This is a genomic window from bacterium (assembly GCA_036504735.1).
Taxonomy (GTDB): Bacteria; Electryoneota; RPQS01; order RPQS01; family RPQS01; genus DASXUQ01.
The window spans coordinates 288,358-346,028 of record DASXUQ010000019.1; the positions used below are offsets into that span (position 1 = coordinate 288,358).

Below are 57,671 nucleotides of genomic sequence, written 5' to 3' on the forward strand. Positions count from 1 at the left end.
CCATCGGAATCGATTCATAGTTCTTGATTCCATCGTCTATGAATTTCAGGGCTTCTTCCATATCGCTGGCGTAGGCTTGGCGCCGCTCAAAGGTCAGAGCAGGATTCAACATGCGAAAATAATCCATGCGTGCCAGGGTCTGGCCATGACGAATCAGTGCCAGCCCACGATAGCTGGGAAATTTCTCATTGCCGATCAGATCCACATTTACTTGCCCCGTATTCGCGGCCGAGAAGCCCACCCACCCGACAATGCTCACCAGCAGCGCCACAATGCAGAAGGATCCGATAAGCTTGGATTTCAAAGACAAATTAGCGATCATCTCGTGACTCCTCTAAGGGTTTTCTGCTTTCGAAGCAGATGAGTTGTTGTACAAAGTCCACGGCTCAGTTCAAGCGTCCGCCAGCGGGGAGTTGGCCATGGCCTCCGAGAGAACTTTGTTGATCTCCAGCAATATTTTGACACGACCCTTGGCTTTGGCCATGCCGAGGATAAAGTCATTCTGCACTGCGACCCCCACGTTGGGAGCATCCTCGATGTCCTCCCCCCGGATGTCCAGCACCTCCGAGACCTTGTCCACCACTACCCCCATCAGATTGCCCTGCACGTCCACCACGATGATGCACGTTTCCGCCGTCTGCTCCGTGCCCTCCATCCCGAACTTCAACCGCAGGTCGATCACCGGGATCACCTTCCCCCGCAAATTGATCACCCCTTTGACATAGGGAGGCATCCCCGGAACCGCCGTCGTGCTCATGCTCCCGATGATTTCCCGAACCTTCAAAATCTCCAACCCATACTCTTCGCCCGCCAACTCAAATGTCAAATACTTACCGGCTCGTTGATCTGCGGAAGTGCCGGCCCTTGCTTGAGCGACTTGTTGTTCCATAACCGGTTCCTGAAAAGTGTTTGGTGCCGCAGACGATGACGTCTGCTAAAGACTGCCACGCGCCGGCGCAACATCGGAGAGCATCCGCCTCTGACCGTTTGCTTTTGAATCCCGAGCGAGGTCACGCGCTTAAAGGCAAGAAGGGTGCCGCGCAGGCAGTGCGTCAGGGCTGTCCCATAGGTGATCATGCTGCGGATCAATCTCGTAGTGAGCCCGCGACACAAGCCCGCGGTGTATGGTCATATTATTCAGGATGCGACATTTTCTTCCGGGGCCGTGCGCGATTGTCCACAGCCGTTGCGCCATCGTCCGGATGTGGCGCCGGCACAAACACAAAAGCCGCGAGCCGAAGACTCGCGGTGTGAGTAAAAGTGGATCGCCTGCTGTGTTCCGGTCTTACACGCGCTCCAGGACGCCGGAGCACATCGCGCCTTGCGGGCACCCGGAATCCGATTGCCGGGAGAAGGTGGACATGACTCTTGCGCAGGTGTGAATCAGGTCAACCAGTTCCCGTTTCTCGTCGAGCAGCGCGCGCATCTCGAGGGCATGCCGCACGGTGAGAAACAGTTCCGCCCGGCTCCACGGCATGGGGAGCGCAAGGTGCGCCACTCCGTCGTCGCCAACCTCCGATGCGTAACAGGCCGTCAAATCCCGGGTCGCCATGACCCGCAGCGTGTCCGGCCAACGCAGCATTACGACCCGCAACAGCTCGTCACTGCATACTCCGGGCGCCTGTTCACCGCACAGAATAATCGCGACAGGTTGCGAAGCCAGAATTTCCAATGCGCTTTCCACACTCGCCGCCGCAATGACCTTATGCGTGCGACGATCAAGTAATTGCTCAACAGACCTCGACAACCGGTGATCGCTGGCTACCACCAATACCGCTTGAATCGACGCGTCTGTGCTTTGATCAGTCATGAGCCGCTCCATGGGGAAGGGTTGCCGTGCGGTTTCACTCATCCCGGTCACTGCCCAGCGTGTTTCCCACGGGCAGTATCACAGTGATCGGTGAACCGGATTCCAGCAAGGTCATATCGATGCTGCGCATCGCGTTCATGTCAATGCCCAACTGGTTGATCTTTCGAGTCAAGCAGCGGCGGGACACACCGAGAGCGCGTGCCGTTCGTGTCACATTGCCCGCAAACCGCCGCAGTGAGATGCTGATAAACGCTGTCTCGAACGCGTCTTGGGCACCGGCCAGGTCTACCGGGCAGTTCTTGATGACTAGTGTGAATAACTTCGGTTGGCGCAACGGAACCTCGTCGCTGCCAAGCTCCTGAGCCGTAAACTCCAGGACCGCCATTCGTCTCTGACTCCTGAATCGCGCATGTAATACCTTCCGACCCACCGCAGGGAAGCCGCGCCGGCGTATCTTGGCCGCGGGCATCGCGACGCAAAATGCTTTTCCACGCTATCGCAAATGCAATGCCGTCTGGCAATGGGAATGCAATGTCTCACTTATGGGAAAATCTCTTCGCACAAGTGGGACAAGTTTGACTAAGGGCGGCGCGATCAACCGTGGAAGGCGGTCGAAATGCTCTGCCATGATTTGAATTACTTGACAGTTGGGCCTCAATCCGTATCTACCGGGTAAATGAGGATAGTTTTGTCCTCCTTTAAATATCGCACATATTTGGCGAAGAATCAATAATACTGACCACCCCCTCGGCCACAACCCCAAATTAGTTGAGCCAGAGTGTGGTTGGCTTGTTGGGGGGCTTTTAGGAGGATGATGTCGTCTAAACTCGTGCAAAAAGTAACAAGCCCTAAAGCTTACAAAGGAGGGACTATTCAATGGCCATTCAGGGTCTGTGCTATCTGCTTGAAATTGCTTTAATCGCGATTCACTGTTACAAAACGGATAAACTTATCCGATTGAAATTAGAAGAGGAAATGAGTATATTGAAACGCTAAGCCCGCTACGCGCTATCGCCAGCGGCTCAAACGAAAAATCATAGCCGGAACGAGTCTTAACCGCTCCGGCGGACGATGGAGGTGCCATGTCGGACAACAATGTGCCCCGTGTCGAAGTCGTGCCCAACCTTTGCAAAGCCTGTCAGCGCTGCGTTGAAGCCTGTGCACCGGCTTGTTTGGTAACTAACACAGACCGGGCGTTCAACGAACTGGGTTATCAGTGGATCGTGTATACAGGCCACGGCTGCACCGGTTGCGGTGTGTGCTTCTATGTGTGTCCTGAACCCGGTGCGATTGCGGTGTACAAGAGAGAGCGGGAGAAAAAAGCGGTCGAATGATCGTCGTGACCGCAAAGGAATTTCCATGCAAAAGGAATTAATCAAAGGCAACGAGGCGGTTATCAAAGGCGCGATCATGGCGGGATGCAGCCAGTACTTCGGCTATCCCATCACTCCCGCGTCCGAAATCGCTCAGGCAGCATCCAAGTATCTGCCGCCCGTCGGGGGAACGTTCATTCAGGCCGAATCCGAAGTTGCGGCAATTAACATGGTGTATGGCGCGGCAGCAGCCGGCATGCGCGTGATGACCGCGTCCTCCGGCCCCGGCATTTCCCTCAAACAAGAAGGCATCTCCTATATCGCCTGCGCCGAACTGCCCTGCGTCATCGTCGACGTCATGCGCGCCGGCCCGGGATTGGGAAACATCTGGCCCGAACAGGGCGATTATCATCAGGTCGTGTGGGGCGGCGGTCACGGCAACTATAAGTGCATCGTGCTCGCTCCCAATGGCGCGCAGGAAATGTGCGACCTCACCATGCTGGCTTTCGACCTCGCCGACAAGTACCGCTGCCCGGCTTTTGTCCTGGCGGACGGCTACGTCGGTCAGATGATGGAACCCGTCGTCTTCCCGCGCAAGCGCTATCAGGTGCCGCGCCGTGACTGGGCTCTCTACGGTGACAAGGAATCCAAGGACAATCTCGTCAGTTCCATTTTCATGAGCGCCGGCGGCCTCGAAGAACAGAACTTCAAGCTGCAAGCCAAGTACGCGGAAATGGAAGCGAACGAAGTCCGCGTTCAGGAAATCAAGACCGATGACGCCGACCTGATCGTCATCGGCTACGGGATCGTCTCGCGCATGCTGCAGTCCGTGGTGGAGCACCTCCGCGCGGATGGAAAAAAGATCGGTATGCTGCGCCCCATTACCCTGTTCCCCTTCCCGTCAGAGCGGCTGATGGAACTGGCGCAGCAGGGCAAGCACTTCCTCGTGGTCGAACTGTCCAATGGCCAGATGCTCAAAGACGTGCAGTTGGCTACGCGGCAAATCACCCCGATTCATTTCTACAACCGCATGGGCGGTGCGGTGCCGTCGGTGGAAGAACTCGCGAACGTCGCGCGCAAATACTTGAAGTAGGAGACCCATCATGGCAACCAATATCCTCAAAAAGCCCGCGGCGTTTTACGATCACTTTGACCGCTGGCGTGAAACCCAGAACCAGACCACGCACTACTGCCCCGGCTGCAGTCACGGCAACGCCCACAAGCTGATTGCCGAGGCCGTCGATGAACTCGGCCTCGCCGACCGTGGCGTGTTCGTCTCCCCCGTCGGCTGCTCGGTGTTCGCCTATTATTACTTCGCCATGGGCAACATCCAAGCGGCTCACGGCCGCGCTCCGGCAGTAGCCACGGGCGTCAAGCGTTCCCATCCGAATTCCATCGTCATGACCTATCAGGGTGACGGTGACCTGGCCTCCATCGGCGGTCTGGAAATTCTCCACGCGGCCAACCGTGGCGAGAATATGACCGTGTTCTTCATCAACAACGGCATCTACGGCATGACCGGCGGCCAGATGGCGGCCACCAGCCTGCTGGGCATGAAGACCACCACCAGCCCCTATGGCCGTAATGCCGAGACCGAAGGCTACCCGCTGAAGGTCTGCGAACTGCTGGCCACCCTCGAAGCTCCCGTGTTCATTCAGCGCTGCCACCTCGGCGACGCCAAAGGCATCATGGCCGCCCGCAAGGCCGTTAAGAAGGCCATCCAGAATCAGGCGGAAGGCAAGGGCTTCTCCTTTGTCGAACTGCTCGCCGCCTGCCCCTCCGGCTGGAAGATGGAGCCGGTAGCCGCCGACCGCTATATCATCGAGAAGATGGTCCCCATCTTCCCCGTGCAGGTCTTCAAGGATGAATCCGCCACGCGTGTCGGTCACATCCACGAACCGAAGCAGGTGAACGGTGACGAAGAGCTGTTCGAAGCTCTGGACCTCGGCAAGTTCGGCGAGACCCACCCTTACAATGAAGCCTACATTAAGGCGTTCAAGACCACGCATCTGAAGTTCGCCGGCTTCGGCGGTCAGGGCGTGCTGACGGCGGGCATCATTCTCGCCGCGGCCGGTATGCAGGAGAATCTCGAAGTCTCCTGGATTCCGTCCTACGGTCCGGAAATGCGCGGCGGCAGTGCCAATGCGTCCGTCGTCCTCTCCAAGGATCCTGTCGGCTCCCCGCTGGTCGTGGATCCGGACATTCTCGTCGCCATGAACGATCCGTCTCTCGATACGTTCGAAGAGACCGTGAAGCCCGGCGGCCTGATTGTGGTGAACTCCTCGATCATCGCCCGCAAGCTGCATCGCACCGACGTCGATGTGCTCTACATCCCGCTGACGGACATCGCGTCCGAGCAGGGTATCCAGCAGGCGGCCAACGTGGTGCTACTGGGTGCGCTCATGGAGTACACCAAGCTTGTTCCCATCGAGACCATCAAGGAAATCATTCCCCTCGGCCTTAAGCGCAAGGCGCTCATCGAGCAGAACCTGAAGATCGTGGACGCCGGCGTGGAATGGGTCCGCAAGAATGTCCCGGGCAAAAAGCCTGCGGCCAAACCGGCCATGGCTGAAAAGTAGTCGCCCTCGCCCGGGTGCGTTTGTCGGCCCGGTTTAAATAGAAAACGCCCTGCGGATCGTAAGCCGCAGGGCGTTTTCTATTCCGCTTCACCACAGCCTTGGAGCGGGACGGCCCATCAGCCGCCCCGCCCATTCAGCGTTCCTCGTTTCTCGTTCATCGTTTCCAATTAAGGTGCGTCTGCCCCCTTCACCACATAAAATCCCTGTGCAGCGGCGGGCGAACTCACCGTTGCAAAGGTATCCGTCGTCGCAGTTACCAGTGTCGTATAAGTGCCATTGACCGCCGCATCGGTGTAGACATGGAATGCCGGATTTCCCATGCGGCTCCAGCGCAGTACGATGTTCCCACCCAGCGGAATTGCCGTCAGATCGGTAATTGGCTGTAGGCTCACATGCGGCACAGGCCCATTCCAGGCAATGATGTTCGCCGAACCCACCGCATCCCCTGCCGTGAAAATCCCTCCCGCGGCAAATCCGGTTCCGAATGGTGTGAGCGCACAGACTGCCGTGGTCGATCCGCTGTTGCTCATCCCGCTTCCCAGCGGCGCCCAGGAACTGCCATTCCAACCGGCAATGTTCATGGCTGGATTTCCGCCGGCATGTTCGAACATCCCGCCCGCAATCAGTTCATTTCCCACCACGGTCAGGGCCAGCACATAGCCATACACCCCGCCGCCAATTCCCCCGTTGCCCACTTCCGCCCAAGTGCTACCATTCCAGCGCGCCACATCCTGGGCCGGATTTCCTCCCGCACTGCTGAACAGTCCTCCCGCAATCAAGTTGCCATTGTACGGTGTTAATGCATACACAATCCAGCCGATGCCGCCGCCGATGGATGACCACGCGCTCCCATTCCACGCGGCAATGTGCGGCGCGGGATTTCCGCCTGCCGTATCGAAAAACCCGCCCGCAATCAACTGATTATTCCACACCGTCAGGGCCATCACTTGCCCCTGCGTTCCTCCCATCCCGGTACCCAGAACATTCCAGCCGTTTCCGTCCCAGCGTGCAATGTAATTTCCCGGTGAGCCATCCGCCGATGTAAAATATCCTCCGACAATCAATTGCCCCCCGTACACGGTCAACGACGCCACAATGTTGCCCACGCCGCCTTCAGGGTCATTCCATCCTGCTCCATTCCAGTAGGCGATGCAGCTCACCGGCACTCCGCCTGCCGTAAAGAACTGCCCTCCCGCATACAGATTTCCTTGATACACGGCAAGGGCATTCACGCGCCCGTCCAGCCCCGTTCCCAGCGGCTGCCAGACTGCTCCATCCCAGCGGGCAATGTGCCCGGGGCAGTCCCCTGCCGCAATCAACTGGCCGTTGTACACAATGGTCGCATAGATCCACCCCGCCACACCGCCTCCGAGAGTCGCAAACCCTTGGCTGAATGCGCTGCCCGCCGGAATCAACATCAGAAGCCATACCAGAGCCGCAGTTACAACCCAACTCGTACAAAAAGTAGATCTTAACATCTTCATGTGGCACCTGAATTATTTTGGATAACGAGGTAAGGAAGCGATGTAAGGAGGGCGGTTGGCGATAAGTACTGACCCGTGGAATCAAATCGTACCAGAAGAGTACTATTGTAGTATACGGCGGCTCTGCTTGCTTGTTCCACCAAACTCTACGTGAAGAATCTGGATCTTGACAAATTGAGATGGGGATTTAATAACCATTATCCGACGAGCACCAAACTATCCAATCAAGATCCCAATTCAGCCTCCCCGCCAACAAAAAAAGGACGCCACACGGACGCCCTTTTTCCAAGACTCGGTTTCCAAGTTCACTTCAGCAACATCATTTTCCTCGTCTGCACCGCCTGGCCTGCCTGCAACCGCGCGAAGTAAATCCCCGAAGGAAGATGTGCGCCGTCAAAGGTGAGGCTATGCACTCCTGCGGTCTGCGCACCGTCGGCCAGTGTGGCGACTTCCCTGCCTAACACGTCATAGACGCGAAGGGCCACGCGTTCAGTCTGCGGCACGGAATACTCGATGGCCGCCGTGGCATTGAAGGGATTCGGATAGGAAGTCAACGTTAATGACACCGGCACCGCCCTCTGCGGCCCGGCATCTGCTGTAGTGTGCACAGCCGATGTGCGCACCACGTAAAAATCCCAACCCGCCGCGCCAAACGCCTGCGTACGGCCCGTAATTACACAGCCGCCGTCCGACATCAGCTTCATATCTTCCACCCAGTCCGCCGTACCGCTGCCATAGCGGCGTGACCAGAGCACGGTATCATTCGGTGCGACACGCGCCAGATAGAAATCCGGAACTCCCGTCGCCCCTGCCAGCAGTGTCCCGGATATGATCAGGTCGCCGCCTTCAATTTCATAAGCCGCCGCGCACGTCACCGAACCCACGGTGGTAATCACCCGGTTCCACAGCACCTCGCCGCTCTCGCTCACCTTCACCACGTGCGGACAAAAACTCGAGCCGCGATTATCGAATCCGCCAATCACATAGCCGTCACCCGTCGCCTGCACACTGCGCGCCCCCTGCCGGTACGCGCCGCCAATCGACCGCGTCCAGAGAGTATCGCCTGCGCCATTGACGCGGATGATATAGAAATCTTCGTTGATGATCGCATCAACCGTATCCACCGTTCCCGCGCCGACAAAGCCGCCGTCGGGCGTCGCACACGCGGCATCGAGAGTCAAACTCAGAGCCGGTGATGCGGTTCTGCTCAGAGTACGCTCCCACATCGCGTTCCCCGCCGAATCCAGCCGCGCGTAGTATACCCCGGAAAGCGAAGTAGCTATATCCCTGTGCCCCGCGGCCATATAACTGCCGTCGGAACGCGGAAACACACTGGCAAACACCGCGTGATCATGCACCAGCGTGCGCGACCAACTCTGTGCGCCTGACGAATCCGTCTTCAACACTAAGGCGCCCACCGTCCCCACGGCGCCTGCCAGAACATATCCGCCGTCTGCCGTGCAGCGCACATCGTTCGCATAGGAACTGCCCGGTCCAAGATTGCGAATCCATTGTCTCGTGCCATTGCCGGTAGTCTTGACCAGTTCACAGGAAAACGGCGACGACATACTCCCCGCCACCACCACGCCGCCATCCGGTGTCTCCTGCACCACGTAGGAATAGTCATCACTGCTCTGCCCGTAAATATGCGTCCACACGGTGTCCGGCTGCGCCCAACCTTGCACCGCAATCACCAACACGGCTACCCAGACGACTAAGCTGCTTTTCATGTTTCCCTCCCGAAGTTGTCCCTTTCGGCATCCGAAGTTTCCGCCGCAGACGCGGCGCGCGGTGACGGTCTTCACCCATCGCCCATAAGTATAGCCATCGTCCGCCCAAAAAGCAAGCCTTGTCCACGTCTTTTTACAATTTTCCCGCCTTACCAAAGAGAAAGGGCTGCCCCCGTACTGGGAGGGCAGCCCCTTCGGTATTGCGAAGCAGCCAGCTCTTTGGCTTGCAGCGCGGGTGGATCGGTACCTGCGCCGCTGCGCCAGGAGGATCCGTCGGCCGCTTCGCATTACTTCAGCAATTGCATCTTCTGAATTTTTGTCACGTTGCCCGCGCTCATCCGCATCAGGTACATCCCCGATGCCAGATTGCTGCCATCAAATGTAACCCGGTGAGTGCCCGCAGCCTGCTCCGAATCCATCAGCGTTGCCACCAGCCGGCCCATGATGTCAAACACTTCGAGCTTGACATGGACCGCTTCGGAGAGCTGATACTGAATCTGTGTCGTCGGATTGAACGGATTGGGAGACGCGCCCGCCAGCCCCGTTCCTCCCATCGGCCCACTCATTATGTAACCGGCGGAGATGGTAAAGTTGGCGTCGGACGTGTCGCCGATCGCCGAATTGTAGTAGCTGACAATCCGGATCCGGGCCCGTGAGGTCGTCGCGCCGCTAACCGCCCATGTGAAAGAGCCGTCGTTGTAGGTCGCATAGCTGATACTCTCCCATGTGCCCGTCGGATAGTTACGATTCAACTGAATCCGCACATACTGCGCACCGGAAACATTGGTATAGCCCCAGCGAATGGTATAGTAGCTCTGCAGGCGCGCCAACTCGCCGCCGTTGGGCGACGTCACGGTGATGGTCGGTGTGGTGCTCGTAGCCGTAATCGAGAAATTCGCATTGGACGTATCGCCTACGGCAGGCGTGGTTGTGCCTCGCACCCGGATCCGCGCACTGCTGCTGGCCGAGCCGTTCACGCTCCACTGGTAACTGCCCGTATTCGATGCGCTGGAGGAGATCACTTCCCACGTTCCACCCGGGTAGCTGCGGTTGAGTTCAATCTGCACATTCTGCGGAAAGTTCGCCGATGACCACGTGATCGCATGCGATGTTCCACTCCCCCATGCTTCACCGCCATTCGGCGCCGTAACGGTCACCGATGCCACAGGCGCGGTGGTGGTAAGGGAGAAGCTGGCGTTCGAGGTATCGCCGACCGTAGTATGCGTGGTGCCGGTAATCCGCACCCGCGCGGCACTGCTGGCCGTGCCCGCAACCGCCCACGTGTAGCTGCCGGTATTCCCGGTGCTGGCAATAATCGTCTCCCACGTGCCGCCGGGATAGGCGCGGTTCAGTTCGATCTTCACCGCCTCCGAAAGATTCGATGAGGTCCACGTGATCGCATGAGACGTTCCCGTTGCCCAGGATTCGCCCCCATTCGGCGCGCTGACCGTCACCGTCGATGCGGGCGGCGGCGACGAAGGCAGCCGGCTAAGGACGTTGGAACGGTCCCGCACCCATGTCCGGAACGACTGCGTCGTCCCGGAGTCATCCTGCACCCAGAAGTCGGCGAAATCCCCTGGATTGGGTCCCGTAGAGTATTTTTCATCCCACCAGGAAAAGCCGCTCACCCGTGGCCACCGTCCGCCTTGCAGAGAGGTGAAAGCGTCGTTTGCCCATGTCCCTGACGGGCAAACGGTATTGTTGCCGCCCGCGCCCATTTCGAGTATCCAGATCGGCTTGGTGGTCGACAACGCCGCCATCTGCGGATAAGCATAATCCATCGCCGGCGCAAAGGGCTGGCAATTGGGGTCGTTCATGGACTTTGCCCCGTAAATGCTCACGCCGATGCCGTCGATGTAGTTATCACCCGGATAATAGTGGTCCATGTTGTTCCATGTTTCGTGCGGCTCACTGTAGCCCACCACATGGAAAAACCAGTAGATATTGGTCGCGCCTTCCGCGCGGCAGATGTCGATGATATGCCGGTACGCGTCGCGGTACCGTTCGGGGCCGTCCGCCACCGTGGGATCCCCGTATCCCGTGGTCGTGCCGCCACCGTTGAAACAGGCGCTCCACGGCATCACACCACCGTTCACCTCGATCCCATACTGCGCGAAAATCGCCTTGCCAAAGGAGCGGGCCGCCCGAGCCCAGGCATGTAAATCGGCGTCGAAATCGCCATTGATGATCCGCTGCGGATTGTACACCGGATCCTGTTGATTGGTCATGCCGATCTGGCTGCGCATCGAAAGCCGGATGAAGGGGATACTGCCCATGCTGTCGATCCAGGCACAAGCAGACGTCGGAAAAGCCCGCGTCAACGCCCACTCATGGGAAAAGTAGACAAACATCGCCGGCTTGCCCACCGTCTGCTGGTAGGTCTGTAACTGCGCGGGAGTAACTTGGTCTTCGCGACCATTGTACGGGCCGGGGTATACCCCGTGATAGAAGGTACCTGTCGAGGTGGGGAACACGTTGGGGTGGCTGAATGCGTCTTGGGCCCATACTGGAACCAGGCTCGCCAGAGCCAAAAGAATGGCAACGATGATAACCATGCCGAACTCCGATCCTGTCTAACCGCAGAAAACTGAGCAAGCCGATCCTATTACTTGCTCTCTCTGCATCTAAGTTAGTCAGGAGTAGAGTGAGATGAAAGCCCTTTTCGACGAGAAAATGGCAAATTTTACCTGTGATAAATTGTCCACCAATTTTCCAGACCCGCCCGCAGACGTTGTCTCGTTAATTGAAATTTATCCGTTTTTTGCGCTCAATAGGTGCGATAAAACAGATTCAAGAAGATGACTAAGGAGGTCTACAAATAATGCAGAATAATGCTCCCTGATTTGTCCAGACTAACTTACAGCGGGAGCAAACACGGGAGCCAGTTGAGACTTAGCTCCCGCTCTACCCTAACAAAAGAGCGTGCCTTCGCACGCTCTTCACAGCTTTTCGATTTCACTCGTCAACTTTTCTTAACGAGCCATTCTACCCATGCGTCCAGCCCTTCCCCCGTCTTGGAAGACACCGGCAGCACGGTGATCTGCGCGTTGGTCTTGCGGATGTTGCTCGTGATCTGGGCAACATCGATGTCCAGATGCGGCGCCAGATCCATCTTGCTGATCAAACAGACACTGCATTCGCGGAACATCAGCGGGTACTTCAGCGGCTTGTCTTCGCCTTCGGTCGTCGACAGCACCACCACCTTGCGGTTCTCGCCGAGGTAGAATTCCGCCGGACAGACCAGGTTGCCGATGTTCTCGATAAACAGAATATCCAGCGCGGACAGATCCAGATACTTCAGCGCCGCCTGCACCAGATGCGCGCCCACGTGACAGTCGCCGCCGAACGGCTCGGTGTTCGCCTGCACCACCGGAATCCCCAACGGCTGCAACCGCTCGCTGTCGATGGTCGAGGTGATATCGCCTTCGATGACCGCGCAGCGCAGACCCCGCTGCTGCAGCAGGGGAATGGTCTTGGAGAGCAGCGTGGTTTTGCCCGAGCCGGGGCTGCTCATAATGTTCACCACATACAGTTTGTGCTCATCGAACCGCGCGCGGTTTTCCTTGGCCAGGGCGTTCGATTCTTCCAGTACGTCACGGATGACCGGTATGTCCATGGTTCTCGTCCTCAGGTTCATTCACCGTTATCCCGGTCAATCGAATACCCCTTCCCCGCAGCAGCTCCACATTGCCGCTCTGACAGTCCGGGCAGATAAACACGGGCAATTCCATTTCAAACTCACGCGAGCAGTCCTTGCAGACGCACGCCACCGCAATCTGCTCGACCAGCAATTCCGCCTGCGGCATGTTGCTCTCGGCCTTGATCGCGTCAAACAAAAATATCAAAGAGTCCGGCACCACCGCATCGAGCTGCCCGCACTCCACCCGCACCTGCGTCACATCTTCCGCCCGCACGTCCTCCGGCAGCGACTTCTGCACTGATTTCAAAATAGATTGTGCGATATACAGTTCGTGCATAGACGATGTCTGTCATCCCGCAGGCCGTCTTCGGGATGCAGGATCTCTCTTTCTTAGTTTTTCGCTTTTCGCTTCTACTCAGCAGATTCTCGGCAGCAATTCCCCTGCCGGGCGCTGCAACCGCCGCACACCGCCCACTTCCGTCTGCACCCGCACCACACCGGCCGGACCTTCCGTCACCTGCCCGATCAGCGCCGCGTTCTTGCCCAGCGGATGGGTTTTCAAAATCTCGAGAACTCCTCCGGCGGCGGATTCTTCCACCACCATCACTACCTTGCCTTCATTGGCCAGATGCAGCGGATCGAAGCCCAGCAATTCGCACACTGCCTTCACGTCTTCCCGCACCGGAACCGCGGCTTCCTGAATCAGCACGCCAAACGGCTGCCCTTCGGAAAGCTCGGTCAGCACCGCCGCCAGTCCGCCGCGCGTCGGATCCCGCATCCACTTCACACCCGGTGAAATTTTCAGCACTCCGCCGATCAAATCTCCCAGCGGCGCGCAATCGCTTTCAATCTGCGTCTGAAAAGATAATCCTTCGCGCGCACTCAGCACCGCCAGCCCGTGATCGCCCATCGTCCCCGATACGATGATCGCATCTCCCGGCGCAACCAGTAGCGGCGAGAGACCGTTGCCCTGCGGCACAACCCCGATTCCCGCCGTATTGATAAAGATCCCGTCGCATTCCCCGCGCGGCACCACCTTGGTGTCTCCCGTGACAATCTCCACGCCCGCCTCGCGCGCCGTCTTTGCCATCGCCCGCACAATTCTCTCCAACCGGGAATAATCCAGCCCTTCCTCAAGAATGAATCCCGCCGAAAGGTACAGCGGCTTCGCTCCCATCACCGCCAGATCATTCACCGTCCCGCACACGGCCAGCTTGCCGATATTCCCTCCGGGAAATTCGACGGGCTTGATGACATAAGAATCCGTCGTAAACGCCAGCCGCGTCCCCGGCAGATTCAAGAGCGCCGCGTCCGCCAGAGTATCCAGCAGGGGATTGGCAAAGGACTCGATGAAGAGTTGCTTGATGAAGCCGCGCATCGTCTCGCCGCCCGCGCCATGATTCAACGTCACTACCGAATCGCTCACCGCTCCTCCGCCGCAAAATGGTACACCGCCGCACACGCGCCTTCCGAAGAGACCATGCACGCGCCGCGCGGCTGCTCCGGAGTGCAGGCTTTGCCGAACAATGCACAGTCCTTGGGTCGAATCATTCCGCGCAGCACTTCCCCGCAGCGGCAGCCCGGATGCTCGCGCGCGGGTTCCACCTCCACCGGAATGGCCGCCGCATCCCACGCCGCAAACTCCTTGCGAATCGCCAGCCCGCTCTGTGGAATATCACCGAAGCCCCGCCACGGCATATCGCACGGCTCAAACATCTTCGCAATCAGCGCCTGTGCGTGGGGATTGCCGTCCTGCCGGACCACGCGAGTGTACTGGTTTTCCACGGCAGCGCGCTTCTGCTCGATCTGCCGGCAGAGCATCAAAATAGTTTCCATCAAATCCACCGGCTCGAAGCCCGACACGGCGCAGGGAATCCGAAACTCGCGCGGCACAAAATCAAACTCCGCCATACCCGTCACCGTCGTCACGTGCCCCGGCAGAATCAGACCGTCGATCTGTACTCCCGGCGCGGAGAACAGGGTGCGCAGCGCCTCGGGCATCGTCTTCAGTGCGCACAGCATCGAAAAATTCCGTGTGCCGCTCTGCACAGCCGCCGCCAGCGTCGCCGCGAGGGTGCAGGCCGTGGTCTCGAAGCCAATCGCCAGAAAAATCACCCGGCGTTCGGGATGCGTCTTCGCAAACTCCAGAGCATCCGCCGATGAATAAAACACCCGCACATCCGCGCCGCGCGCCCGCGCCTCCGCGAGGCTGCGCGATGAGCCCGGCACGCGAATCAAATCTCCGAATGTCGCAATCGTGACGTCGGGCAATTGTGCCAGCGCCACGGCGCGGTCCACGAAATCATTGGCCGTCACGCACACCGGACAGCCCGGCCCGGAGACTAAGCGTACGGCATCCGGCAGCAGATCATGCAGCGCAAAGCGGTAGATCGCCGCCGTATGTCCGCCGCACACCTCCATAAACCGCACGGGGCGCGGAAGCTCCACCTGCGCAATCTGCGCGGCAATACGCCGTACATTTTCCGCGTCGCGGTAACCGGACAGCGCGCTCACTCGCCCGCCTCCCCGAGTTCCCGGAACAGTTCCAGTGTGCGCAGCGCCTCAGCTTCATCGAGCACTTCCAGCGCGTACCCGGCATGCACAATCACATAGTCGCCGGTTTTCGCCTGCGGTGTGAGCGTCAGCATCACGTCCCGCTTCGCCCCCCCGCTCTCCACGGTCCCGCGCTGCTCGTCGCGCTCCAATAGTTTCATCGGTATGGCAAGACACATAATCTAAAATCCAAAAAGCTAAAAAACCAAAAAGCCCAAATGAATAGGTTTCGGCCGGGTTGTGTTTCCGGTGCCGGTAACAGCCTCCACCGGCTCAACCCGGCTCGGCAGCATGAGGCATTCCTTCATCCTTCATCCTTCATCCTTCATCCTTCATCCTTCATCCTTCATCCTTCATCCTTCTCTTCTCGCGTTCGCCACCACTGCCTGTCCCAGCGCCACGCCGCCGTCATTGGGGGGAACCTGCTGGTGTGACAACACCGCAAACCCCTGCTCCGTCAGGGTCCGCTCGAAAGCCGTCAGGAGAAACGCATTCATAAAGCACCCGCCGGAAAGCGCCACCGTGTTCACTGAAGTAGCTTCCCGCACGCGCATGCATAGCCGCGTAAAACCGTCCACAATTCCCTCGTGGAACCGGCGCGACATCACATCGGGTGCAACGCGTGATTCCAAATCCGAAACCATCGCCCGGATCATCGGCACCGGCGACAGCACCCAGCCCTGAGAATTCTCGATGACTTCCAGCGGATACGGCTTCTCTGTGGCCGATGCCATCATCCCTTCCAGCAGCATCGCCGCCTGGCCTTCATACTGCCGCCGCGTGCCGAAGAACATCAGCGCCGCCGCTCCATCAAACAGTCTGCCGAGGCTCGTCGTGCGCGGAAATACATTCGAACGCAGCGAGGAGGACAGCAACATCCGCAGCGATTGCTCGGCAAACTCCGTACGCAAATGCGAGGCAAAGTGCAGCGGCAATTCGCTCCAGCGGTGCCCATAGGCTTCAAACAGCCAGGCCAAGGCCATCCGCCACGGCTCCTTGGCCGCGCGCTCCCCGCCCAGCATCGCCGTCTCCTGCAGATGCCCGATTCTCTCGAAGCCGCACAGATCCCCGACCAGCACCTCTCCACCCCACACCGCGCCGTCCGTCCCGTACCCCGTCCCATCGAGGCATAAGCCAATCGCCCGCTCCGACTTGCCGTTCTCCGCCAGACACGCCGCCAGATGCGCATGATGGTGCTGCACCTTCACCAGCGGAATTCCGCGTTCGCTGCTCCACGCCTCGGCAATTCGCGTCGTCGTGTAGTCGGGATGCAGGTCGCAGGCGGCCAGTTCAATTTTCGCATCATACAGGTGCAGAAAATGCTCCAGCGCCGCACGGGCGGCATCAGCGGAAAGATCGTTTTCCAGATCTCCCAAATGCTGGCTGAGAATTGCAAACTGCTGCTTGCCCAGGCAGAAGGTGTTCTTGAGCTGCGGCCCGAAGGCCAGCGTCGGTGTGTGAAAGGCCTGAGGAACATGCACCGCTTCGGGCACATAGCCACGGGACCGCCGCCACACGCGGGGAGCGCCGCCGATCACCTTCACCACCGAATCATCGGCGAACATCTGAATTTTGCGGTTGTGCACCAGTGCGCCATCCGCAATGCCGCTCATCCGGTCCAGCGCGCGATCCACGTCGTAGGCTATGGGTTCGTCGCTGAGATTGGCGCTGGTCATCACCAGCGGCGTACCGAACTCCTTCAGCAGCACCACATGCAGCGGCGAATACGGCAGCATCGCTCCCAGGCAGGGATTCCCCGGCGCCACCGCCTCAGCAATCACCGAGTCCGGCCGCTTCTTCAAAATCATGATCGGCGCGCGATAGGATCGCAGAAAAGCCAGCTCGATCCCTTCAACCTCGCAGCATTCTTCCAGGCTCTCCTCGGAAGGAAACATCACCGCGAACGGCTTCTCGTCGCGATGCTTGCGCCGCCGCAGCTCATTCACCAACCTTTCGTCCCGCGCATCACACGCCAGATGGAATCCCCCGATCCCCTGCACCAGCACAATCTTCTGCTCCTTGAGCGCCGCCACCGCCCGAGCCAAGGCGTCATCCTTTGTGCCCGTCTCCTGCCAGCCATCCCGGGTCATCTCCAAGTAGCGCAGCCACGGCCCGCAACTTCGGCAGGCCACAGGCTGGGCATGGAAGCGGCGGTCCTCCGGATCCTCATATTCGGCGCGGCACACATCGCAAAGCCGGAATTCGCTCATGGTCGTTTCTGGCCGGTCATACGGCAGGCGCTGGATAATGGTAAATCGCGGCCCGCAGTTGGTGCAGTTGATGAATGGGTAATCTCTCCTCCGTTCTCCTAAGCCCTCCATTTCTCTCCTGCATTCGAAGCAGAGGGCCAGATCCGGAGACACCTGAGTAAAGGTTTCATCAAGGACTTCACTGGGTAGAATTCGAAATTCCGTGTAATCGCCCAGTTCCTGCGGCACAGCATTCAGGCTGTCCACTCTTGCCGCCGGCGGCAAGGCATCGCGCAGGGCATCCAACAGCCCGCTCAGCCCATCCTCCGCCCCTTGGGCATGGATGATCACCCCTTGGCTGTTGTTCTGCACCGTGCCCCGCAGCCCCAACCTGCGCGCCATGTTGTAGACAAAGGGCCGAAAGCCCACTCCTTGCACCGTTCCCGATACATGGATCTCTAAGTGCTGAATTGCCGAAAATAAATAGCTTACCTTCGGCGTTTCCATCTTAGAATCAAATTCGTGTGGCAAGGCAGTAGACATAGAAATCAATCTGTTGTGATCCGAATCCCCAAAATCCTTCTCGCCCATTCCATGATTAGCCAGCACGCTCCCGCGTGGTGCCGAGTCAGGACTGAGGGTCTTCTTTGACTTCTTGGGCTTCTTCCTTCACATTCCCAAAAACAGAATCCCTGCCCCGCACAGCGCAAGGATCGAGCCCGCCATAGCGTGCATGTAGCGGTCCAGATTCCAACGGGGCAACCATTCCAGTCCGCGCAGAGACGCCATCACCAGCACGGTCATGGTGCTGATACACGTCAGCCCGAAGGCAAGTGCCACGCCCGTAATCGCGAAGGCGTTGGCCGTGGTTGTGGCGGCGTACATAATCAGCGGGATCAGCGGTTCGCAGGGGCCAAACACAAAAATCGTAAATAACACCCACGGAGTCAGGTTCACCCGCTCGTGGTGATGTTCCTTCTGTCCGAGGTGCACATGCGTTAATCCGTCATGCGTATGCGTCAGCCGTGACTGCCGGACCGCATGCCGGATTCCCCAAACCGTGTAGGCCAGCCCGAAACCGAACAGCAGCCATCCGGCAATGGCACCCCGTGCCGACTCCAGCGCGGTAAGTTTAAGCACTTCTACGCCGAAAAGCAAGCCCGCCAGTCCAATCAGGACCGAACTGGTCACATGCCCCACACCACTGAGCAGGGTAATCGTCAGGGTCTTGCGGCGGGACCAGTGCCGCGCCTTGGCCATCGCCACAAACGGCACATAGTGGTCCGGGCCTAAGACCGTGTGCACAAAGCCCAGGGCAACCGCCGTGGCCAGCAACGTCAACACATGAGGGGTCACTTGGAGCCCTGACTCTTCTTCAGTTCCCGCGGATTGAAGGCATAGTCGTCAATCGTCATGGAGGGTGGAATGGGCCAGACGCCTGCGCCGCCACATTGCGGACACGGTTTCTTGTCTTCCATCCGCACTTCCATCAATCCCGTGCCTCCGCACCCATAACAGGGACGGCCCAGCACATTGGTGCCGCGCCCGTCGCAATAGGGGCAACGGTGCGCCTGATCCGCCCGCAAACAGCGATTATCCAGCCAGCCACGGCCACCACACTCTTCACATGGCCGCGGCTGGTTGTCCTGGATTTTTATCGTAGGCTTATTGTTTCCCGGCATATTGAACATCCTCGACGGCATTCTCAGCCACCCATGCTCGGATCCGAGCCAGCGCTCCATCCAGTGCGTCTCGCACCGGCTGGGTCAACTCCTCCGACAGGGTTTCCAGATCCTGCGCCTCCACGGCCACCACATCCACCACCTCCGGCATCTTAAGCCCCAGCCGCTTGCCCAGCTCGAGAGCCGTCGGCAGACTGATCTGATGACTGGTCGTCAAATGCTTCGAAGGAGTCAGCACTCCCGCCGGAAAACTGTGCAGTGTTCCGGCCGCCGCGGTGCCCGTGACAATCGTGTCCACAATCAGAATCTTGTCGCGCCCCTGAAACAGGTCCAGCAGATGGAATCCGGCCACAGGAGCAAATAGTATATCCGCGTGACGGTTCAGGTCCGGCTCATCCCGCAGGGCGCGGGAGACCGCCGGTCCAAAGGCGTCATCACTGACAATCTCGTTGCCGAGACAGAGAATTAAGAGCGGCTTGTTCGTAATAGATTACCGTCGGTTACAAACCGTGAAAATTCGTCAGCAGTTGCGGTACGTCGTGTCTACAATCTCGCCCGATTCCGCATCGTGTACCACCACTTCAAGCGGCATCTCGCCCGGCAAAGAGTGTGTGGCGCAACCGAAACACGGATCGTAGGCGCGGAACGCCATCTCAATGCGGTTCAGGGTGCCGTTGGTAATCGGCGTTCCCTTCTTAATCAGACCTTCCGCCGCGCGCTTGATCGACATCGTGATCGGCGCGTTATTGTTGGTCGTGCCCACAATCAGATTGGCTTCCGTCACCATACCGTTTTGATCGGTCTTGTAATGATGCGTCAGTGTACCGCGAGGTGCTTCGACAATGCCCACGCCTTCGCCAACGAAGTTTTCCTTCTTCGGCGGAACGTGGATCGTGTCTGACGTGATTTCGTCGTCCTTGGCCATCATCAGCGTCGCCTCGCAGGCGTACACCAGTTCGACGACGCGCGCCCAGTGAGTGGCCAGCGTGGCATGCACCATCGTCTTGCCGCTCTTGTCCTTGGTCAAAGTCTCGTAGAAGCGCTCGTACTCGGCCTGCGCCAGCGGCGTTGCCATGCCGTCCGACACATTCAAACGCGACAACGGCGATGCCTTGTACACGCCCGAATCCACGCCGTCCACAAAGCCCTTCCAGCCGATCTTCTTCAGATACGGGTATTTCAAATAGGAGTACGGCTCCACGTGCTCGGCCACATACTCCAGATAATCCTTCGCTTCGTACTCCGCGTGCTTCTTGCCGTCCGGTCCCACAACGCGCACCTTGCCTTCGTAGAAATTGACCTTGCCGTTCGCGTCCACGAGGCCCATGTTGTAGGTCTGGTGGGTGAAGCTGTTGGACAGAATCAGGTCCACGTAGGCCTTGTTCGCGAGCACCACGTCGTTCAGAATCTGGATCGTGAACTTGGCGAATTCCACCATCTGCTCGCCGAGCTTGATCATCTCCTGCTGCTCGGCCTTAGAAACCCGCTTGGACATGCCGCCGGGCAACGCCGTCATCGGGTGCACTTTCTTGCCGCCGATGATTTCGATAATCCTCTGCCCTGCCGCTCTCTGCGCAATCACGGCTTTGCCGGCCTCTAAACCGACCTTGGCCACCACGCCCAGAATATTCCGCTCCGCGGGAGGAGCATCGGGGCCGCACACGAAATCCGGTCCGCTCAGCGCGTAAAAATGCGTGGCATGATCGCCGGCATAGAACGCGTTGTACACCAGGTTCCGCAGCTTGGTCGCCGCCGGAGGCAGCTTCGCGCCGTACACTCCGTCCGCCGCTTTGGCCGCCGCCATATGGTGCGCATCCGGGCAGACGCCGCAGATCCGCGTCACAATCCGGCACAACTCTTCGACCGGCCGCCCCTGGCAGAACTTTTCGAAGCCGCGCAGCTCGGGAATCTGAAAATAGCAGTTGGCCAGCGACCCGTCATCGTTCACAAACAAGTGAATCTTGCCGTGACCTTCCAGACGGGTAATCGGATCGATGACAATACTCTTCATTTCTGCGACCTCCCGATAAGCGAATCCGCCAGCGTGAACCGGTAAAACGTTCCCAGCGGATCGGGAATCGTCGCCATAATGCGTTCCGCCTCTTCCGGATCCCGCGTGTCCACCACGCTCGCCAGAGCGCTCACCATTTTCGCCCCCTGATCCCGCACGTGAACCGGCATGCCGTAGCAGCCGCGGCAAGGCACATTGGCCGCCGGGCACTTGGCCCCGCAACCCGCCTTGGTGGCCGAGCCGACACACACAATTCCCTGCTCCAGAAGGCAAATGTCCGGATCGGGGATGATCTCGAAGGGACGGACAAATTTAGTGATTTTTTTGATGTCGCGCTTGCGCGTGCATTCGTCGCAGCAGGTGGACTCCGTCGCACCCAGCACCGTGCCCTTGGGCGGCAGCGGCTTGCCGTTCTTCAGAATATCAATCACCGCCTCGACAACCGCGGCAATCTGATTCGATTGCGGCGGGCAGCCGGGGATGATGTAATCCACATCCACCACCTGCGGCAAAGATCGCACCGTGTTCCACAGTTCCGGAATATGGATTTCTCCCTCCGGCATTTTCACCGTGGTTTGTGGATAAATCTTGTCCGGATTGTCCGTTGAAGGCGACGTCACATAGGCATACTTCATGATCTCTTCTTTGGTCGTGAAGTTCGCCAGTCCCGGAATGCCGCCTTCCGCCGCGCAGCTCCCGAACGCGCAAAGCACGACGGACTTCTGGCGCAGCAGTTTGGCCAAATGATAATTCTCTTCGGTGCGGATGGCTCCGTTGAATAGCGTCAGCGTGATGGATTTGTCTTCCATCTTCTCCACGTCTTCATATTTGAAATCCATCGCGCACGGCCAGAATACGAGGTCGAAAAAGTCCGCCACGGCCAGAATCTTGTCCTCGATGTCGAGGATGGCGACGTCACAACCGCCGCAGGACGCTGCCCAGTAAATGGCGAGTTTGGGTTTTGCCATGAGGTTCTCCTAACGCGCGGCTGGTTGATGGACCGTGTCCGCCGACTTTCCGTTGGGAGCAGGTCCCGCCGGATGTTCCGGATCGAAAACGGCTTCGTGCAGCTTCAGCGGCCCGAGGGCGCGAATTTGTTCGGTGAATTCCGTTACCACCTGCTGAAACCGGTTGCCTTCCGAGGCCGATACCCATTCCAGACGCAGACGGTTCGGATCAATGCCCATGCCTTCCAGCAGGGTCTTGGTCAGCGGGATGCGGCGCAGGCACTTGTAATTGCCCTCCACATAATGGCAGTCGCCCGGATGGCAGCCGCACACCAGAACGCCGTCCGCCCCGTGGCGGTAGGCATCGAGAATGAAGCCCGGGTCCACGCGGCCACTGCACATCACGCGCACGCTGGTCACGTTGGGCGGATACTTCAGGCGGGCCGTTCCGGCCAGATCCGCGCCCGTATAGCTGCACCAGTTGCAAAGGATGCCGAGTATTTTGGGTTCGAAACTCATGCCAGTATCCCTTCAATTTGGGCGTAAATCTGTTCATCGGTGAAGTGCAATCCCTTGATCGCACCGCTCGGACAGGCCGCCACACACGTTCCGCAGGCCTTGCACATGGCCGGATTGATGTTGCTGATCTTTTTGGCCTCGTCGTAGCTGATGGCATTGTACGGACACAGGCCGTTACAGATGCGGCAGCCGCTGCACAGTTCATCCTGGATTTCGGCGCACGCCGCATCGAGGAAAATCTCGCCCCGGTTCATCAGCTTCATCGCCTGGGCCGCCGCGGCTCCGCCCTGCGCCACCGTATCGGGAATGTCCTTGGCTCCTTGGCAGACACCGGCGAGGAAAATGCCGTCGGTGGTCGTGGAGACCGGTCCCAGCTTCGGATGGGCTTCGATGTACCAGCCGTCCGCGCCCGTCGAAATGTTGAATTTGCGGCCAACCTTCGAGGCGTCGGCGTTGGCTTCCAGCGCCGTGCACAGCACCACCATATCCACCGGAATCTCGCGGTACTTGCCGATCAGCGTGTCTTCACAGCAGACCATCAGACCGCCTTCGCCCGGACGGCGGTAGTGCGCCGGAATCACTTCCGCCGCCTTGCCGCGAATCACCGTCACGCCTTCTTCCAGAATGCGGTGATAGAACTCTTCGTAGCCCTTGCCATACGCGCGCATGTCGATGTAAAGCTGGTACACCTCGGCGGTGGTCTTTTCCTTGGCCAGATGCGCGAACTTCAGCGCGTACATGCAGCACACGCGGCTGCAATACTTGTGGTGATGGTCGTCACGGCTGCCGATGCAGTGCAGCAGGGCAATCGAGCGCGGCTCGCTGCCGTCCTGCATTACGATCTTGCCGCCCGTCGGACCCGCCGCGTTGTTCATCTGCTCGAACTCGATGGCGCTGACCACGTTCGGGTACTTGCCGTAGCCGAACTGCTTCATCGGGGACGGATCGAAATCCTGAAATCCCGTCGCCATGATCACCGTGCCGACGTCGATCTCTTCGATCTTGTCCACGTCATCATACTTGATGGCGTTCTTGTCGCACACCTCCGAGCAGATTTCGCAGCCGCCCGTCGAGAAGTGAATACAGTCTTCCGTGTGAATACGCGGCACATTGGGCACCGCCTGGCGGAACGTCAACGTGATCGCGTTGTTCGGTCCCAGGCGCATATCCTGATGCACCACCGGACGCTCTTCGATATCTTCCAGCTTGATGTGCTCCACCGGGCAGATCGTGGCGCACGCGCCGCACAGAATGCACTTGTCGGCATCCAGCGCGATGGGTGTCGTGTCGCCCTCCTTGACCTTCTTCAGGGACAGGGCCTTCACGCCCACGATTTCGTCGCACATCCGAATGCACAGCATGCAGCGGAAGCAGGTAATCTCCGGATCGCCGAACTTGGCGTCCGTGACATTGAGCTGCTTCTGCAGGTCTTTGAGCAGGGGGCTGGGCGCGCAGCGGTTCATCAGGCTCACCAGATTCTTCCGGCGGGCTTCCAGCGCCTTCTCCGACGTCGCACCGACCACCAGGCCTTCCTTGACCTTGTAGGTGCAGGACATTTCTATTTTGGAATCGCTCTTTCCGTCGCTGACTTCCACAGCGCACAGACGGCAGGCCGCGCGGGGTTCGAGGTGCGGGTACCGGCATGGCGCGGGAATATCAATTCCCATATCACGGCATGCTTCGAGTACGTAGCTTCCCTCCTCGACCTGGATCGGCTTTCCGTCAATGGTGATAGTAACTTTTGACATCATGTTCTCCTGAGTCGAGCTTAAACCGCATCCGCTACGGCGGGGGTCTTCGTTTCTTCCTTGGCCAGAGCAGGCATCTTGACCCCGCTCAGCATGTAGCCCTGATTGGCCACCTGCCGTCCAAGGATCAGTTTGCGCTTGGTCGGCACGGGCCGCGCCGGACAGGCTTCATAGCAGGCTCCGCAGCCGTTGCACAGGCTGGGGTCCACATAACGGGCCTTCTGGCGGACCTTCACCTTGAAGTTGCCGACATAGCCTTCCACATTCTCCACCTCCGTCCACGTCATCAACCGGATGCGGGGATGCTGGCCCACCGACACCATCTTCGGCGTCAAAATACAGGCCGCGCAATCCAGCGTGGGGAACGTCTTGTCGAACTTGGCCATGTGGCCGCCGATGGTGTCGTCCTTTTCCACCAGCACCACTTCGAAGCCCGCGTCCGCAAGCTGCAGCGAGGTTTCGATGCCGCCGATGCCGCCGCCCACCACCATCACGCGCGGCGTAATCTTCACGCGGCGCATTTCCAAAGCTTCGTGGAACTTCACGCGGGCCAGCGCGCCGTTGATCAGCCGCCGGGCCTTGGCCGTCGCACTTTCATAGTCCGTGGACACCCAACTGACCTGCTCGCGCACGTTGACCATTTCGAAGAAGTAGCGGTTGATGCCGCCGCGTTCCACCGCCTTGCGGAAGGTCGGTTCATGCATCAGCGGACTGCACGCCGCTACCACCACGCGATCCAGCTTGTGTTCCTTGATATCCTTAATGATCAGTTCCTGGCCGGGCTCCGAACACATGAAACGGTATTCGCGGGACACCGCGACGTCCGGATGCTTCGAAAACTCCTCGGTCAGCTTGACCACATCCACCATCTTCGCAATATTGGTTCCGCAGTGGCAGATAAACAGCCCGATGCGGACCTTGCCGCTGCCGTTGGTTGTGTCTCCGCTCATGCGACCGCCTTCCGGGCGTCCTTGCCCTTCAGTTTCGGATTCGTCAGCTTGACCATCAGTGTGTCCAATCCCAATTCCGCCGCGTCGATTCCCAGCGCCAAGCCTACAAGCTGGCTGAAATAGACGATGGGCATATTGTGGTTGGTATTGTAGCGCGCATTGATCGCCGGCTGATAGGCTTCAAGGTTCATCTGGCACAGCGGGCAGGCGGTGGAAATCACTTCCGCACCGTTGTCTTCCGCGCAGCGCAGCAGGTCATTGTTCAGATTGTGCGCCACCTGTTCGAAGGTCGTCATCAGCATGCCGCCGCAGCAGCGCACCTTGTCCGGATACGGCACCACGTCCGCGCCCAGTGCGCGCAGCAGTTGGTCCATGCTCTGCGGATCGTCCACGTCATCGAAAAAGCCCATCGGACGCACGATCTGGCAGCCGTAATAGGGCGCGACCTTCAATCCGTCGAAGCGGAATTTGGCCTTGGCCGCGATCTCATGCACGCCGACGTCATTCACCAGAATATCCAGCGGGTGGCGCACTTCCACGTGCTTCGTGTACGACAGGTTCGCCGCCCCGAGCGCTTCGTTGATCTGATCGCGGGACTTGGGATCCCATTCCATCTGGCGGTTGGTCTTGCGCAGAATCGTATAGCAGCTCGAACACGGCGCGCAGATGTCGCAGCCCATGTTTTGCGCCAGCGCGAGATTGCGCGCGGTCACCGAGTAACCCACCAGCTTGTCGACGGACATGTACATCGTCGCGCCGCAGCAGTTCCAGTCTTCGATTTCCCGCAGCCCGATATTCAGCGCCTTGAAAACCGCCCGCACCGATTGATCGTACGGCTTGCCGGTGGTCTCGAGGCTGCAACCGGGATAGTAGGCATATTCCATCAGTGTTCTCCCAGTTGTTTGGCGCGGTCAATGATCGCCCGCACTTCATCCACCTTCTTGATCGTCTTGGGCAGCACACCGAGCCGGCCGCGACTCATCATCGCAATTCCGAAACCCGCGCTTCCCGCCAGCTTCAGCGGCGAGACCTTCAGCAGGTAGCGGATTCCCAGGCCCATCTCATAGTTGCGCCCATACTTGTAGACATTATCGATAAACGCCTTGGAGAGCGCGTACACCGGAAACTTCTCCGGGTAAATCTTCTTCTCCATCGCCAGCCGCTTCAAGGCATACATCATGTCGGTGATCTTGATCTCCGCCGGGCAGCGCACCGTGCAGGAGTAACAAGACGCGCACAGCCAGATCGAGCGGCTCTGCAAAATGTCTTCTATGCGGCCCGCGCGCAGCAAAGCCACATTCTGCCGCGGCGTCGTGTCCATGATATAGGACACCGGACAGGATCCGGTGCATGTGCCGCACTGAATGCATTCTTTGAGTTTCTCGCCGTGCGGAATACTCTTCACCTGCTGCCAGAAAGAGGCTCGCAGTTCGGCCTCGGTCTTGACTGCCGGTTCCGTGAAGGTCTTTTCGGCCATTTATCCTCCGCTATCAGTAAGGTTCGAGTCTGTGAAGCCGAGAAGAAGATAAGCTTATCTGGTAGTGAATTGGGAAATAATTCACAAGCCATTCTATAAAAAAATGGCTTGCCATTATCCCACTTTAACAGACTCGTTCCAACTATGACGAACCTGTTACGTTCCAGACTAATTGACTATCTTATCGGCAAAGCAAATATACGGATTTTCCGCCGGATTTGCAAGCCACCTTGCGAAAACTATCACAACGGGTCTTGTTATCTAAAAACAGGTTTTTCATAACTATACATCAGCGCTCCCAAAACCCTTTTTTGACGGAGGCAAGTGCTGTGCGGCACTTGCCCCGGTTCCAGATGATCTCTCGCTTCCCTGTCCCTGATCTCACGGCTTGAGTATTGCTTATTTGCCCCACTCACCTGCCGGGGTGCCCGTACTCGGGGCCGTTCAGATGGGTGACGTGGTAGCGGTAGGCGTCATCGCTCACGCTGGTCTGCCAGATGCCGAAGATCCGCGCGGAGATCACAAACAGCAGAAACGTGGCTGCGATGATGATGCCCACTTTGCGCATCGTGGGTTTCCAGTTGGGAGTGCCGAAATGCAGGGTGTCCTTGACGGGGCAAACCTCCACGCATTCCATACAGCCGGTGCATTCGACGGAAATGATGTTGTTCTTGATCATGATCGGCAACCGCGCCGGGCAGACCTTGTCGCATTTGGCGCAGTCGATACACGAGGTGGGGTTGCGACGGACTCGCATCGGCGAGAGCCAGGAGAAGAGTCCCAGCAGCGCGCCGTAGGGACACAGGTACCGGCACCAGAAGCCCTGCACAAAGATGCTGCCGAGAATCAGGACGGCAAAGACGCTGATGCCGACCGTCCCGAGCTGCACGAAGAACAGCGCCATCTTGACGTCGACGACCTGATTGTACGGGCTGGCAATGAAGGCATTGATGCCGGCCATGCCCATGATGAAAAAGGCGGAGACGAAGAAGCTCAGGAGCACATACTTCAGTGCCATCAGCGAGCGGTCCACCATGCGCGGCAACAGGAAGTTGCGGCCAAAGATCTTCCTCCCCACCTTGGCCAGCATCTCACTGATCAGTCCCACCGGGCAGAGCCAGGAGCAGAAAGCCTTGCGGAAGAGAAAGGAGATGGTGAGAAACGCCAGAAACAGAATGGTGGCGGCGGGATGGATGGTGTTGATGGCACCTTGATGGATCCAGTCCGCCAGTCCGAGCATGCCGCTAATGGGCAGCCAGCCTTCCACTCCCGGAGGACGGGTGGGCAGCGGGCCGGAGGTGGTGGTCTGCGCGGCATGGACAAAGCGGTAGAACTGAATGCCGACGGCCACATTGACCAAAGCGAACCCGATTTGCAGCCCGCGCCGCCAGGACATCGCGCTCTTTTTGCGTTTTGGCTTAAGTTCGGGCTTGGTTTTAGGCTTTTCAGCCGCTGAAACAGGGGTATCCATAAGGGGATGGGATGGCTGTAAGATGTTTGCTTCCAATATACAAAACCGGCGCAACCCCGTTCTTATCCCGGAGCAAAACCCGAATCTTTACACGGAAATTTTATTTGACCAAACGAACCCCGTTACCTGAAGAAAATACTGAAATTCTGACGGTGCGAGCACGGTATACCGTGCCCCTGCGGCGGATTTTGACATATTTAGGGCCACTGATTGGCTGATGAATTTGCCTAAACCTGAATTGTAAGGGCGGGTCAAGCGGAACCGCCAATTCTCCGATCTTAATATATGAACAAATGTGCCGGAATCCAAGGCGGCGGAACAACGGAAAATAGGAAATTAGAAATTGGAAGTGGGAAAACGGAGGGGTGGCCTCTGGGAGATGCGGCGGTGCAGCTTGTGCACTGGACTTGACAATATGGGTAGAGTGTTGTATGTTGAATTTAAAGCGGCATGGGCGGCGGGCAAATGGCGCGGGGGATTCAGACCGTGACACACCGGATGAAGCGAACTTATTGTAAAGCAAACAAGTTCGCTTTTTTGTTGGCCTTTGGAGACATGAAGCTATGAAAACTCTACTTTGGATTGCTTTGGTGGGTGTAAGCCTCTTCTTAGGAGAGGCCAGGGCTTGTCAGGACCCATGGCGATTCCTTGGGCAGCCGTCACCCTTGATGTACTGTGCCATTATCAACCCGGCGGACCGCTCGCAGGTGCTGGCTGGTGCGTATGCTCATGTGGGGGATCCACAAGGTGGCGGGGTCTATACGTGCGGGGAAACCGACAGCGTCTGGCATTACGTGGGCTTACGCGGCCTCCGCATTTTCCGGCTGGTGTGCTACCCCTACTGCCGGTCCAACCTCTTTGCCGCCACCGATCACGGGATCTACATGCAAATTGAGGACTCCACTTGGACGTCGCTGGGGGGCGGTGACCGCGATTTTATGATCTGCCCGTCCGATACGTCTCTCTGGGTAGCCCTAAGCGCTCCGGAGGGTTACGGCAGCATCTATATTTCGCGCGACAGCGGACAGCATTGGTCGTGGTTCGGCGGGCCGACAGACTATCATCCGTTCTTCTGGGCACACAACGCGCCGCAAGTTTTCTACTATACGGCGGAGCACACATTGTGGCGAGCCAGCATTCCTGACACCATTTTTCGTCCCGTGCTTTACATGATTGACCCAATTCAGGGTACCGCGTACCATCCCACGCAACCGTGGGTGTATGCCCTTAGCTATAATCACATCGGCCGCTATGATGAAGTCACGGGAGATACCCTGGTATTCCCGCTCCCAGACAATACGGCACTCGGTCATAGCATCGCATACACTGAGCGGGGATTACAGGTGTGCGTTGATGGAGGCAATTTGCGCTTTTCCGACGACCTGACCGAGTGGCAGACGGATACAGCGAATACCGTTCCCGGCCAACTTCTATACGCCTCGCCTGACCATTGCCTGGCCATCAATGGGGCGGGAATCTATGTGTCCGGCGTCCCCGATGCCGCCGCGCCTGTCCGGCCACTCCCGGTTACGCCCGTTCTATCCGTCTATCCCAACCCCAGCAACGGCGGCTTCGTGGTCACCTATGACCGGCCTGCTCTGCTCCAGATGTATGATGTGTTGGGGCAGGAGGTTTATTCCCAGCGCATCCAGCGTCCGGGATCGGTGTGGCTGGATCCGCCGGGGCTGTCTTCCGGCATTTACTTTCTGAAAGTGACGAACCTGACCGGCAGCCGGGAAAACATTCCGCCTGCAAAAATAATTCTGCTTAAATGAAACTGGAGGTCCGAGTGAAGCCTAATCATGATTTCACATCTTCGGCAAAGCATTGATCCTATCGTTAGGCAGTCGTATCTTGTTTATCAACCTGCAGAGGCGGCGGGAACGGATCGGAACATCGGGTGGCGTTTCAGGAGACAGAACACTATGAACACTCTACTTTGGCTGGCATTGACAACCTTCACCCTCTTCCTCACAGAAGCCAAGGCCTGCGATGGCCCGTGGCGGTATCTGGGGTCGCCGCCGTGGGAGGTGATGTGCGCCATACCCGATCCGGGGCAGCCGTCGCGTGTGCTGGCGGGTACGTATATGGACTGGGAGATCCCGAGGAGTGGTGGCGTGTGGTCCTGTGCCGACAGCGACACGGTTTGGGAATATGCGGGGCTGGCCGGACACCGCGTCTTCAGCCTCTCCTATTACCCCTATTGCCGCCCCAACGCCTTTGCCGCCACCGGGGACGGTTACTTCATGCGAACGGCGGACACCACGTGGATCCGCGTGGGAGGAATTGCATCTACATGGGTCTACGAAAGCGAGTTCCTGATTTCCCCGGAAGACACCTCTCTGTGGCTGGCCACCAGTTCTGACCCTGACTTCGGCGGCTTTCTCAAGGTCTCCCGCAACAGCGGTCAAAGTTGGAGTAATATTGGCGGCGGAGACCCGGTCAATAGTCTGTTGTGGTCCGGCACTCTCGATCACACCTTCTACTTGGCCTGGATTTGGGATTTTTACCAAGCGGTCGTGACGCCGGATTCCGTCATCCTGACCCGTTTGCCGTTTCCCCAGGAGGTCGAGAGCCTGACACGGCATCCGCAGCAGCCGTGGGTTTATATCGGTGGCGCGTACCACATGGGCAGGTATGACGAGACCACAGGGGATACCATGACGGTGGGGCTCCCGCAGGGGGTCACGCATGTCTACAAGGTGGCGTATGGCAGTGATGGCCTTTTAGTGCGGGCTTATCAAGGGCTCTACCGCGTGTCCGATGATCTCAGTCAATGGGAGCTTCTCGACAACACGGTGAACACAGGTCCGACGCGGTTTTTCTACACGTCGCCGAATGGCTGCGTCATAAGCGACTCGAATCGCATCTACATTTCCGCCGCACCAGATGCGGCTGCGCCGGCGCGCGCTGCCCCTTCGTTGCCCACGGTGAGTGTGTTTCCCAACCCCACCAATGGCGGACTCGTGGTGTCCTGCGGCTCTCCGGCTCGCTTCGTCGTGTTCGATTTGCTCGGGCGGGCAGTCAAGGAGGCCACACTGGAACGCCCCGGTTCGGTGTGGCTGGACCTGTCGCGAGTCCCGTCGGGAATTTACTTTCTGCACACGACAGAACTTTTGCGCAATCGGACAAACGGTCCGGCTGTAAGGATAACTCTAGTCAAGTGATCAAGGAGGTCACGTGAACGGACATGGTTTCTTAAGATGTCTCAGGCTATGCACGTGTGCGGCTGATTTGCTCTTTGTAACTGTGGTCGCCGGACTCGGCCAACCGATTGGCACCGAGATGTGGAAGGGCGAAAATGCAGAAATGGTTAAGGGACACGCGGTTCTGACTGTCAAGAGCGACAGCGGCTTCGCAGGCTTGAGCAACTTGTGCGCCAAGTACTCGGTTACAGTGTCCGGCCAGCATCCGGGCCTGCGCATGTATTACCTGAGCTTTCCGGAGTCGCTCGCGGTAGTGCCAATTTGTGCGGACTTCGAAGCCAATCCAAACACCAATCACTGCGATCCTGACCTCATCTTCTACCCGCAAACAGCGGACTCATGCTGGCCGTGGCAGTGGAGCTTCAAGAACACGGGGCAATACGGCGTCCCCGGTGGCCCAGGTACGCCAGGCGCGGACATGATGATGGAAGAGGCCTTCACGATTACCAAGGGATCACGGGCAACGAGGATCGCGATACTTGACAGCGGTGTCCCTTACAACGACGCGACACACCGACTGACCCACCCGGACCTCGCCGACTCTACTCGCATTTTGCTTGGGCGAATCAGTATTGATAGCCTTGGAGGAGATCGATCATACGATGACCGCTACGGCCACGGAACCCATGTTGCCGGGATTGCGCTGGCTGAGGAAAACAACTACGGCGTCGTGGGGGTCTGTCCACAGTGTACTGGCGTCATAGAGAAGATTACCTATTGGGGCAACGGGCTCGCGTCTTTCCAGAACTACATTGACGGTATGTGGCATGCCGATACTGCCTTTCATAGTCCGATTATCAGTATGAGCTACGGGCGAGTATCCACTGACATACCAAATTGCACGCTGGTTATTGACAGCATAAGCAACCATGGTGCTATATTCGTCTTTCCTTCTGGAAACGATAACACGCTTCACATGACGGAATGCAAGTATCCTGCAAGGCTCTCGAATACATTGCCTCACGTCATGGCCATTGCGGGGACGAACCTAAATGACCGGCGGTGGAGGTCATTAAAGGTGTCAGTGGACGGTGATACCTCGCGGTGGACTTCAGTTTGCGGCTCGAGTGTCACAGTCGCCGCACCAGCGGGCGGCTTGGGCGATGCCTTTAGCCCTGATGATTGCATGGATATCGTATCCGACAGGCCAATCCCGCCCGTGTTTGGAGATTCAGACACCCTAATGTGCGGGGTCTTCCCGGACGAGGCGGTGTGGTACAAAGACGGGACCTCGATGGCAACACCTGCCGTTGCCGGTATTGCAGGCCTGTTGAAATCTTACGACTCCACCCTCACCGCAGTGGAGATAAAGGAGATAATCCAACAGTCTGCGGACCGTGTTTACGGAGACACGCTGCAAGCCGTTCGGAATGATACCGTGGGCTATGGCCGCGTCAACGCCTTCAAGGCTCTGTTGCGCGCACCGGGGGTAAAGACTCTTCAGACGAGTTTGACGGTGCGCAAACACATCTATGACGTCAACAGCCCCTATTACATTGAAGGCGGCTTGGTCGTCCCGGCGGGCATTACCTTGACGTTGCAACCTGGTGCCCGGCTGACATTTGGACCAAACGCCTCTATCGAGGTGCAGGGCAAATTGAGCGTCCTGGGCACCACCACGGATACGGTGCGCTTTGAAGCGGCAAATCCGGCGCAGCCCTGGCAGGGGATTCATGTGAACGGCGGGGAGGCCCATGTGGCTTACGCGGTGATCAAGGGAGCCACAGTTCCGTTCTTTTCCGAGAACGCGGCGGGGCTGGCGACGCCACTGGAACTGCGGGACAGCCGGATTATCGGCGGCATAACCGGTCTGCGCATCTGGGGCAGTTCCACCCGCAACCATGTGGTGGAGCGGGTGATCGTGCAGGACGTGCCGAACCTCGCCAGTCACGCCGGGCTGTATTTCCTGAACACGAATGTGACGGCCACCGATCTGACGGTCAGAAATTCGGGCTATCGCACCGGCTACATCGTCAACACGACCGGAACGTGCACGCGCGGTTTCTTCAACGGAACAGCGGCCAACTATGGGCTGGCGTTCAGCGGCCCGACCACGGGAATGCTCTTCCGCTGCAGCACCATTGACCATATCGGTCCGTCCGGTTATCCCAGCGCTTCCGTGTGGTGCATCAGTTCGGCGGCTCCGGTGTTCGGCGATCTTCCGCTTCCGACGGCGGTAAACAACTCGATCGTGGACAAGACGGCTTTCCTGATTCGCTTCACAGGCATTGGCGGGCGTCCGGTGATCGACGGGCGGTTGAACCGGCTGGAGCAGCTTGAGACCGCGAACGGCACAAAGTTCATCGCTTGGGATAGCTATGTCAGCGGCACACAGTATAGCGCCAAGGTCACCTATTGGGGTGGTATCGTTCCGCAGACGAGCAATTTCGAACCCAACGATCCCCGCTTCTGGAACTTCAATAGTTATCGCTTAACCGATCCCGGTCTCTGCCCGCAGGGAAGCCCGCTTGATGAGGAGGTGGCGCTGGATTCGGCATTGTATTTGGAGCAGACGGAAGCGTGGACCGAAGCGCAAAGCGCGTATCTGTCGATTGCCGCAGATGAGTCCGCCGAGTTTTCCGCCCGTGCCCGAGCCGCAGCGCGTGCGTTGATGATGGACCGGAAGACGCAGAGCATGACCGAAACGCAGACGGCGAATTTGACCGATGCGATTCTCGCGGGGGCAACCTCGCTAAGAGACTCCGTGATGCTGGAACGGACCCGGCTCTGCTTCCTGACAGACCGGACCGAATACGCGCAAGCGATTCAGGGCCACGCGGCGCTGCTGAACCGGGGGCTCGACCCCGAGGACTCGCTGTTAACGGTGATGGACATTGCCCACGTGCAGTTGCTGGCCGGAGAAGGCACCGGCAGCGGATTGGATGCCGTTCAAGGCTCGCTCCCACCCCGCCTGACCGTGACGTCCCGCGAGCAGGGTTTGAGCATGGTCAATCGCGCGATGGAATCGTTGCTGGGCCTGCACAGTAGCCCGCACGTCTCCGACATCCCAACCGATTATACTCTCTACCAGAACTACCCGAATCCCTTCAACCCCGTGACGGAAATCCGGTTTGATCTTCCCGAGGCGGCGCGGGTTGAGTTGAAGGTGTTCAATACGCTCGGTCAGCTGGTGACCACGCTGGTCAGCGAGACGCGTCCGGCAGGATCGTACACCGCGATGTGGGACGGCAAGGACGTGGCGGCGGGCATGTACATCTATCAACTGAAGGCCGGAAACTTTACCGACGCCAAGAAGATGGTGCTCATCAAGTAAAGCTGAAAGCAAAGAGTAGAAAGCAAAAACGGCGGGCCTTGCGGGGCTCGCCGTTTTCATACGTAGAATAGGGCAGCAGCTATCGCGCCGGAGACAGCGGGGGTGATGCGGCGTGGACGGCGCGGACTTGGTAGAAGGTCTTGGGGTGCGCGGCGGCGTAGCCGGGGTCGGTGAAGGTGGTGGCAGCGGTGGTGCCGGCAAGATCAGTAAACACGGTCTGCGAAGGATTGGCGGAACGGAAGACCTCATAGCTGTCCGCTCCGGCGACGGGCTGCCAGGCCAGCAGCAGATCATCTCCCTGCGAGATCACCGTCAATCCCTGCGGCGAATCCAGATCACGCATCGTAAAATCGGCATCGGACTCATCACGGACCGACGTCTGATAGGACCAGATGCCCACGCGGCAATGAGTGCTCGCGGTGCCGGCGGCGGTCCAGGCAAAGGAACCTGTATCCGGCACAAGCCCGCTGATCTGCACCCAGGGCCCCGCCGGATAGTTGTTGTTCAGTTCAATAACAACCTGCGTTCCGGCCAGATGCTCCGAGGTCCAGGTGATGGTCTGAGGCGATCCTAACAGCCAGTTCTCTCCCCCATTGGGCGTGGTGACCGTAATGGTGGGCGTGCTGACCGTGAAGTCGGCAGGAGAAATGCCGTTGACCTCGGGCACAAACCAACTGGAGACCCGGAAGCGGCAATGGGTACTGGCCGGACCGGTCGCAACCCAGCCGATCTGTTCCAGATTGGGAAAGAAGGTGTAGATCCTCTCCCACGGGCCATTGGGGTAATCGCGGTTGATATCGAGATTGAGTTCATGCTGAATATTGGCCGACTGCCACGTGATGTACTGCTGTCCGCCAATCGGCCAGTCTTCTCCCCCAACCGGCGCGGTAATGGTAATGGTTCCCAGGACAATCCGGAAATCGGCGTCGGAAATATCACTGACAAAGGGCGGCGAGTCGCTGGACACGCGCATACGGCAGTGGTTGCCTCCGGGTCCGGTGACCGTCCACCCGTAATAGGGCGGATTCGGAAGATGGGTGAACAGCGTGTCCCACGTGCCGGACGGATAGTCGCGGTTCAGAGCAATGGTGACGGTCGAAGCCAGATTAGTGGAGTTCCAAATGATGTCATTGCTGCTCCCCACATCCCAGTGCTCGTTTCCGTTGGGGCTGGCAATGGTGATGGTGGGCAGCGCCGTTACCGTGATCGTGCCCTGCATGACCGTCGGATGCACCTGACAAAGGTAATGGAAGGTGGAGTCCCCGATGCTGCTGAAGACAAAACTGTAGTCCCACGGGGCCGTTGCCGCGGTGTTTCCGAACAGCGCGGGAGTGGCATTGTGGTGGACACTGTGAAACCCGCTGGAGCAGTGCCAGTGTACCGTATCCCCGTGGACAATGGTCAGCGTAGCCGGGGTAAAGACAAAATTGCTGACATCCACATTCCAGACGGTAGCCTGCGCGACGCTGCTCAGAACGATCAGCAGTCCGATAGTCAAACCAGTAAGTTTTCTCACGAATGGACTCCCTATACTCTTGTACCCTATCGAGATATATATTCTTGACTTCTTTGTCCTGAATACACGGCGATCTGTCTTGCGGAGGGTCAGCCTGCCCGTCCCTATTTAGAACAGTGTCGTAAAGAGAAAAGTTTCCATTGATGATCTAATTTTCCAATCAATTCCCTCGGCGCGGCCCAAATACAAAAGGCACAGCCAGTGGGCCATGCCTTTTGATGCTCGCGCGGGAACGAATCCGGCGGGCAAACGTGAGAATCAACTTGAACGGGAAACGCGGCGGTGGTATTTTGTCCCCAGCACCCGGCGAGCCGACTTAGCTTACTGCACGGTAATGCTTCCGGTCATGGCCACTCCGTGAATGCGGCAGTAGTAAGGGAATGTCCCCGCCTGACTGAAGGTGTGGGTGAATGTGGCTCCGCCGGCCATGTTGCCACTGTCGAAGGTGCCGTTGGGACTGCCCGGCGCACCGCTGGTCACCGTATGCGGAATCCCGTCCTTATTGGTCCAGGTAATCATCGTGCCCACGCTGACCGTTTTGCTCGACGGATTGAACTGCGTGTTCTGCATCCAGACCTCATTGGCGCCTGGACCGCCCGGATTCCCTATCGGATTGTTATTGTTCCCGCTATTGCTGCTACAGCCCGCAGCAAGGCCAAAAATCAGCACGAGGACGGCCAGCGCAACCACCACCACGGCGGTAATGCGGAAGACCTTGCTCTCCATGACTCCCTTGAACGTTGCCATACTTGTCCTCACAACATCTAAACGCCATAACACAAAGAAACCAAAACAGTTACTGATTGGTTGATTGATGCTATGCTCTCACTCGGGAGGCAAGCGCGGAGTTCCGAAGACGGAAAGAGCCGTTAAGAATTATAGGGCGGGCTTGCGGTGACGGGGGAAGATGACGGTAAAGGTGGAGCCTTCGCCGGGAGCGGAGGTGACGCCGATTTCGGCGCCGTAACGCGCCAGAATGCTGCGGCTGGAAGATAAACCAAGCCCCGTGCCGGTAGGCTCGCCGGGTTTGGCATCCTGACTCTTGGGCTTGGTGGTGAAGAACGGCTGAAAGAGCTTCTGCCGGACGTCTTCACTCATGCCGCAGCCGGTGTCGGAGATCGTGACGATGACATGAGTCTCCGTCGACTGCGTCCGCACCGCGAGCACCCGCTGTTCACTCTTGAACATGGCGTCGATGGCGTTGCGCAGCAGATTGCCGATTACCTGCGAGAAGTCGATGTACACGCCGTAAAGGGTGGGCGAGTCGGGATCGAGTTCGATGATCTTCTTGACATCATGCTTGAAGAATAGGTTGGCGTCGAGGAACCGCAACTCGGTGCGAATGATGTCTTCGATCAGCAGATCCTGCGGCTGGCTTTCCCGTTCACTGCGCGACTTGTGCAGCAGGTTGGCCACAATGTCGCGCATGGCAATGGCCTGGCTCCGAATCTGCGCGATCTCCTGCTGGCCGGGCTTGGTCAATTCAATCAGATCACAGAAGCCGAGAATGCCGGTGAGCGGGCCATTCAGGTTGTGCGCGATGCCCGCGGAGAGCGTGCCGAATTCGGCCAGTTTGCTCTCGCGAATCAGTTCGATTTCGAGCTGGTGATTCTGTTTCTCGACGACCCGCTGATCGGTGATGTCCTTGGCCATGAGCATGACCATCGCCTTCTGGCCGGACTCAAACAGGAAGCTTCGGGTGACCAGAAACACACTGCCGTCGGAGCCATCCAGTTCGAGGGTGCGGCCTTCATAGGCAGACGCCAATCCTTGCAGATCGGAGTTGTCGAATCTGGCGAATTGGTTCAGCCAGCGGTGACAGATGACCGGGAGTTCATAGGGCTCGAAGACCTGCTCCGCAGCCGCATTGGCATAGAGGATGTCTCCCGCAGGCGAGAGCAGAATCAGCATATCCCGCATGGCGCGGATGAAGAGTCCAAGACGGTCGCGTTCGGCGCGCAGATAGCGCTCGGTGGCCGCGCGTTCTCCCACGTCCCGTCCGACAACCACGGCAAATGCGCCGTGCCCCGCCTTGGAAACGGCAGCGGTGAACTCCACAAGCCGCGGACGGACATCTTTGATGGCAGAGGGGACTTCAATCACGTGTACGCCACCGGCGCCGGCATCTTCAAACAGTGTGCGCGCCGCCTTGCGTTCAGGTTCGGGGAAAAGGTTGAGGAAGTGCCGCCCGGCCAGGGTATTCCTTTCAAGGCCTACCCATTCGGCGAAGCGATGGTTTGCCTCAATGATCTCGCCTTGCTCCCGATGCAGAATGATCACCGCATCGGGGCCTTCCAGCAGCAGTTCAAGCAGTTCGGGCGGCTCTTCCTGTTCGGCAGTGGCAGCCTTGGTAGGCAGACCACCACGGCGCAGACGCGAGCCACCGAGGAAAGATTCGACGAAGTCCGCAAGACCACGAGCCGCACCGGGGCCTCTCCGGTCGGCAGAGAGCTTTCCCGACTCGGGCTGGAGGGCGTCCGGTCCATTGTCAGCAAAGTGGTTTTGCGGAGCGTCAGCGCTCATTAAGATCCATTCAGAAAAGGTAAAGCTTGCCGCACCGACGTGCCGGAGCGACCGGACTTTGCCTATATGCCCGTTGTAATTCCAGCCAAAAACTGTGCTTGGTTCTGAGGTTGTGAGATTAGAGAGTATCCGGATAAGGTTTGAGCAAACCAGATGCCATTACATTTGTATTTTCATTTGCCCTATTGTAGACGCAAGTGTCCATATTGCGACTTCTATAAACAAGTGCCCCGCAGCGGGGAGCGCCAACGCTTTATCCAGGCACTACTTACAGAAGCAGTATTGGCGAGAACGCAGTATGACATTCTGACCGGCCCTGCCCTAACAGTTTATTTCGGCGGAGGCACACCTTCCTTGCATCCTCCGGAAGAAATTGGAGCGCTGATTATGCAAGCGCGCGAGTTGTGGGGAATTCAAGACAGCGCGGAAATTACTTTGGAAGCAAATCCCGGGACGCTGACCGCAGAGATGCTGGCAGGATGGCGCCAGGCGGGCGTAAACCGGTTGTCTCTGGGCGCGCAATCCTTCTCGCCGCGGAAATTGGCCCTGCTCTATCGTGACCACACGGCAGATGAAACCGAAAAAGCAGTGAAATTGGCCCGTGCAGCAGGCTTCAATAACTTGTCTTTGGACCTGATCTTCGGTCTGCCGGGCGAAACACTGGATGAATGGCGGACGGATCTGGAGCAGGCTTTCGCACTGGCGCCGGAGCATGTGTCGCTGTACAATCTGGAGTTTCATGAAGGCACGCCCTTTGACCGCTGGCGGGCAAGCGGCAAGCTGGTGCCTCTTTCCGAAGATGTTGAAGCGGACTTGTATCTGGCCACGCATGTGTTCTTCACACAGCGGGGCTATGAGCACTATGAAGTATCCAATTTTGCCAGGCCCGGATACCGTGCGGCGCATAACTCGGCCTATTGGGAGCAGAAACCCTATCTGGGATTGGGGCCATCGGCGCATTCCTTCGACGGAAAGCGCCTGCGGTTTTTCAACAGGCCCGACCTGCATGCCTATTTCGCGGAGATTGAGGCAAATCGTCTGCCCGTAGGCGGACAGCAGATGCTGACGGTCCAGGAGCATCTTGAAGAGTGGATCTCTCTGGCTCTGCGGCGCAGTGACGGGATTCTATGGGCGGCGGCCATCGAACATTTGGGTGAACCGCTGGCGCGTCGGTTATGGGCACGCGCGGAAGAATTGCCGGAAGCGCTGCGCGTGTGGAGTGCAGAACATTTTGCGCTGTCGGCGGAGGGTTGGTTCCGGGAGAACAGTGTGCTCCTCTTCCTGTATCAAGCCTTGGAGACGAATACTGCGCCATCGGCGAGCTATTCTTAGTGCATCCGAATATGAATCATGTTGAGCGATAGATGTCGTGTGGTGTGCATAACCCGGTGAGAAACCGGGTTTTCTTTTGCTCAATAGATACCCTGTGGAACTTGACATTGTTATGACGCAATCGTACACTATCTTTGGATAAGAGACGATGGAGTATGTAAATCTTCCCGGCGGTAATTATGAAAGTTCTGTCTGTAATTTTCTGCGCTATCCTGTGGTTGTCTCCGGTGTTTGCCGACTCGATCACCTTTACAGCGAGCACAACCATTGGATGCGGCAACACGACCTATGAAGGATACGATGTGACCGTGAACGGGTGTGCCGTGACCGTGGGCTGCCTGCATTCTTTTCGAAGTCTGCGGATTATCAACGGCGGTCTGGTTACTCATGCCGCCGGAGATTCTGCCGGCGTGTATCTATCCATCACCCACAACATGCTGGTGGATGCGACCGGACAGATTAATGCGGTGGGGCGGGGCTACGGGCCGAGGACGGGTCCGGGCGCGGGACATGCATCCGGCGCTTATGGAAGTGGGGGCGGCCATGCGGGAACCGGCGGCACCAGCACCATGGTCGATACAGGCGGCGTGGCATACGGCTCGGTGGGAACACCGTTGCAAATGGGAAGCGGCGGCGGCGCGAACGGCGGCTTCGGCGGTGGCGTTATTCGCCTAATCGTCGGTGACACCCTGACCGTCGCAGGCGCGTTGTGGGCCAACGGCGGCAACTGCTCGAATACTGCCGGCGCGGGCGGTGGCGGCAGTATTTATGCGACGGCCGGATGCTTGGCGGGCGCGGGACAGATTTCCGCCACGGGAGGCGTCGCCCAAAGCAGCGGCGGGGGCGGGGGCGGCGGAAGAATCGCCCTGTATTACAGTGCCCGGACCTTCACGGGTACGATTTCCGCCTGTGGCGGTTCGGGGTATCAATACGGCGGTGGCGGAACCATTTTCACCCGGAATTTCACTCAACCGCTGGGTGATCTTCTACTCTTCAACTGCACACTTCTGAATACCGGAGTGACGCCCCTCGGGGACCTTCCACCCTGCAATGTGCTGATCAACAGTCACGGCTCGGTCGTGCTGCGCGATTCGGCGATGACCGTAGATGGATACTTCCGTGTTGCCGCAACCGGACAGGTGTGGGCACAGGCTGGGCAACGGGCTCAGTTAACCGTACACGGCACGATGACCATTGACAGCAACGCGACGTTTTCCGCCGCGGGTTGCGGCTATGGAACCGGCAGCGGACCGGGTGCGGGATCGACCGTGAGTGGATACGGCGGAGGCGGAGGCTACGGCGGGGCGGGCGGGGCAGGAGGTTCAGCAGGCACCGCGACAGGCGGAGTAACATATCCGACCATCACCGCACCGCAGGAGTTCGGCAGCGGTGGTGGCGGAACGTATGGCGGAGCGGGCGGCGGTGCACTGCACATTGTGGTGGACGATACCCTGCGCGTCAACGGTGTGCTTTCGGCCAATGGCGCTATAGGAACCAACCTCTCCGGAGCTGGAGCCGGAGGAAGCTTGTATCTGGAAGTCGGCACGCTGACAGGCCTTGGGAGTGTCACGGCACAAGGCGGCCAGGGAGGGGCGAACGGCGGTGGCGGCGGCGGGGGCTGTCTGGCTTTCTACTACACGTCGAATCTGTTCACCGGAACCCTCTCCGCCTGCGGCGGATGGGGACTGCGCTATGGCGGCGCGGGAATGTTGTACACCAAAGCAGCCTCGCAGAGTGTCGGTGAACTGGCCATTTCCAACTGCACCCATAACGGTGCGGTCTCCGGTCTGATTAACCCTCCGCACTGCAACATCACCGTCACATCCGGCGGCATTGCCGACTGTGCGGACACGGCATGGTCGATCACCGGCAATGTCCGCGTAACCGGAACAGGGCAATTGTGGATTGCAGCCGGACACCCGGTGCAGTTTACGGTGAATGGACAACTCAGAATCGATAGCCTCGGGATCTTTTCCGCGTTGGGACGCGGCTACGCTGCGGGGACCGGACCCGGCGCCGGTGCGACCCTCGGCGCGTTCGGCGGTGGAGGCGGTCACGGGGGAATTGGCGGAACCGGAACCGGCGGCGCAGTGGGTGGCGGCACTAATGATTCGCAGCCACTGCCGGTATTGATGGGCAGCGGCGGCGGCGGCACGAACGGGGCACGGGGTGGGGGAGCTTTGCTGCTCACGGTCACAGATACACTCTTCTTGAATGATTCCCTGACCGTACTCGGCGGCGAGAGCGGCGCTAACGGCGGAGGCGGGGCCGGCGGCAGCCTCTGGGTGCGCGCCCCGGCGATTGTCGGCAACGGCTACATCACCGCAAGCGGCGGCAACGGCAATGTGGGCGGCGGTGGCGGGGGCGGCGGGCGAATCGCCCTCTATACCTGTTCGCGCACACTGCCGGTCACGCATATTACGGCCAACGGAGGCAACTCCCAGCATGTGGGGTCGCCCGGCACGGTGTTCTTGGGCACCAACGACTGCAACAACAACGGCCATCCCGACGGCTGCGATATTCTGAACGGCACCAGCACCGACTGCAACAGCAACGGAATTCCCGACGAGTGCGAGAATATCACGTCGCCGGTAGTGGTAGTCTATTTCACCGAAAGCCAGTTGCTGCTGCGCTGGAACTGCGTGCCGGGATTTCCCACCTATAAGGTCTTCGGCAGACAAGGCAACAATGCCGAAGTTGAGTTGGCAACGGTCGAAGGTCTGACCTATGATGCCAGCAGCCTGCTCAGCGCTCCCGCCCCCCACCGCTGGACCTTCCGGGTGGTGGGATGGACACCGTAGGAAAACGCTGAAAACCTGAAATGCTGAAACGTGTGAGACGGGCGGCTCGTGAGGGTTGCCCGTCTGTCTTTGGAAAGGGTCGGTTTTGCCGGGCAGAAGAGCGGTTGCAGAATTGCTGAAATCGCTTTATCTTAGTGGGCTTTCCGCAGGACGGGAAGCAGACCCGGATTCATCATAACTTATTTCTTTTCAAGGAGTTCGATAATGTACCGGATGAAACTTGCGATGGTGATTCTGCTGGCGGCCCTGCTGGCAGTCAGCGGCTGCTCCAGCAAAAAGACGGTGTCGCGCATAGATAGCAGTGAGACAGTGGACCTGTCGGGCAACTGGAATGATACCGATAGCCGGCTGGTCTCCAACGAAATGATCAGTGACGCCTTGAGCGAGAACGGCCAAAACCGCCCGTGGTTGTCCAACTTTCTGAAGGGCAAAAGCAAGAATCCCACGGTGATTGTAGGCGCCATCCAGAATCTTACCGATGAGCATATTGCCACCGGGACCTTTGTGGGCGATATTGAGCGCGCCTTTGTCAATTCAAGCACGGTAAATGTGGTCTCGGCCAAGACCGAGCGCGAAGGCGTGCGCGAAGAGCGGCAGGATCAGCAGGCCAACGCGTCTCCTGAGACGATGAAGCAATTCGGCCAGGAACTGGGCGCGGACTACATGCTGATGGGCAAGATCAACAAGATCACCGACGAGGAAGGCAAGGAGAAGGTCGCATTCTATCAGATCGATCTGAATCTGACCGACATCCAGACCAATCAAAAGGTGTGGATGGGACAGAAGAAGATTAAGAAGTTCATCGCGCGCAAGCCGTACAAACCGTAATCCAAGGATGAAGGCGGAAGGATGAAGGATGAAATAGGAAACGGGAAGGCTCGCGTCCCTTCCTCCACGCTGTGGGGGAAGGTCAGGATGGGAGAGCTTTCGGTTTTCTGCTTTCTGCTTTTCTGGCTCTTGCTTGCGGGGTGTGCGGGGCCGCGGACGATGCTGATGGAGCGCGTGCGCACGGATTTGTCGGCATCCGACTACCAGAAGGCCTACACGGCCTATCAGAAGTCGGTCGGACAAACAACAGACGTGGAACAACTTCTGAACCTCGGGCTGCTGGCCTTTGAGGCGGGAGACTATGCCACAGCGCAGAAGACCTTCGAAGATGCCGACCGTCTGGCCGAAGAGCGGCAGACCAAAAGTCTGTCACGCGAAGCGGCGGGCATTGCGGTCTCGGACCGGGTGCGTGCCTATCAGGGGACGGACTTCGACAAGGCCATGCTGCACTACTACCGCGCGCTGGGTTACATCGCCGCGGGGAATTTCGCCGACGCAGCGGTGGAAGGGCGGCGGATTGCGGCCTACCTCGAAGTGCTCTCCCGCGACGGCAAGCACACCTACCGCGATGACGCCTATTTGCAGTGGTTCAACGGATCCTTGTATCAAGGGTTCGGGCAGATCAACGACGCGTGGATCTCGTACAAGCGGTCGCGCGAACTGTACAAGAATTACTATGGAGTGCCGTCGCCGTCTTTTCTCTGCCCTTTGGGCATGCAGGCGGCGCAGCAGAGCGGACTTTCCGAGACCGTTGAAGAGTTGCGGAAGGAGTGCCCCGATACGGCGGCGATTCGGCACCGCGATTATGGTCGAGTGGTCATGATCTGCGAGACGGGGCTGGCACCGCCGATTCAGGAAACCAACCTTGTGTTTCCGATCTTCACCAATGATCAGACCTCATGGGCGGATGATGCGGCACGGGAGCGATATGCCTATGACGTCTACCGGCGCGGCAACGACTATGAGTACGACCGCACGAAGCTGAAGTATCTGCTGCGGGTAGCCATGCCGGTGTATCCGCAATACTATCAAGGCTCGCGGGTAAATGGCATTGTCGTGCGCGATGCTCAGGACCGCGAGTATCACGCCGAACTGATGGAAAATGTCGGTGCGGTGCTGGAGCAGGATCTGAAGGACCGCTACGGCGCGATTGCCGTGCGGGCGATTATCCGCGCCCTGATCAAGTACGCGGCCAAGGAAGGCGCGGAAAAGATTGGCGGCAAGAACAATGAAACTCTGGGCTCGATTTTAGGCGCGGTGGTCAACGCGGCGGGAGTGATTTCCGAAGCCGCCGACACCCGTTCTTGGGAGACGCTGCCCGACCGGATCTATGTGGCGGATTTCGAACTCCCGCCGGGCCTGCATACGCTGCGGGCGCTGTTTGAGGACGGCACCGGTGGCACGCTGAAGCGCCACGATTTCCCGCCGGTGGACGTCAAGCAAGGCCAGACGGTGTTTTTGCGTGTGCGGTGCACACAATAAGCGGCACCAAGTCTCGGAGCCCTTGGCTTCCCCGCCGTGACGAACTTGAACTGGAGATGCCGGTGTCATGCTCCGCCGGCGCGATTGAACCTACCTTAGCAAACTGGAATTCTCTATGAAACTGGACATCGGGTGTGGCCCTTACAAGCAACCGGGATTTGTCGGCGTGGATCTGGACTTGCAGCCCGGCGTAGACATTGCAGCCGATGCGACGGCCATGCCGTTTGGCGACAGCACGGTGTCCTATATCCATACCCGAAATACTCTGGAGCATATCCCCAAAATGTTCGACGCGTTGCGGGAATTCTACCGGGTGTGTGAGGATGGCGCGACCATCGAAATTACCGTGCCGCACTTTTCGAGCTACGAATATTGGCGTGACCCTACGCACATTCGCCCATTCAGCGTGCTGACCTTCGATCATTTCGATCGCATCCGGATTATTACCTATCCGTTACCGGATTATGTCCCGGGTATTGATCTGGAGGTTGTGCGGACGCGGCTGGATTGGTGGGATCCGTGGCAGGTGACGGCCAAACGCGGCTGGAAAAAAGCGGTGCTCAAAATGGTGAACGCCACCATCAATGCTGTGGCCAACGCCAAACCGTTTTTGTGCGAGCGCTTCTGGTGCTGGGGAGTAGGGGGCTTTGTACTTGTGACCTTCTATTTGAAAGTTCATAAACCTATGCGGCATGTCTAATGAAAAAGAGTATGCATTTCAATACCGCCTGCTTGCATGCGGGAATCGAACCGGAACCGGTAACCGGGGCGATCATGACTCCCATATTTCAGACGTCCACTTATGTGCAGCCGGAACTCGGAGTCAACAAAGGGTTCGAGTACTCACGAACCGATAACCCCACGCGGCAGGTGCTGCAGCACGCGTTCGCGGCGCTGGAGGGCGGACGGTTCGGACTGGCCTTTTCCAGCGGCATGGCGGCGATTGACGCGCTGATTGCCACGCTGAATGCGGGGGAGCATGTGCTGTCCTGCGATGACGTTTACGGTGGCACTTACCGGCTTTTGAAGCGCGTGCGGGAAAAGCAGGGTGTGCAGTCGGACTTTGTGGATTTCTCCGATCTGGCGGTTGTGGAGCGGCATATCCGGCCCCAAACGCGCTGGCTGTGGATCGAGTCGCCCACCAATCCGCTGCTGAAGATTCTGGATATCCGCGCACTGACAGACTTGGCGCACAAGCATAACGTGCGCGTGGCGGTGGACAACACCTTTATGACGCCCTATTTTCAGCGGCCGCTGGAACTGGGCGCGGATCTGGTCATGCACAGCGCGACGAAGTTTTTGAACGGCCACAGCGACGTGGTGATGGGCGCGCTGATTACCAGTGACGAGCCGCTCTATGGCGAGTTGAAGTTCAACCAGAATGCCATCGGCGGCGTGCCGTCGCCCTTCGACAGTTTCCTCTGCCTGCGCGGCTTGAAGACTCTGGCGGTGCGCATGCAGCGGCATCAGGAGAATGCCTTTGACGTGGCGAATTTTCTGGCCGGACGCAAGGACGTGAACTGGGTCCGCTATCCGGGGCTGCGTACGCATCCGCAGTTCGAACTGGCCAAGCGGCAGATGAGCGGCTTCGGCGGTATGGTAAGCTTTGAGCTTTCCGGCGGCCTCGAAGCGGCGCGGGCCTTTGCCAAAAGTCTGAAGCTGTTTTCGCTGGCGGAGTCTCTGGGCGGTGTGGAATCGCTGTGCGATCATCCGGCCATCATGACCCACGCATCGGTTCCCAAAGAGTCGCGCCAGAAGCTGGGCATCAGTGACGGACTGATCCGCCTGTCCGTCGGCATCGAGAGCGCGGACGATCTGGTCGCCGATCTGGAGCAGGCCTTTGCCGCGGTGAAGTAACGCACCTTATTGCTGGCGGACAAACCGACACGGGAGGCGGTTATGGTTCAGCACGCACATTTCAAGAAATGTTTCTGGAAAGCCTTGCTGCACGGGTTGTGGCAGGGCTTTGCTGTGATGGGCGGCAGGTGAGGTTGCTTGAAGCACTGCTGTTGAAATAACAACTAAGCTGGGGAGGGAACCCATGCATCGCACTTTTTGGCTTGTACCGCTGTTGCTGACGGCGTTGATCTCTTCAGCATCCGCCGACACCACGTGGGTTTCGGGCGCGGTTTCGGGCAGTTGGGCTGTAGGTGGAAGCCCGTATGTGATCACAGACTCGGCGTGGGTGAACAGTAACACGACGCTGACGGTGGACGCCGGAGTGGAAATTCTGCTGCCGGACTTTTCCTCCCGCTTCAATCTGGGCGGTGTGTTACGGTTGGAAGGCACGGCTGCAGATTCGGTGATCCTGAATCTTGCGTCTCCCGGCGCGCGAATTACGGGTTCAAGGCAGCATCCCGGACGGCTGGCGCAGTGCACGTACGTGACGTTCGCCGGCGCGGGCGAATGCTATACGTTCGTGGACACCGTGTCGTTTTCGCATTGCCGTTTCCAGACAGGGAACCGACCCTGGGACTGGGAAGCCCGTTTGGTAACCGCCCGCCATTCCTTCCTGCGAAACCTCACCGCCAATTTCGCCAACATCGTTTTGGATAGCACCACCCTCAACGGCGAAATTTTCACATGGCGATCTGTGACCGCCCGTTCCCTCTGCCGCGCCATGGCTGAGGAAGGCGACAGTATCATGCAATCCACCCTCGATGCCTTCGGCAGCGTAGACATATCGAATTCCGACATCGAGAGTGTGAACTCCGATGGCTTTGATAGCTCGCGAGCCGTTACGGTAGTGAACTGCCGCCTTGGCAGTCTCTCGGTAGGGAGTTCCTCGCATGTGGAAGTCCGCAACTGCGTTCTGAATAGCTTCCGGATGACAAACTGTCAGGGCATCGTACACGGGAATTCGATCTCATGGAGAAATCCAAGCGATCTGGACAACCCATTGCCTCTGCAAGTCGTAAACAACACCTTTACCTACACCGGTGACTGCTTTGCTTGCGCTCCTCAATACTTTCTGCAGGGCAGCTCTACCAATAGCGGTCTGGTCCTCGCGAACAATATCTTCTACTCGACACAGCCGAATCTGCAGGTCTTTAGCCCAGTGTCCGGATCGTTCGTGACTCCGCCGCATCATAATCTGGTGTGGGGGATGGATGATCCGTGGGGCGAACAGCACCCGTCCGGGCCGGGCAACATTACGGCTGATCCGCTGTTTGATCCGGATGGAAATTACACAGCAGTGCAATTTGGCTCTCCGGCGATCAATGGAGGAGATCCGGCGATGCTTGATCCGGATGGCTCCGTCTCGGACATCGGTGCATGGTGGTGGGATCATCACCAGAATCACCCGCCGGTTATTTCCACACCTCGCCATCTGTCCGTTCGGTGGGGAGAGATCCTCGATCTGACCATCACTGCCCGGGATGAGAACCGTGTTCAGTTTACCTTTCCCGATGCCCTTCCGGTTTGGATGCAGGAGGCCAGCCATGTGGATCAAGTGACAAGCAGTCGGTTGTTTATCGGACGGGTGCCGTTCGGCGCCGCCTCGTTTGCGGTGCGCGTTATTGCCACAGACAATTTTGGCCTGACAGATACGAACACGATTCAGGTCGACATTTATCCCCGTTCCTCCCTGACGGACACCATATCAGGGGTGCTGACTGCGGACTATTCCCCTTATGTTGCGCACCATGATGTGTATGTCCCGGCGGGAGACACGCTGAGGGTCGAACCGGGGGTGCGGATCCAGTTGGATTCGGTAACCTGCGGAAATGCGCTGGTCGTTCAGGGGCTGCTCATCGCGGCAGGGACGACACAGGACAGTATTTACTTTGAGACATGGTCGAACTCGGCGTGGAGTGGCATCCGGCTGCAAGGTCCGGCCGCCAGCGCACAACTGGAGTATTGCCGTGTGGCCGGAGCACAACCCTGTATGGAGGGGGACAACTTCCGGCGGTGGGAAGTGAACCACTCCACGATTGCAGACACCCGAAATACGACTTACCACGGGATCAATTTCTGGAGTTGGTCGGACTCTTTGATTATCAGGAACTGTGACGTTACCATCGGGGGAGATTCGCGGTTGGCGGTGGGCCGGTTCAGGTTTGAGAACAACCGGATGGATGTGCCTTACTTGTCTTTTTCCGGCGTGAACACCGATGGAGATATTCGCTCCTGTCTGTTTGCGAACGATTGGGGTTACCTCAGCTTCGCAGGTTCACACCGTGTGACCATCGAGAACAACCTGTTCCCCTACAGCCCAGGCCTCTCTTTAGGGGACGGTGCGGGCACCCGCATTATTCGTGTCCTGGGCAACACGTTCTGTCATGGCGGGAACTATTTGGGAGGGTCCATGCATGCCGGTGACAGCCTTGTCGTCGTGAACAATATTTTCAGCGGGTGCTTGAGAGCCGCGCTCGAGATAACGATCTCTGGTGACACCAGTGCCCTTTCGATCCGCAACAACTGCTTCTGGCAGAATCAGCAGAATTTTGATTTCGATGATTTCGCTTGGCCCTCGCTGGGCACTCTGGCCACCACCAATCTCAATGGCGACAGCACCGACATCTACGGCAACCTCTTCATGGATCCCGTGTTTGCGGATACCGTGGAATACCATCTGAGCGCGGAGTCGCCATGCATTGATGCGGGACTGGATGTGGGGTTGCCGTTTGTGGGGCGCGCGCCGGATATGGGTACATGGGAATATGGGATGAGTGCGGTCCCGGAACATCAGGCGGCAATCGCGGAAGTCCCATCGCTTGTTGTCTATCCCAATCCCTCCAATGGCTGGCCTTCACTGCAGCTTGCGCCGGAATGGTTTGCCCAAGGTCCGGTCACGGTGAGGGTGTACAATGTTCTGGGACAAAACGTGTGGGAGCAGGCGCTGCCCTCAGCAACAGGCGGTCTGCCGGCTGCCCCTGCGGCGTACGTGTCGGGTTTGTACGTGCTCAAGGTTTCCAATTCGCAGCGGACGATGCTGCAGAAGTTTGTAGTGCTGAAATAGGATCTCCGATGAGTCCATTAAGACAGGCCCGGCTCACCGCCGGGCCTGTCTCTTTTTTGAAGAAAACCTGTTGCCGTCTATCAACCGCCGAAGGCGATTCGGCGGTGGTCTAAGGTTTGCAAGCTGTTTAGCTCGTTCGGTTTCACCCTCGCGACGCAGCGAACTTAGAGGCAATTATGGCGATACTGATTGTAGATGATTCCACGACGATGCGACGGATTGTCAAACGCAGCGTGGACGAAATGAAGCAAGAGGCGCTGGAAGCACCCGACGGCATGCAGGCGCTGAAGATTATCGAAGAAAAGCCGGAAGCTATTCAACTGGTGATTCTCGACTGGAATATGCCGGGAATGACCGGGCTGGAAGTGCTGAAGACGATCAAGGGGAATCCCCGGTACAAGGACATCACGGTGATGATGCTGACCTCCGAGGCCGATCAGAACTGCGTGGTGGACGCGCTGAAAGCCGGCGCGCAGAACTATTTGACCAAGCCGTTCGATGCAAAGATGTTGATGCTGAAGATTCAAGAGAGCCTGACGCTGGCCGCCAAGGCGTAAGTGACAACGCTTGCCAACCCCGGAGATTGTTATCCCATGAGCCTCGAAGTTGCATTGATTGATTTTCCCCGGCTGCAGGAGCAGATTGCCACCCGGCTCCTCGCCCAGCATAACGCCAATGTGCGCCGCGTTGACCACAACGAGGCTGCCGCGCGTCTGGATGTGTTTGATCTTGCCCTGTTCTTCTGGCCGGACACCGGCGCGGATGCGCCCTCCCGCCTGATGCAGATCCGGGCCAATGAGAGCGGCAAAGATGTCCCTATCGTCCTCGTCACCAGCGAATCCGGACGGCGCAACGCGGAAGCGTCGCTGGGCCGCAACACCCAGCTCGAATTCCTGGTCACGCCGCTTCAGCCACAGCTTGTGGCACGGAAGCTGGCCGCCATGCTGGGCAGCCAGAAAGAGGTGATACAGCCCGCGCATCTCGATGCCGAATATGTGAACCCGTTCATCACGGCCACCCTCGACACTCTGAAACAGATGGCGGATATGGACTGCGAGCGGACGGGGTTGTCCGTACGCACCGAAGCGGCCACCAAAGGCCATATCTCGGGCACAATGGGTCTGTCCGGTGCCGCCGAAGGTTTTGTCGCCATTACCTTCAATGACAGTCTCGCCCGCAAGGTGGTCTGCCGGATGTTGCAGATGAACCCGGGTGAGGAAAAGGACGAAGATATTCGTGACACGGTGGGCGAACTCATGAATATCATCGCCGGCGCCGCCAAGGCCGACCTGATTCACACCGACCACAGTTTCATGTTGTCACTGCCCACGGTGATCGTCGGCGGTCCGCACTCGGTGGGACAGATCCGCGGCATCCCCGTCATCGTCATCGAATTTACCACTCAGGGGGAGACCTTCGAAGTCATGGTCTGCCTCATGCCGAAGAAGAAGGCATAAACTTTCAGCTTGCAAAAAGGGCTGTCCGAACGTTTCGGACAGCCCTTTTTGTTTTGGCAATCTGCGTGAATTGTCCCGTAGTCAAGTGGGACGTTTCAGTTGCACCTAAATATAGGCGGCCATTTGAGAAAAACAAACGAAAGCTTTATATTATGAGCACCTGTTCACACATCTTTCACGGACGCGCATCAAATATCGCCTTTGCGCGCATGAATGTGGATAACTTCGCCCGAATACTATTTTAAGTCTCCAGTTTTGGTCCTATCCCCTATGCCGCCAGCCGTCACCGTTTCCATTCCCATTTATAATGCCGAACGCTACCTTGCCGAATGCCTGCAGTCCATCAAGGCGCAGACCTTCGATAATTTCGAGGTTGTAGCCGTGCTGGATGGCTGCAAGGACAAATCCGAAGAGATCCTGATGGATCTGAAGGATGAGCGCTTCCGCGTGGTCAAGAACGAGCGCAACATGGGAGTGATCTCGGGCCTGAATCAGGGCATCCAGCATGCTACGGCGCCGCTGCTGGCACGCATGGACTCGGATGATATCATGCTGCCGGACCGTTTGCGCAAGCAGGTAGACTACATGAACGCCCATCAGGACGTCGCGCTGCTCGGAACCTGGTTTGACTACATGGATGAGACCGGGCGGATCTTCAAAAAGCCCTTTCCCTTCTCGGCGGAGCATGACGCCATCAAGCGCGAATTCCGCGTACGCAATTGCATCGGCGGACCGACCATGATGTTCCGCACCGAGCAACTGCGAAAAATGGGCGGATACATTCCGGATTTCCCGATGGCCGAGGACCTGACCATCAGTCTGCGTTATCTGGTGGAAGGTTTGCGTCTGGCCAATCTGCCCGAAGTGCTGGTGCATTACCGCTTTTATGCCGCGTCAAATTCGCAGGCACGGATGAAATACTCCAACGACCTCTCCAAGCTCTCCTATGACCGTTACGGGCCGCTGATCTGGGGCAAGGACGCGCCGGATATCGATTTCAACGCGACGCTGGGCCAACGCATCGTGCGCAAGTTCAAACGGGTTCTGCACGGCAAATGGTAGCACAACCGACGCCTGCTCCGTCCCGCTCCGCGCTGGGCAATGCCACCGTTCTAACGGTGGGCGCAGCGGCGGAGACCGTATTGCAATTTTCCTTTCTGGTGATTGCCGGACGGCAGCTTGGACCTGAAGAGTTCGGCTTCTACGGCTATCTGCTGTCGATTGTAACCATGGCCGTCGCCCTCGCGCACTTCGGGCTTCCCGTCGTCGGCGTGCGGGAACTGGCGCAGCGCCCGGACAATGAGCATTCCACGCTGGCGGCGATCTTCCGCATTCGCGCGCTGCTTTCTGTGACAATCTTCGCGGCGGCGTTCTTCACCGCGCTGGTCTCGCCGGTCACTCCCACGCACCGCGTCGCGGTCTGGCTGACGTTCGCCTATCTGCTCTTTGTGCCCTTCGACTTATCGCTGCTGTTTGATGCCCGCAAACTCTCGCGCTGGGACGTTCCCGGCAAACTGGCGGGGCGGCTGGTGTCGGTTGGATTGCTGATGTTGCTCTGGCAAGTAAAGGGCACTGTCACGGTCGTGGATGTGGCGCTGTGTTCTTCGGTGCTGATGCTGGTCAGCGTGTCCGTAGGCTGGCAGGTTGGCCGCAAACTATCCTTGCCGCTGCGCTGGCTTGTGCCCACCACCGAGACGTGGAGGCTGATACGCGCGTCCGCGCCGGTGCTCTGGTCCAATGGGATGACCATCGCCTTTACTCAGAGTCAGGTGATTCTGCTCAAGTGGCTCTCGACCGCGCTGGAGACCGGCTACTACTCTCTGGCCAGCCGTTTGATGATGCCGGTGCTGGTGTTTCGCGGTGTGCTTTATCGCGTGATGCTGCCGCTGGTGTCGGAAGTGGCGCTGGACCGTGCCGCGTTGACTGCGCGGCTCGAACGGCTGCTGATGGTGCTGGCGTTGATCTTCATGCCCGCGGTAGCGCTGGCAATTCCCGTGGCGGAAGTGATTCTTGTGCCGGTCTTCGGACCGGAATACGCCGGCGCGGTGCTGCCGTTTCAGATCAGCGTGAGTGTGCTCTGGCTGACCGGCATGGGCGCGATGTTCGGAACATCGCTCTTGGCATCGGGCGACGCCAAGACTCCCACCATCGGCCTGACGTGGGGCTGCACCCTGAGCCTGATCTTCGCGGCGCTGACCGTTCCGCGCTACGGGGCTACGGGCGCGGCGTGGTCATCGTGTCTGGGCGAACTGGTCTCCGTAGCGTACACGCTGCCCCGATTTCTCAAACAGTGCCGTCCGCAGATTATGGGCCGGCTGCTGCGCGTGGCCTTCACCTCGCTGTGCGGCACCGCGCTCTATTATGGTCTGCATCTGACCGTTTCCGTTCCTAAGGCAGCCGCGCTGGGAATTGCGTGTGTCGCCTTGCTGATGGGGCTGAGGCTCATCGGAGAGATTTCTCCCGCCGGATTGCGCTCGCTGTTTTCCCTCTTCCGCAAGCCTTCCGCCAACACGGCGGAAAAGCAGCCGGTGGATCTCTAAGCCTGCACCCTGTTCTCCGTTTTTTGATCGTGTGGGGCATCGTCATTATCGTGCTCGTTCAACCTTGAGGCATAGCCTTGCATTCTCCAAATTTTGACCGGTTGGCCGGCGTGCGCCGCAACCGGCGATTCCGCAACCTTTGGATGGGTCTTGCCATCACCAGTTTCTTCTTTATTGCGATTTTCGGGATCGACCCGATGGTCAGCTCGACGCCACCTAAAGTGGCGCTGCTCGCCGTTCTCGGCGGGTTACTTGTGGTCTCTGCGTCTTTTGCCATTTACTTTCACATGAGATTTCTCACCCGTGAATAAACTACATGTTGGCCTTGTGGGTGCCGGCTATTTAGGCACCATCCATGCCCGCCTGCTGGCGGCGCAGCCGATCCAGTGGACCGGCGTTTATGATGTGGATCCCGCGCGCAGTCAAAAAGTCGCGGCAGATTTCGGATCCAAAGCCGTGAATTCGCTGGAAGAACTGATTGCCGCCAGTGATGCGCTGGTGGTGGCTTCGGCTACCGCTTCCCACTACGCCGTGGGCAAGCAGATTCTTCAGGCCGGCAAGCATCTCTTCCTGGAAAAACCCATCACCACCACGCCCGCCGAAGGCGAAGAGTTGGTGGCGCTGGCCAAGAAGAAAAACCTCGTGCTGCAGGTCGGACACGTGGAGCGTTTCAGCCGCGCGTTTCGCTCGTTGGGTACGGATCATCCGCGCCCGCAGTTTGTGGAAGCCCACCGGCTCTCGCAGTTCCGCCCGCGCGGCACCGATGTCGCCGTGGTGCTGGATCTGATGATTCATGATCTGGACCTGATTCTGGGATTGATGGGAGAATTGCCTTCCGTAGTGGAAGCCTCGGGTGTGGCGGTGATCTCCGAAGGCGTGGACATTGCCAATGCGCGCCTCACCTTTCCCTCGGGCGCGGTCGCAAACGTCACCGCCAGCCGCATCAGCGCCAACCCCATGCGCAAGCTGCGCATGTTCGCCTCCGATAGTTACATCTCGCTGGATTTCGCCACCGGCAGCACGCAAGTCTTCCACCTCGCCCGCCCCGGTGAAGAAAATATTCCCGGCACCACCAGCCTTGGCGAGATCGAAAAGGCCGCGGTAAAGCGCCACATTCTGTTTTCATCTCCCTCCGCCCCGGAAGGCAACGCGATTCAGATGGAGCAGCAAGCCTTCTTCAAAGCCATTGAAACCGGCACCCCTCCCCCCTGCTCCGGCGAAGACGGCCTCCGCGCCCTCAAAGTTGCGACTCTCATTTTAGAGAAGATGGGAACTACAGAGATTGCCACGGGTAGGGAATAGGAATCCCACGGCGTGTACGCTCTCCATTGACTCTGCCGTAGGGGCACGATCCGCAGAGCGAGATCTCGGCTTCGCCGGACATGTCGTGCCCGTCTTCAAGAACATCACACATGGATCCTGAAGAGAAGAAGTATCCACGCAGAAGATCTGTCCGCCTTCGCGACTTCGATTACGCGAGCAACGGCGCATATTCTGTGACCGTCTGCACGCGCCAACGCGAGTGTCTGTTCGGAGAGATCAAGGATGGCGAGCTGATCTTGAATGATCTGGGCCGAATGGTAGAGAAGGCCTGGCGGGAGATTCCGAATCATTTTCCTTCCGTGTTTCTCGATACCTTTGTGCTGATGCCCAATCATCTGCATGGCATTTTGTTGATTGATAATGGAAGGACGGGCACGGCATGCCGTGCCCCTACGACAGAGTCCTATCAACATCCCGTGCCGGGTTCTGTGAGCACCGTGGTTCGCTCCTTCAAGGCCGCCGTGACCAAACGAGTTCGCGAGCAATCGGGCGATCCGTTTGTGGTGATTTTTCAACGCGGTTTCCACGAGAATGTGATTACCTCGCGCGGGGAACACCTTGCCCTTCGGGCCTACATCACTCGCAATCCGTTGGCTTGGGACGAGGACGAAAACAACCCGGGACATTCTGACATCCAATGAATCGTATGCGCCCATCGCAACCCGCGGCCCATGATTCCGCCGTAGGGGCACGACATGTCGTGCCCGATGGAGCGCGAGTATTCAGAAAGGGTGCTTACAATGGGTATTTGTGCATACTGTGGGCAAGACAGGAAGTTAACGCGCGAGCATATTACCCCAAACTGGATGCATCGGGCCAATCCGGAATGGAATAACTACCTCGGCAAAATAGACAAAGTTGTAGCTGCCGATCCCGTGACCAAGGATGTTTGCGAGGAGTGCAATGGCGGGGTACTATCGGGTCTCGATTGCTATGCAAAAGACTTGTGGCAGAGGTACTTCTCTTGCTTTGCAAGTGCCGGTGAAGATCTCATCTTCGAATACGACTACGACCTTCTCGCCCGATGGCTCCTAAAGATATCCTACAATAGTGCCAGAGCCGGCAGCGAGGCCGAATGGAGTGGTCTTGTAGAGACAGTTCCTTACATACTCGGCACTGGTGGTCGCCCGTTCGGCCTCACCGTATTTATGCACCTCATCATCCCTCATCCTGTTTCACGGGATGAAGCTCTGGTCTTGAATATCGACCCAGCTTTTCTCATCGCCGGGGGAATCGCACCCAATATGGTCCGAATGGAGGGGTACGGCGTCTTCTCGCACGACGCTCCGATGAGCGTAAGCCAACGAGTGATCATTAGGTCGTACGAATTTGGATTACTCGTTCCAGCTACGTTTGAAGGGAAGATCGAGATGGCTTTACAGAACCAAGCGGCTAAACAACTCGCCTTACCCGACGGATGGGCTGTTCTCTATCCGCGAAACCGTAAAGTGCGTGTTCGCGCGTCGGACACAACGTCGTTCGATGTCATGGAAAACTTTGTTCATGATCATCCAGGTCTCAAGTTTTGATGCAGCAGGCATGAGAGTAGATGTCTAAACCCATAATCTTCATTTCCGCCGGCGAATCGTCCGGCGACATGCACGGCGCGGGGGTGGTGGCCGAACTCCGCAAGCGGTATCCGGACGCCGAGATTTTCGGCATCGGCGGCGACCGGATGGAAGCGGCCGGGGTCGAACTCATCGAGAATGCCCGCCGCATGTCTTTCATGGGTTTTGCCGAAGTGGTGAGGCATCTGCCGTTTATTCTCGCTGTGCGCGCCAGAGTTTTGGCCGAAATCGTCCGCCGCAAGCCAAATCTATTAATTTTGATTGATTATCCGGGATTTCATTTCTCTCTTTTGCGGAAACTGACTCGCCTGCGCGTGGTTGAACAAATGAAGGTCCTTTATTACATTCCTCCGCAGGTCTGGGCGTGGAAGGCCGGACGGGCCAAAGAACTGGCCAAATGGGCCGATCACATTGCCGTCATCTTCCCCTTCGAGGTCGAAATCTTCGAAAAGCTGGGAGCCAAGGTCAGCTTTGTCGGGCATCCGCTGCTCGATGAAATTGGCCCTATTCCGCCGCGCGGTCAGTTTCTAAAGGGCCTCGATCTGCAACCGGATGACCGGGTCGTCGGCCTGTTTCCCGGATCACGCAAGCAGGAGATCCGCCGCCATCTGCCGGTGCTGCTTGAAGCCAGCAAGATTCTGCGCCGCTTCGAACCCGAACTGAAGTTCATCCTCGCCGAATCGCCGCACGTGCCCAACACCCTCTACGAGCGTTACCTGCGGCTGCATCCCGGAATCACGCGCGCCTTCGGAGTC

Annotated in this window: 49 protein-coding genes (2 of these 49 only partly in view); 22 read left to right on the top strand and 27 right to left on the bottom strand. The window is 58.3% G+C overall.

Annotated features, from left to right (window positions below; all coding sequences use genetic code 11):
• The 4 genes from VGL38_15665 to VGL38_15680 all read right to left on the bottom strand — a co-directional run.
• Window positions 1–322: the beginning of a methyl-accepting chemotaxis protein gene (locus VGL38_15665; protein HEY3296869.1), read on the bottom strand. Its footprint begins 1,304 nt before the window's first position; 322 of the gene's 1,626 nt are visible here — the first part of the coding sequence; its start codon is at window positions 320–322; its stop codon lies beyond the left edge, outside the window.
• 69 nt (window positions 323–391) lie between these two features.
• Window positions 392–826 carry a chemotaxis protein CheW gene (locus VGL38_15670; protein ID HEY3296870.1) on the bottom strand — a complete coding sequence of 145 codons (435 nt, stop codon included), beginning with the start codon at window positions 824–826 and terminating at the stop codon, window positions 392–394.
• Window positions 827–1,285: 459 nt separating this feature from the next.
• Window positions 1,286–1,810, bottom strand: a complete 525-nt coding sequence (locus VGL38_15675) for a hypothetical protein (GenBank protein HEY3296871.1) — start codon at window positions 1,808–1,810, stop codon at window positions 1,286–1,288.
• Window positions 1,811–1,844: 34 nt separating this feature from the next.
• The gene (locus VGL38_15680; GenBank protein ID HEY3296872.1) at window positions 1,845–2,195 is read right to left on the bottom strand and encodes a helix-turn-helix domain-containing protein; all 351 of its coding nucleotides are present in this window, start codon (window positions 2,193–2,195) and stop codon (window positions 1,845–1,847) included.
• A gap of 697 nt (window positions 2,196–2,892) precedes the next feature.
• Here VGL38_15680 and VGL38_15685 point away from each other — a divergent pair.
• The 3 genes from VGL38_15685 to VGL38_15695 are packed head-to-tail and all read left to right on the top strand — an operon-like array spanning window position 2,893 to window position 5,702.
• Entirely contained in the window at window positions 2,893–3,144 is a 252-nt protein-coding gene (locus tag VGL38_15685; protein ID HEY3296873.1) for a 4Fe-4S ferredoxin, read from the top strand.
• Between the two features lie 25 nt (window positions 3,145–3,169).
• Window positions 3,170–4,216, top strand: coding sequence for a 3-methyl-2-oxobutanoate dehydrogenase subunit VorB (locus tag VGL38_15690; protein HEY3296874.1), 1,047 nt, complete (start codon window positions 3,170–3,172; stop codon window positions 4,214–4,216).
• A gap of 10 nt (window positions 4,217–4,226) precedes the next feature.
• Complete coding sequence (locus tag VGL38_15695) at window positions 4,227–5,702, top strand: 2-oxoacid:acceptor oxidoreductase family protein (protein ID HEY3296875.1); 1,476 nt, start codon at window positions 4,227–4,229, stop codon at window positions 5,700–5,702.
• Window positions 5,703–5,869: 167 nt separating this feature from the next.
• Here the strand turns inward: VGL38_15695 and VGL38_15700 are convergent, their stop codons facing one another.
• The 20 genes from VGL38_15700 to VGL38_15795 all read right to left on the bottom strand — a co-directional run bounded on the left by VGL38_15700 (window position 5,870) and on the right by VGL38_15795 (window position 28,028).
• On the bottom strand, window positions 5,870–7,120 hold the full coding sequence (locus tag VGL38_15700) for a hypothetical protein (protein HEY3296876.1): 1,251 nt from the start codon (window positions 7,118–7,120) through the stop codon (window positions 5,870–5,872).
• A gap of 371 nt (window positions 7,121–7,491) precedes the next feature.
• On the bottom strand, window positions 7,492–8,916 hold the full coding sequence (locus VGL38_15705) for a T9SS type A sorting domain-containing protein (GenBank protein ID HEY3296877.1): 1,425 nt from the start codon (window positions 8,914–8,916) through the stop codon (window positions 7,492–7,494).
• A gap of 287 nt (window positions 8,917–9,203) precedes the next feature.
• A complete protein-coding gene (locus tag VGL38_15710; protein ID HEY3296878.1) occupies window positions 9,204–11,471 on the bottom strand; it encodes a T9SS type A sorting domain-containing protein in 2,268 nt (755 codons plus the stop codon).
• Window positions 11,472–11,878: 407 nt separating this feature from the next.
• Complete coding sequence (gene hypB / locus VGL38_15715; protein ID HEY3296879.1) at window positions 11,879–12,532, bottom strand: hydrogenase nickel incorporation protein HypB; 654 nt, start codon at window positions 12,530–12,532, stop codon at window positions 11,879–11,881.
• On the bottom strand, window positions 12,510–12,893 hold the full coding sequence (locus tag VGL38_15720; protein HEY3296880.1) for a hydrogenase maturation nickel metallochaperone HypA: 384 nt from the start codon (window positions 12,891–12,893) through the stop codon (window positions 12,510–12,512). Before VGL38_15720 ends, hypB begins: the two co-directional genes overlap by 23 nt.
• A 78-nt stretch (window positions 12,894–12,971) precedes the next feature.
• A complete protein-coding gene (gene hypE, locus VGL38_15725; protein ID HEY3296881.1) occupies window positions 12,972–13,982 on the bottom strand; it encodes a hydrogenase expression/formation protein HypE in 1,011 nt (336 codons plus the stop codon).
• Window positions 13,979–15,070 (bottom strand): hydrogenase formation protein HypD, encoded by a 1,092-nt coding sequence (gene hypD, locus VGL38_15730; GenBank protein ID HEY3296882.1) that lies wholly within the window; start codon window positions 15,068–15,070, stop codon window positions 13,979–13,981. Before hypD ends, hypE begins: the two co-directional genes overlap by 4 nt.
• On the bottom strand, window positions 15,067–15,288 hold the full coding sequence (locus VGL38_15735) for a HypC/HybG/HupF family hydrogenase formation chaperone (protein ID HEY3296883.1): 222 nt from the start codon (window positions 15,286–15,288) through the stop codon (window positions 15,067–15,069). Before VGL38_15735 ends, hypD begins: the two co-directional genes overlap by 4 nt.
• A gap of 174 nt (window positions 15,289–15,462) precedes the next feature.
• Window positions 15,463–17,805 (bottom strand): carbamoyltransferase HypF, encoded by a 2,343-nt coding sequence (gene hypF, locus VGL38_15740; GenBank protein ID HEY3296884.1) that lies wholly within the window; start codon window positions 17,803–17,805, stop codon window positions 15,463–15,465.
• Window positions 17,806–17,967: 162 nt separating this feature from the next.
• The gene (locus VGL38_15745; GenBank protein HEY3296885.1) at window positions 17,968–18,654 is read right to left on the bottom strand and encodes a hypothetical protein; all 687 of its coding nucleotides are present in this window, start codon (window positions 18,652–18,654) and stop codon (window positions 17,968–17,970) included.
• A complete protein-coding gene (locus VGL38_15750; GenBank protein HEY3296886.1) occupies window positions 18,651–18,980 on the bottom strand; it encodes a hypothetical protein in 330 nt (109 codons plus the stop codon). The genes VGL38_15745 and VGL38_15750 overlap by 4 nt, the downstream gene beginning before the upstream one ends.
• Window positions 18,964–19,467, bottom strand: a complete 504-nt coding sequence (locus tag VGL38_15755; GenBank protein ID HEY3296887.1) for a hydrogenase maturation protease — start codon at window positions 19,465–19,467, stop codon at window positions 18,964–18,966. The genes VGL38_15750 and VGL38_15755 overlap by 17 nt, the downstream gene beginning before the upstream one ends.
• Before the next feature lie 33 nt (window positions 19,468–19,500).
• A complete protein-coding gene (locus VGL38_15760; protein HEY3296888.1) occupies window positions 19,501–20,991 on the bottom strand; it encodes a Ni/Fe hydrogenase subunit alpha in 1,491 nt (496 codons plus the stop codon).
• Window positions 20,988–21,959 (bottom strand): oxidoreductase, encoded by a 972-nt coding sequence (locus VGL38_15765; protein ID HEY3296889.1) that lies wholly within the window; start codon window positions 21,957–21,959, stop codon window positions 20,988–20,990. The genes VGL38_15760 and VGL38_15765 overlap by 4 nt, the downstream gene beginning before the upstream one ends.
• A gap of 9 nt (window positions 21,960–21,968) precedes the next feature.
• Window positions 21,969–22,457 (bottom strand): hydrogenase iron-sulfur subunit, encoded by a 489-nt coding sequence (locus VGL38_15770; GenBank protein HEY3296890.1) that lies wholly within the window; start codon window positions 22,455–22,457, stop codon window positions 21,969–21,971.
• Window positions 22,454–24,208, bottom strand: a complete 1,755-nt coding sequence (locus VGL38_15775) for a 4Fe-4S dicluster domain-containing protein (protein HEY3296891.1) — start codon at window positions 24,206–24,208, stop codon at window positions 22,454–22,456. Before VGL38_15775 ends, VGL38_15770 begins: the two co-directional genes overlap by 4 nt.
• Before the next feature lie 17 nt (window positions 24,209–24,225).
• The gene (locus VGL38_15780; GenBank protein HEY3296892.1) at window positions 24,226–25,155 is read right to left on the bottom strand and encodes an NAD(P)-binding protein; all 930 of its coding nucleotides are present in this window, start codon (window positions 25,153–25,155) and stop codon (window positions 24,226–24,228) included.
• Window positions 25,152–26,039 carry a CoB--CoM heterodisulfide reductase iron-sulfur subunit B family protein gene (locus VGL38_15785; protein HEY3296893.1) on the bottom strand — a complete coding sequence of 296 codons (888 nt, stop codon included), beginning with the start codon at window positions 26,037–26,039 and terminating at the stop codon, window positions 25,152–25,154. The genes VGL38_15780 and VGL38_15785 overlap by 4 nt, the downstream gene beginning before the upstream one ends.
• Window positions 26,039–26,632 carry a 4Fe-4S dicluster domain-containing protein gene (locus VGL38_15790; protein HEY3296894.1) on the bottom strand — a complete coding sequence of 198 codons (594 nt, stop codon included), beginning with the start codon at window positions 26,630–26,632 and terminating at the stop codon, window positions 26,039–26,041. Before VGL38_15790 ends, VGL38_15785 begins: the two co-directional genes overlap by 1 nt.
• 412 nt (window positions 26,633–27,044) lie before the next feature.
• Complete coding sequence (locus VGL38_15795; protein HEY3296895.1) at window positions 27,045–28,028, bottom strand: 4Fe-4S binding protein; 984 nt, start codon at window positions 28,026–28,028, stop codon at window positions 27,045–27,047.
• A gap of 638 nt (window positions 28,029–28,666) precedes the next feature.
• On the opposite strand from VGL38_15795, the gene VGL38_15800 reads away from it, so the two are divergent.
• The 3 genes from VGL38_15800 to VGL38_15810 all read left to right on the top strand — a co-directional run bounded on the left by VGL38_15800 (window position 28,667) and on the right by VGL38_15810 (window position 34,583).
• Window positions 28,667–29,878 (top strand): T9SS type A sorting domain-containing protein, encoded by a 1,212-nt coding sequence (locus VGL38_15800; protein HEY3296896.1) that lies wholly within the window; start codon window positions 28,667–28,669, stop codon window positions 29,876–29,878.
• A gap of 150 nt (window positions 29,879–30,028) precedes the next feature.
• Window positions 30,029–31,270, top strand: a complete 1,242-nt coding sequence (locus VGL38_15805) for a T9SS type A sorting domain-containing protein (GenBank protein ID HEY3296897.1) — start codon at window positions 30,029–30,031, stop codon at window positions 31,268–31,270.
• A gap of 67 nt (window positions 31,271–31,337) precedes the next feature.
• Entirely contained in the window at window positions 31,338–34,583 is a 3,246-nt protein-coding gene (locus VGL38_15810; GenBank protein ID HEY3296898.1) for a S8 family serine peptidase, read from the top strand.
• A 79-nt stretch (window positions 34,584–34,662) separates the two neighbouring features.
• On the opposite strand, the gene VGL38_15815 is transcribed toward VGL38_15810, so the two are convergent.
• From VGL38_15815 to VGL38_15825, 3 genes are all read right to left on the bottom strand, one after another.
• The gene (locus VGL38_15815; GenBank protein HEY3296899.1) at window positions 34,663–36,099 is read right to left on the bottom strand and encodes a hypothetical protein; all 1,437 of its coding nucleotides are present in this window, start codon (window positions 36,097–36,099) and stop codon (window positions 34,663–34,665) included.
• A 321-nt stretch (window positions 36,100–36,420) separates the two neighbouring features.
• A complete protein-coding gene (locus VGL38_15820; GenBank protein ID HEY3296900.1) occupies window positions 36,421–36,846 on the bottom strand; it encodes a plastocyanin/azurin family copper-binding protein in 426 nt (141 codons plus the stop codon).
• Between the two features lie 129 nt (window positions 36,847–36,975).
• On the bottom strand, window positions 36,976–38,622 hold the full coding sequence (locus VGL38_15825; GenBank protein ID HEY3296901.1) for an ATP-binding protein: 1,647 nt from the start codon (window positions 38,620–38,622) through the stop codon (window positions 36,976–36,978).
• Window positions 38,623–38,775: 153 nt separating this feature from the next.
• On the opposite strand from VGL38_15825, the gene hemW reads away from it, so the two are divergent.
• The 16 genes from hemW to lpxB form a co-directional block, all read left to right on the top strand.
• A complete protein-coding gene (hemW, locus tag VGL38_15830; protein ID HEY3296902.1) occupies window positions 38,776–39,954 on the top strand; it encodes a radical SAM family heme chaperone HemW in 1,179 nt (392 codons plus the stop codon).
• Window positions 39,955–40,133: 179 nt separating this feature from the next.
• On the top strand, window positions 40,134–42,755 hold the full coding sequence (locus tag VGL38_15835) for a hypothetical protein (protein HEY3296903.1): 2,622 nt from the start codon (window positions 40,134–40,136) through the stop codon (window positions 42,753–42,755).
• A 204-nt stretch (window positions 42,756–42,959) separates the two neighbouring features.
• Window positions 42,960–43,583 (top strand): penicillin-binding protein activator LpoB, encoded by a 624-nt coding sequence (locus tag VGL38_15840; protein ID HEY3296904.1) that lies wholly within the window; start codon window positions 42,960–42,962, stop codon window positions 43,581–43,583.
• 21 nt (window positions 43,584–43,604) lie between these two features.
• The gene (locus VGL38_15845) at window positions 43,605–45,065 is read left to right on the top strand and encodes a hypothetical protein (GenBank protein HEY3296905.1); all 1,461 of its coding nucleotides are present in this window, start codon (window positions 43,605–43,607) and stop codon (window positions 45,063–45,065) included.
• 115 nt (window positions 45,066–45,180) lie between these two features.
• Window positions 45,181–45,765: a class I SAM-dependent methyltransferase gene (locus tag VGL38_15850; GenBank protein HEY3296906.1), complete on the top strand. Its 585-nt coding sequence runs from the start codon at window positions 45,181–45,183 to the stop codon at window positions 45,763–45,765.
• An 11-nt stretch (window positions 45,766–45,776) separates the two neighbouring features.
• Window positions 45,777–46,922 (top strand): cystathionine gamma-synthase, encoded by a 1,146-nt coding sequence (locus VGL38_15855; protein ID HEY3296907.1) that lies wholly within the window; start codon window positions 45,777–45,779, stop codon window positions 46,920–46,922.
• Between the two features lie 184 nt (window positions 46,923–47,106).
• Window positions 47,107–50,028 carry a T9SS type A sorting domain-containing protein gene (locus VGL38_15860; protein ID HEY3296908.1) on the top strand — a complete coding sequence of 974 codons (2,922 nt, stop codon included), beginning with the start codon at window positions 47,107–47,109 and terminating at the stop codon, window positions 50,026–50,028.
• Between the two features lie 176 nt (window positions 50,029–50,204).
• Window positions 50,205–50,585 (top strand): response regulator, encoded by a 381-nt coding sequence (locus VGL38_15865; GenBank protein ID HEY3296909.1) that lies wholly within the window; start codon window positions 50,205–50,207, stop codon window positions 50,583–50,585.
• 36 nt (window positions 50,586–50,621) lie between these two features.
• Window positions 50,622–51,485, top strand: a complete 864-nt coding sequence (locus VGL38_15870) for a chemotaxis protein CheX (protein ID HEY3296910.1) — start codon at window positions 50,622–50,624, stop codon at window positions 51,483–51,485.
• A gap of 270 nt (window positions 51,486–51,755) precedes the next feature.
• The gene (locus VGL38_15875; GenBank protein HEY3296911.1) at window positions 51,756–52,547 is read left to right on the top strand and encodes a glycosyltransferase; all 792 of its coding nucleotides are present in this window, start codon (window positions 51,756–51,758) and stop codon (window positions 52,545–52,547) included.
• Window positions 52,541–54,025 carry an oligosaccharide flippase family protein gene (locus tag VGL38_15880; GenBank protein HEY3296912.1) on the top strand — a complete coding sequence of 495 codons (1,485 nt, stop codon included), beginning with the start codon at window positions 52,541–52,543 and terminating at the stop codon, window positions 54,023–54,025. The genes VGL38_15875 and VGL38_15880 overlap by 7 nt, the downstream gene beginning before the upstream one ends.
• A gap of 77 nt (window positions 54,026–54,102) precedes the next feature.
• The gene (locus VGL38_15885) at window positions 54,103–54,336 is read left to right on the top strand and encodes a hypothetical protein (protein ID HEY3296913.1); all 234 of its coding nucleotides are present in this window, start codon (window positions 54,103–54,105) and stop codon (window positions 54,334–54,336) included.
• Window positions 54,329–55,327 (top strand): Gfo/Idh/MocA family oxidoreductase, encoded by a 999-nt coding sequence (locus VGL38_15890; GenBank protein ID HEY3296914.1) that lies wholly within the window; start codon window positions 54,329–54,331, stop codon window positions 55,325–55,327. The genes VGL38_15885 and VGL38_15890 overlap by 8 nt, the downstream gene beginning before the upstream one ends.
• Window positions 55,328–55,437: 110 nt before the next feature.
• Window positions 55,438–55,989 (top strand): transposase, encoded by a 552-nt coding sequence (locus VGL38_15895; GenBank protein ID HEY3296915.1) that lies wholly within the window; start codon window positions 55,438–55,440, stop codon window positions 55,987–55,989.
• 54 nt (window positions 55,990–56,043) lie between these two features.
• Complete coding sequence (locus VGL38_15900; protein HEY3296916.1) at window positions 56,044–56,877, top strand: hypothetical protein; 834 nt, start codon at window positions 56,044–56,046, stop codon at window positions 56,875–56,877.
• 20 nt (window positions 56,878–56,897) lie between these two features.
• Window positions 56,898–57,671, top strand: partial view of a lipid-A-disaccharide synthase gene (gene lpxB, locus VGL38_15905; GenBank protein HEY3296917.1) — the 5' portion only. It continues 396 nt past the right edge of the window; 774 of the gene's 1,170 nt are visible here — the first part of the coding sequence; its start codon is at window positions 56,898–56,900; its stop codon lies beyond the right edge, outside the window.

Excerpts from the sequence above, each read along its gene's own strand:
- VGL38_15675 (HEY3296871.1), bottom strand. The coding sequence starts at position 1,810 with ATGACTGATCAAAGCACAGACGCGTCGATTCAAGCGGTATTGGTGGTA.
- VGL38_15680 (HEY3296872.1), bottom strand. The coding sequence starts at position 2,195 with ATGGCGGTCCTGGAGTTTACGGCTCAGGAGCTTGGCAGCGACGAGGTT.
- VGL38_15685 (HEY3296873.1), top strand. The coding sequence starts at position 2,893 with ATGTCGGACAACAATGTGCCCCGTGTCGAAGTCGTGCCCAACCTTTGC.
- VGL38_15690 (HEY3296874.1), top strand. The coding sequence starts at position 3,170 with ATGCAAAAGGAATTAATCAAAGGCAACGAGGCGGTTATCAAAGGCGCG.
- VGL38_15695 (HEY3296875.1), top strand. The coding sequence starts at position 4,227 with ATGGCAACCAATATCCTCAAAAAGCCCGCGGCGTTTTACGATCACTTT.
- VGL38_15700 (HEY3296876.1), bottom strand. The coding sequence starts at position 7,120 with ATGTTGATTCCGGCGGGCAGCGCATTCAGCCAAGGGTTTGCGACTCTC.
- VGL38_15705 (HEY3296877.1), bottom strand. The coding sequence starts at position 8,916 with ATGAAAAGCAGCTTAGTCGTCTGGGTAGCCGTGTTGGTGATTGCGGTG.
- VGL38_15710 (HEY3296878.1), bottom strand. The coding sequence starts at position 11,471 with ATGGTTATCATCGTTGCCATTCTTTTGGCTCTGGCGAGCCTGGTTCCA.
- hypB (HEY3296879.1), bottom strand. The coding sequence starts at position 12,532 with ATGGACATACCGGTCATCCGTGACGTACTGGAAGAATCGAACGCCCTG.
- VGL38_15720 (HEY3296880.1), bottom strand. The coding sequence starts at position 12,893 with ATGCACGAACTGTATATCGCACAATCTATTTTGAAATCAGTGCAGAAG.
- VGL38_15735 (HEY3296883.1), bottom strand. The coding sequence starts at position 15,288 with ATGTGTCTTGCCATACCGATGAAACTATTGGAGCGCGACGAGCAGCGC.
- hypF (HEY3296884.1), bottom strand. The coding sequence starts at position 17,805 with ATGGAAACGCCGAAGGTAAGCTATTTATTTTCGGCAATTCAGCACTTA.
- VGL38_15750 (HEY3296886.1), bottom strand. The coding sequence starts at position 18,980 with ATGCCGGGAAACAATAAGCCTACGATAAAAATCCAGGACAACCAGCCG.
- VGL38_15760 (HEY3296888.1), bottom strand. The coding sequence starts at position 20,991 with ATGAAGAGTATTGTCATCGATCCGATTACCCGTCTGGAAGGTCACGGC.
- VGL38_15765 (HEY3296889.1), bottom strand. The coding sequence starts at position 21,959 with ATGGCAAAACCCAAACTCGCCATTTACTGGGCAGCGTCCTGCGGCGGT.
- VGL38_15770 (HEY3296890.1), bottom strand. The coding sequence starts at position 22,457 with ATGAGTTTCGAACCCAAAATACTCGGCATCCTTTGCAACTGGTGCAGC.
- VGL38_15775 (HEY3296891.1), bottom strand. The coding sequence starts at position 24,208 with ATGATGTCAAAAGTTACTATCACCATTGACGGAAAGCCGATCCAGGTC.
- VGL38_15780 (HEY3296892.1), bottom strand. The coding sequence starts at position 25,155 with ATGAGCGGAGACACAACCAACGGCAGCGGCAAGGTCCGCATCGGGCTG.
- VGL38_15785 (HEY3296893.1), bottom strand. The coding sequence starts at position 26,039 with ATGGAATATGCCTACTATCCCGGTTGCAGCCTCGAGACCACCGGCAAG.
- VGL38_15790 (HEY3296894.1), bottom strand. The coding sequence starts at position 26,632 with ATGGCCGAAAAGACCTTCACGGAACCGGCAGTCAAGACCGAGGCCGAA.
- VGL38_15795 (HEY3296895.1), bottom strand. The coding sequence starts at position 28,028 with ATGTCCTGGCGGCGCGGGCTGCAAATCGGGTTCGCTTTGGTCAATGTG.
- VGL38_15800 (HEY3296896.1), top strand. The coding sequence starts at position 28,667 with ATGAAAACTCTACTTTGGATTGCTTTGGTGGGTGTAAGCCTCTTCTTA.
- VGL38_15805 (HEY3296897.1), top strand. The coding sequence starts at position 30,029 with ATGAACACTCTACTTTGGCTGGCATTGACAACCTTCACCCTCTTCCTC.
- VGL38_15820 (HEY3296900.1), bottom strand. The coding sequence starts at position 36,846 with ATGGCAACGTTCAAGGGAGTCATGGAGAGCAAGGTCTTCCGCATTACC.
- VGL38_15825 (HEY3296901.1), bottom strand. The coding sequence starts at position 38,622 with ATGAGCGCTGACGCTCCGCAAAACCACTTTGCTGACAATGGACCGGAC.
- hemW (HEY3296902.1), top strand. The coding sequence starts at position 38,776 with ATGCCATTACATTTGTATTTTCATTTGCCCTATTGTAGACGCAAGTGT.
- VGL38_15835 (HEY3296903.1), top strand. The coding sequence starts at position 40,134 with ATGAAAGTTCTGTCTGTAATTTTCTGCGCTATCCTGTGGTTGTCTCCG.
- VGL38_15840 (HEY3296904.1), top strand. The coding sequence starts at position 42,960 with ATGTACCGGATGAAACTTGCGATGGTGATTCTGCTGGCGGCCCTGCTG.
- VGL38_15845 (HEY3296905.1), top strand. The coding sequence starts at position 43,605 with ATGAAGGATGAAATAGGAAACGGGAAGGCTCGCGTCCCTTCCTCCACG.
- VGL38_15850 (HEY3296906.1), top strand. The coding sequence starts at position 45,181 with ATGAAACTGGACATCGGGTGTGGCCCTTACAAGCAACCGGGATTTGTC.
- VGL38_15855 (HEY3296907.1), top strand. The coding sequence starts at position 45,777 with ATGCATTTCAATACCGCCTGCTTGCATGCGGGAATCGAACCGGAACCG.
- VGL38_15860 (HEY3296908.1), top strand. The coding sequence starts at position 47,107 with ATGCATCGCACTTTTTGGCTTGTACCGCTGTTGCTGACGGCGTTGATC.
- VGL38_15865 (HEY3296909.1), top strand. The coding sequence starts at position 50,205 with ATGGCGATACTGATTGTAGATGATTCCACGACGATGCGACGGATTGTC.
- VGL38_15870 (HEY3296910.1), top strand. The coding sequence starts at position 50,622 with ATGAGCCTCGAAGTTGCATTGATTGATTTTCCCCGGCTGCAGGAGCAG.
- VGL38_15875 (HEY3296911.1), top strand. The coding sequence starts at position 51,756 with ATGCCGCCAGCCGTCACCGTTTCCATTCCCATTTATAATGCCGAACGC.
- VGL38_15880 (HEY3296912.1), top strand. The coding sequence starts at position 52,541 with ATGGTAGCACAACCGACGCCTGCTCCGTCCCGCTCCGCGCTGGGCAAT.
- VGL38_15895 (HEY3296915.1), top strand. The coding sequence starts at position 55,438 with ATGGATCCTGAAGAGAAGAAGTATCCACGCAGAAGATCTGTCCGCCTT.
- VGL38_15900 (HEY3296916.1), top strand. The coding sequence starts at position 56,044 with ATGTCGTGCCCGATGGAGCGCGAGTATTCAGAAAGGGTGCTTACAATG.